The sequence below is a fragment of the Streptomyces sp. NPDC043861 genome (assembly GCF_056435905.1).
The window spans coordinates 79670-137340 of record NZ_JBWKDP010000006.1 but is presented as its reverse complement, the minus strand read 5'-3'; the positions used below and the strand labels follow the sequence as shown (position 1 = coordinate 137340).

General features: G+C 71.1%; 48 protein-coding genes and 1 riboswitch (2 of these 49 running past the window's edge). Of the genes, 34 read left to right on the top strand and 14 right to left on the bottom strand.

Translation table 11 applies throughout. The annotated features are described in order from the left end of the window. Both AC068D_RS16395 and AC068D_RS16390 read right to left on the bottom strand, forming a co-directional pair. Nucleotides 1-982: the 5' portion of an LPXTG cell wall anchor domain-containing protein gene (locus tag AC068D_RS16395; protein WP_478823710.1), read on the bottom strand. It extends 173 nt beyond the left edge of the window; 982 of the gene's 1155 nt are visible here — the first part of the coding sequence; its start codon is at nt 980-982; its stop codon lies beyond the left edge, outside the window. A gap of 674 nt (nt 983-1656) precedes the next feature. Next, on the bottom strand, nt 1657-1950 hold the full coding sequence (locus tag AC068D_RS16390; RefSeq protein WP_478823709.1) for a chorismate mutase: 294 nt from the start codon (nt 1948-1950) through the stop codon (nt 1657-1659). Nucleotides 1951-2272: 322 nt separating this feature from the next. Between AC068D_RS16390 and guaA the strand changes: the two genes are divergently transcribed. Then, complete coding sequence (gene guaA, locus AC068D_RS16385) at nt 2273-3889, top strand: glutamine-hydrolyzing GMP synthase (RefSeq protein ID WP_478823708.1); 1617 nt, start codon at nt 2273-2275, stop codon at nt 3887-3889. A 115-nt stretch (nt 3890-4004) separates the two neighbouring features. After that, on the top strand, nt 4005-4586 hold the full coding sequence (locus AC068D_RS16380; RefSeq protein WP_478823707.1) for a Uma2 family endonuclease: 582 nt from the start codon (nt 4005-4007) through the stop codon (nt 4584-4586). A 60-nt stretch (nt 4587-4646) separates the two neighbouring features. Here the strand turns inward: AC068D_RS16380 and AC068D_RS16375 are convergent, their stop codons facing one another. Then, nucleotides 4647-5087: a cupin domain-containing protein gene (locus AC068D_RS16375; RefSeq protein WP_478823706.1), complete on the bottom strand. Its 441-nt coding sequence runs from the start codon at nt 5085-5087 to the stop codon at nt 4647-4649. A gap of 79 nt (nt 5088-5166) precedes the next feature. Here AC068D_RS16375 and AC068D_RS16370 point away from each other — a divergent pair, with 79 nt between their 5' ends. The 3 genes from AC068D_RS16370 to AC068D_RS16360 all read left to right on the top strand — a co-directional run bounded on the left by AC068D_RS16370 (nt 5167) and on the right by AC068D_RS16360 (nt 7976). Then, nucleotides 5167-5961, top strand: a complete 795-nt coding sequence (locus AC068D_RS16370; protein WP_478823705.1) for a class II aldolase/adducin family protein — start codon at nt 5167-5169, stop codon at nt 5959-5961. Nucleotides 5962-6086: 125 nt separating this feature from the next. Further along, nucleotides 6087-7355, top strand: coding sequence for a hypothetical protein (locus AC068D_RS16365; RefSeq protein ID WP_478823704.1), 1269 nt, complete (start codon nt 6087-6089; stop codon nt 7353-7355). Between the two features lie 81 nt (nt 7356-7436). Next, entirely contained in the window at nt 7437-7976 is a 540-nt protein-coding gene (locus tag AC068D_RS16360; RefSeq protein WP_478823703.1) for a DoxX family protein, read from the top strand. Here AC068D_RS16360 and AC068D_RS16355 read toward each other — a convergent pair. Next, nucleotides 7883-8146 carry a hypothetical protein gene (locus AC068D_RS16355; RefSeq protein ID WP_478823702.1) on the bottom strand — a complete coding sequence of 88 codons (264 nt, stop codon included), beginning with the start codon at nt 8144-8146 and terminating at the stop codon, nt 7883-7885. The genes AC068D_RS16360 and AC068D_RS16355 overlap by 94 nt on opposite strands. Continuing rightward, a complete protein-coding gene (locus AC068D_RS16350; protein ID WP_478823701.1) occupies nt 8133-9458 on the bottom strand; it encodes a PspC domain-containing protein in 1326 nt (441 codons plus the stop codon). Before AC068D_RS16350 ends, AC068D_RS16355 begins: the two co-directional genes overlap by 14 nt. Nucleotides 9459-9918: 460 nt before the next feature. On the opposite strand from AC068D_RS16350, the gene AC068D_RS16345 reads away from it, so the two are divergent. From AC068D_RS16345 to AC068D_RS16335, 3 genes are all read left to right on the top strand, one after another. After that, nucleotides 9919-11193 (top strand): PspC domain-containing protein, encoded by a 1275-nt coding sequence (locus AC068D_RS16345; protein ID WP_478823700.1) that lies wholly within the window; start codon nt 9919-9921, stop codon nt 11191-11193. Beyond that, entirely contained in the window at nt 11190-11888 is a 699-nt protein-coding gene (locus AC068D_RS16340) for a LuxR C-terminal-related transcriptional regulator (protein ID WP_478823699.1), read from the top strand. Before AC068D_RS16345 ends, AC068D_RS16340 begins: the two co-directional genes overlap by 4 nt. A 112-nt stretch (nt 11889-12000) precedes the next feature. Continuing rightward, nucleotides 12001-13140, top strand: coding sequence for an alpha/beta hydrolase (locus AC068D_RS16335; protein WP_478823698.1), 1140 nt, complete (start codon nt 12001-12003; stop codon nt 13138-13140). Between the two features lie 201 nt (nt 13141-13341). On the opposite strand, the gene AC068D_RS16330 is transcribed toward AC068D_RS16335, so the two are convergent. Then, nucleotides 13342-14406 carry a C40 family peptidase gene (locus AC068D_RS16330; RefSeq protein WP_478823697.1) on the bottom strand — a complete coding sequence of 355 codons (1065 nt, stop codon included), beginning with the start codon at nt 14404-14406 and terminating at the stop codon, nt 13342-13344. 258 nt (nt 14407-14664) lie between these two features. Here AC068D_RS16330 and AC068D_RS16325 point away from each other — a divergent pair, with 258 nt between their 5' ends. After that, nucleotides 14665-15018 (top strand): hypothetical protein, encoded by a 354-nt coding sequence (locus tag AC068D_RS16325; RefSeq protein ID WP_478823696.1) that lies wholly within the window; start codon nt 14665-14667, stop codon nt 15016-15018. A gap of 222 nt (nt 15019-15240) precedes the next feature. Here AC068D_RS16325 and AC068D_RS16320 read toward each other — a convergent pair whose 3' ends face one another. Further along, on the bottom strand, nt 15241-16416 hold the full coding sequence (locus tag AC068D_RS16320; protein WP_478823695.1) for a C40 family peptidase: 1176 nt from the start codon (nt 16414-16416) through the stop codon (nt 15241-15243). Then, a riboswitch (cyclic di-AMP (ydaO/yuaA leader) is annotated at nt 16415-16579 on the bottom strand. It overlaps the preceding gene by 2 nt. 210 nt (nt 16580-16789) lie before the next feature. Here AC068D_RS16320 and pcrA point away from each other — a divergent pair. After that, the gene (gene pcrA / locus AC068D_RS16315) at nt 16790-19252 is read left to right on the top strand and encodes a DNA helicase PcrA (RefSeq protein ID WP_478823694.1); all 2463 of its coding nucleotides are present in this window, start codon (nt 16790-16792) and stop codon (nt 19250-19252) included. Nucleotides 19253-19327: 75 nt separating this feature from the next. Here pcrA and AC068D_RS16310 read toward each other — a convergent pair whose 3' ends face one another. Next, a complete protein-coding gene (locus AC068D_RS16310; RefSeq protein ID WP_478823693.1) occupies nt 19328-20893 on the bottom strand; it encodes a M23 family metallopeptidase in 1566 nt (521 codons plus the stop codon). A 227-nt stretch (nt 20894-21120) separates the two neighbouring features. Then, the gene (locus tag AC068D_RS16305; RefSeq protein ID WP_478823692.1) at nt 21121-21945 is read right to left on the bottom strand and encodes an esterase/lipase family protein; all 825 of its coding nucleotides are present in this window, start codon (nt 21943-21945) and stop codon (nt 21121-21123) included. Between the two features lie 354 nt (nt 21946-22299). Here AC068D_RS16305 and AC068D_RS16300 point away from each other — a divergent pair, with 354 nt between their 5' ends. Further along, on the top strand, nt 22300-22713 hold the full coding sequence (locus tag AC068D_RS16300; protein ID WP_478823691.1) for a cobalamin B12-binding domain-containing protein: 414 nt from the start codon (nt 22300-22302) through the stop codon (nt 22711-22713). A gap of 249 nt (nt 22714-22962) precedes the next feature. Here the strand turns inward: AC068D_RS16300 and AC068D_RS16295 are convergent, their stop codons facing one another. Next, nucleotides 22963-24606 (bottom strand): DUF5691 domain-containing protein, encoded by a 1644-nt coding sequence (locus tag AC068D_RS16295; protein ID WP_478823690.1) that lies wholly within the window; start codon nt 24604-24606, stop codon nt 22963-22965. Between the two features lie 26 nt (nt 24607-24632). Beyond that, the gene (locus tag AC068D_RS16290; protein WP_478823689.1) at nt 24633-25982 is read right to left on the bottom strand and encodes an SWIM zinc finger family protein; all 1350 of its coding nucleotides are present in this window, start codon (nt 25980-25982) and stop codon (nt 24633-24635) included. Between the two features lie 131 nt (nt 25983-26113). Here AC068D_RS16290 and AC068D_RS16285 point away from each other — a divergent pair, with 131 nt between their 5' ends. The 8 genes from AC068D_RS16285 to sucD all read left to right on the top strand — a co-directional run bounded on the left by AC068D_RS16285 (nt 26114) and on the right by sucD (nt 35916). Continuing rightward, a complete protein-coding gene (locus tag AC068D_RS16285) occupies nt 26114-26536 on the top strand; it encodes an MmpS family transport accessory protein (protein ID WP_478823688.1) in 423 nt (140 codons plus the stop codon). Between the two features lie 110 nt (nt 26537-26646). Then, entirely contained in the window at nt 26647-27759 is a 1113-nt protein-coding gene (locus tag AC068D_RS16280) for an ATP-binding protein (RefSeq protein ID WP_478823687.1), read from the top strand. Nucleotides 27760-27854: 95 nt separating this feature from the next. Next, complete coding sequence (locus AC068D_RS16275) at nt 27855-30125, top strand: DUF5682 family protein (RefSeq protein ID WP_478823921.1); 2271 nt, start codon at nt 27855-27857, stop codon at nt 30123-30125. After that, nucleotides 30122-31330, top strand: a complete 1209-nt coding sequence (locus tag AC068D_RS16270; protein ID WP_478823686.1) for a VWA domain-containing protein — start codon at nt 30122-30124, stop codon at nt 31328-31330. Before AC068D_RS16275 ends, AC068D_RS16270 begins: the two co-directional genes overlap by 4 nt. A 94-nt stretch (nt 31331-31424) precedes the next feature. Continuing rightward, on the top strand, nt 31425-32357 hold the full coding sequence (locus tag AC068D_RS16265) for a serine/threonine-protein kinase (protein ID WP_478823685.1): 933 nt from the start codon (nt 31425-31427) through the stop codon (nt 32355-32357). 88 nt (nt 32358-32445) lie between these two features. Continuing rightward, nucleotides 32446-33453, top strand: a complete 1008-nt coding sequence (locus AC068D_RS16260) for a hypothetical protein (protein WP_478823684.1) — start codon at nt 32446-32448, stop codon at nt 33451-33453. Between the two features lie 374 nt (nt 33454-33827). Further along, nucleotides 33828-35006 carry an ADP-forming succinate--CoA ligase subunit beta gene (gene sucC / locus AC068D_RS16255; RefSeq protein WP_478823683.1) on the top strand — a complete coding sequence of 393 codons (1179 nt, stop codon included), beginning with the start codon at nt 33828-33830 and terminating at the stop codon, nt 35004-35006. 25 nt (nt 35007-35031) lie between these two features. After that, a complete protein-coding gene (gene sucD, locus AC068D_RS16250) occupies nt 35032-35916 on the top strand; it encodes a succinate--CoA ligase subunit alpha (RefSeq protein ID WP_478823682.1) in 885 nt (294 codons plus the stop codon). Between the two features lie 260 nt (nt 35917-36176). Here the strand turns inward: sucD and AC068D_RS16245 are convergent, their stop codons facing one another. Further along, the gene (locus AC068D_RS16245; RefSeq protein WP_478823681.1) at nt 36177-37787 is read right to left on the bottom strand and encodes a helix-turn-helix domain-containing protein; all 1611 of its coding nucleotides are present in this window, start codon (nt 37785-37787) and stop codon (nt 36177-36179) included. A 122-nt stretch (nt 37788-37909) separates the two neighbouring features. Here AC068D_RS16245 and AC068D_RS16240 point away from each other — a divergent pair, with 122 nt between their 5' ends. Next, nucleotides 37910-39712, top strand: coding sequence for a cell division protein PerM (locus AC068D_RS16240; RefSeq protein ID WP_478823680.1), 1803 nt, complete (start codon nt 37910-37912; stop codon nt 39710-39712). A gap of 225 nt (nt 39713-39937) precedes the next feature. Here AC068D_RS16240 and AC068D_RS16235 read toward each other — a convergent pair whose 3' ends face one another. Further along, complete coding sequence (locus AC068D_RS16235; RefSeq protein ID WP_478823679.1) at nt 39938-40756, bottom strand: hypothetical protein; 819 nt, start codon at nt 40754-40756, stop codon at nt 39938-39940. 266 nt (nt 40757-41022) lie between these two features. On the opposite strand from AC068D_RS16235, the gene purN reads away from it, so the two are divergent. Together purN and purH are read left to right on the top strand one after the other, a co-directional pair. Next, nucleotides 41023-41637 (top strand): phosphoribosylglycinamide formyltransferase, encoded by a 615-nt coding sequence (gene purN, locus AC068D_RS16230; RefSeq protein WP_478823678.1) that lies wholly within the window; start codon nt 41023-41025, stop codon nt 41635-41637. Beyond that, entirely contained in the window at nt 41634-43199 is a 1566-nt protein-coding gene (purH, locus tag AC068D_RS16225; protein ID WP_478823677.1) for a bifunctional phosphoribosylaminoimidazolecarboxamide formyltransferase/IMP cyclohydrolase, read from the top strand. The genes purN and purH overlap by 4 nt, the downstream gene beginning before the upstream one ends. A gap of 483 nt (nt 43200-43682) precedes the next feature. Here the strand turns inward: purH and AC068D_RS16220 are convergent, their stop codons facing one another. After that, nucleotides 43683-44417, bottom strand: a complete 735-nt coding sequence (locus AC068D_RS16220; RefSeq protein WP_478823676.1) for an RDD family protein — start codon at nt 44415-44417, stop codon at nt 43683-43685. A 232-nt stretch (nt 44418-44649) separates the two neighbouring features. On the opposite strand from AC068D_RS16220, the gene AC068D_RS16215 reads away from it, so the two are divergent. The 12 genes from AC068D_RS16215 to AC068D_RS16160 all read left to right on the top strand — a co-directional run. After that, a complete protein-coding gene (locus AC068D_RS16215; RefSeq protein ID WP_478823675.1) occupies nt 44650-45516 on the top strand; it encodes a bifunctional methylenetetrahydrofolate dehydrogenase/methenyltetrahydrofolate cyclohydrolase in 867 nt (288 codons plus the stop codon). A 249-nt stretch (nt 45517-45765) separates the two neighbouring features. Continuing rightward, the gene (locus AC068D_RS16210; protein ID WP_478823674.1) at nt 45766-46308 is read left to right on the top strand and encodes a DUF3017 domain-containing protein; all 543 of its coding nucleotides are present in this window, start codon (nt 45766-45768) and stop codon (nt 46306-46308) included. Between the two features lie 723 nt (nt 46309-47031). Beyond that, the gene (locus AC068D_RS16205) at nt 47032-48033 is read left to right on the top strand and encodes an XRE family transcriptional regulator (RefSeq protein WP_478823673.1); all 1002 of its coding nucleotides are present in this window, start codon (nt 47032-47034) and stop codon (nt 48031-48033) included. A gap of 166 nt (nt 48034-48199) precedes the next feature. Next, nucleotides 48200-49189: a malate dehydrogenase gene (locus AC068D_RS16200; RefSeq protein WP_478823672.1), complete on the top strand. Its 990-nt coding sequence runs from the start codon at nt 48200-48202 to the stop codon at nt 49187-49189. Between the two features lie 324 nt (nt 49190-49513). After that, the gene (locus AC068D_RS16195; protein ID WP_478823671.1) at nt 49514-50047 is read left to right on the top strand and encodes a SixA phosphatase family protein; all 534 of its coding nucleotides are present in this window, start codon (nt 49514-49516) and stop codon (nt 50045-50047) included. A 528-nt stretch (nt 50048-50575) separates the two neighbouring features. Further along, nucleotides 50576-50821, top strand: a complete 246-nt coding sequence (locus tag AC068D_RS16190) for a helix-turn-helix transcriptional regulator (RefSeq protein ID WP_478823670.1) — start codon at nt 50576-50578, stop codon at nt 50819-50821. Next, nucleotides 50818-51384 (top strand): hypothetical protein, encoded by a 567-nt coding sequence (locus AC068D_RS16185; RefSeq protein ID WP_478823669.1) that lies wholly within the window; start codon nt 50818-50820, stop codon nt 51382-51384. The genes AC068D_RS16190 and AC068D_RS16185 overlap by 4 nt, the downstream gene beginning before the upstream one ends. Before the next feature lie 114 nt (nt 51385-51498). Next, nucleotides 51499-52980, top strand: a complete 1482-nt coding sequence (locus tag AC068D_RS16180; RefSeq protein ID WP_478823668.1) for an aldehyde dehydrogenase family protein — start codon at nt 51499-51501, stop codon at nt 52978-52980. 19 nt (nt 52981-52999) lie between these two features. Then, entirely contained in the window at nt 53000-54541 is a 1542-nt protein-coding gene (locus AC068D_RS16175; RefSeq protein WP_478823667.1) for a GMC family oxidoreductase, read from the top strand. Then, nucleotides 54538-55584, top strand: coding sequence for a quaternary amine ABC transporter ATP-binding protein (locus AC068D_RS16170; protein ID WP_478823666.1), 1047 nt, complete (start codon nt 54538-54540; stop codon nt 55582-55584). Before AC068D_RS16175 ends, AC068D_RS16170 begins: the two co-directional genes overlap by 4 nt. Before the next feature lie 46 nt (nt 55585-55630). After that, nucleotides 55631-57610 carry an ABC transporter permease gene (locus tag AC068D_RS16165; RefSeq protein WP_478823665.1) on the top strand — a complete coding sequence of 660 codons (1980 nt, stop codon included), beginning with the start codon at nt 55631-55633 and terminating at the stop codon, nt 57608-57610. A 30-nt stretch (nt 57611-57640) separates the two neighbouring features. Then, nucleotides 57641-57671: the 5' portion of an ABC transporter substrate-binding protein gene (locus AC068D_RS16160; protein ID WP_478823664.1), read on the top strand. It continues 932 nt past the right edge of the window; 31 of the gene's 963 nt are visible here — the first part of the coding sequence; its start codon is at nt 57641-57643; its stop codon lies off the right edge, out of view.

Genomic DNA, 57671 nt, shown 5'->3' with positions numbered 1-57671 from the left:
TCTTCGGCTTGTCACCGGTGGGCTTGGAGTCCTCGACATCACCGGGGTTGCCACCGGCGGCGATGACCTGGAACTCGTAGACCTCGCTGTCGAAGGCGCAGTCCGAGCTCTCCTCGCTGAAGTCGGCACCCATCACGAAGGCACCGGCGTCACCCGAGGGAGCACCCTTGTCGATCTTGAGACGCAGATCGAGGGAGACGGACTTCCCGGCATCGAGAGCGAAGTAGCCCTCGAAGTAGCCGTTGTTCAGACCCTTCTCCACAAAGTCGCTGGACCACTTGCCCGACTTCGGGTCGCGCATCTCGAAGTGCGCGTACTCCTCGACCAGCTTGTTGCGGCGGGCGTCCATCTCGTTCTCGTACGAGGCGAAGGCGAAGGTCTCCAGGCGCTCGATGTCCGTGTCGCCCGTGTTCTTGACCTTGAACGTGAACTGCTTCCAGCCGCTGCCGGCAACGATCTTGTTCGGGAAGCCGGAGAGGCTGACATCGACGGTGGAGTCCTCGCACCACTCCTCGTCGTCCTCGCCGGGCTCCTCGCCGCCGTCGCCCGGCTCTTCGCCGGTCTCGCCGGTGGTGCCCGGCTCCTCGGGCTCTTCGCCGGTCTCACCCGTGGTGCCGGGCTCCTCGCCGCCGTCGCCCGGCTCTTCGCCGGTCTCGCCGGTGGTGCCCGGCTCCTCGGGCTCTTCGCCGGTCTCACCCGTGGTGCCCGGCTCCTCGCCGCCCTCGCCCGGCTCCTCGCCGGTCTCGCCGGTGGTGCCCGGCTCGTCGGTGCCCGGCTCTTCGCCGGTCTCGCCGGTGGTACCGGGCTCGTCGGTGCCCGGCTCCTCGCCGGTCTCACCCGTGGTGCCGGGCTCGCCGGTGGTGCCGGCGGAGGTCGTGCTGGTGGTGCCGTCGGTCGCGTACGCGGCCGGAGCCGCCAGGAAGGCGGCGGGGGCTATGACAGCGGTCGCGGCGGCGACAGCCATAGCACGGCGAAGCTTCATGAAGACCTCAGCGAAGTCCGGCGTACCGCATCGTGCGGTACGGAGTCGTGGGCCATCCCGGGATATGGGGGTAACGGGTGTGGCTGTTGGTTCCGCATGCATGACCTGTGACCAGGGTGAATGGTTGTCCCGGAACTCACAGAAACTTTATGTGTCCCGCGTCACATGCCTGGGGCATACGCAAGAGCCCCCGGACGCGACACGTCCGGGGGCTCTTGGCTGTCAGCACCGACGTCAGGGCTGCGCCGGTGCCGAGGGGCGGCGCCGGGGGGAGTGCGCCGCTCGTTGTGATGGTCTGCTCACCGGCGGGGCACGCCAGTGAGCAGACCGATGACAGTTGGTGGTGCGCAGTGCGAGGACCTCGACCGACCGCACGTCGTGGTGCAGGCGCCGCGGCCCTGCGCGACAGCCGGACCGGATGCGGTCGGCCCCGGGCGTCCCTGGGGCCGACCGCCTGGGGTGACCGGGCTGCTGTCCCCTGCCGACCGGTCACGTGCGCCGGGGTGAGGTCCCACGACGTACCGGTTGGTACGCCACACGCCCCGGCGGAGCCACGCGTGGTTTCTTACCTTCGGGGCCCGCCTCTGGCTGGGACGGACAACGGGACCAACGAAGCTCCGTCGGGCGCGGTCACGCGCCGTACGGGTGAGAGCGTTCCCGCACACCCGTACGTCTCAGATGCGCCCCCGGCACAGCTCCAGCAGCGTCATCGCCAGCGACGTTCCCGGCTTGCCCAGTGCGTCCCTGTAGTGGGCGAGCACCTCCATCTCGCGCGAGAGGTTCACCCGGCGGCCGCCGGAGGTGATCCGGGCCTGCTGAATGACGGCCGAGACCGCCATTCGCTCCTGGATCAGGCCGATGATGCGGTCGTCGAGGGCGTCGATCCGCTCACGCGCATCCGAAATGAGCACCGCGGCCTCGTCGGTGCGGGCGCCGGTGTCGGTGATGCTGCTCGTGCTCGTGGTCATGGTGAGGGCTCCTGCCGTGGGGCTCGTGGGCGGGCCCCGGAGCGACAAGGTCCGGAGAATGCGACAGGCGCCCCGGGCCTTGTCGGCCCGGGGCGCCTGGGAAGTCGCTTGTCAGTGGCTCAAGCAACACGACCATGGCAGCCGGCGGGCCGGGTGCCATAGGTAAAGACGAAGGTCGAGTGCTTGTGCATGGGGATCAGTATGGCCCGGCCATCGGACCAGGGCCAACGCGGGCTCGGATGGTGAGACGAAGAGGCCCCCGGCGCGCCGGTAGAATCGACAAATAAGAGACCCCCTCCCACTCCGCCGGAAGGCCGCCGTAGTGTCCTCAGCGTCCCCTGCTGCCGCGCCCGACGTCACCAACCCGGACTCCACTCCAGACGTGGTCCTCGTTGTCGACTTCGGCGCGCAGTACGCCCAGCTCATCGCCCGCCGCGTCCGTGAGGCCCGGGTCTACAGCGAGATCGTGCCGTCCACCATGCCGGTGTCGGAGATGCTGGCCAAGAACCCGGCGGCGATCATCCTCTCCGGCGGTCCGTCGTCCGTGTACGAGGAGGGCGCCCCGCGGCTCGACCGGGCGATCTTCGAGGCCGGCGTCCCCGTCTTCGGCATGTGCTACGGCTTCCAGCTGATGGCGCAGACCCTCGGCGGCACCGTCGACAACTCCGGCGCGCGTGAGTACGGGCGCACGGGACTGCACGTCAGCAAGACCGGGTCGACCCTCTTCGAGGGCACCCCGGCCGAGCAGCCGGTGTGGATGTCCCACGGCGACGCCTGCTCCGCCGCGCCCGAGGGCTTCACCGTCACCGCGTCCACGGACGTCGTACCGGTCGCGGCCTTCGAGAACGACGAGAAGCAGCTGTACGGCGTGCAGTACCACCCCGAGGTCATGCACTCGACGCACGGCCAGCAGGTCCTGGAGCACTTCCTCTACCGGGGCGCCGGCATCGAGCCGACCTGGACGACGCACAACGTCGTCGAGGAGCAGGTCGCGCTGATCCGCGAGCAGGTCGGCGCCAAGCGTGCGATCTGCGGTCTGTCCGGCGGTGTGGACTCCGCGGTTGCGGCCGCCCTCGTCCAGAAGGCCATCGGCTCCCAGCTGACCTGCGTGTATGTCGACCACGGCCTGATGCGCAAGGGCGAGACCGAGCAGGTCGAGAAGGACTTCGTCGCAGCGACCGGGGTCTCGCTGAAGGTCGTCGACGCGCAGGAGCGCTTCCTGGACGCGCTCGCCGGGGTCTCCGACCCCGAGGAGAAGCGCAAGATCATCGGCCGGGAGTTCATCCGGGTCTTCGAGCAGGCGCAGGCCGAGATCATCGCCGAGGCGGGGGCGCACGGCGAGCAGCCGGTCCAGTTCCTGGTCCAGGGCACCCTCTACCCGGACGTGGTCGAGTCCGGCGGCGGCACCGGCACCGCCAACATCAAGTCGCACCACAACGTCGGCGGGCTCCCCGAGGACCTCGAGTTCGAGCTCATCGAGCCGCTGCGCAAGCTGTTCAAGGACGAGGTCCGGATGGTCGGCCAGGAGCTGGGCCTGCCGGAGGAGATCGTCCAGCGCCAGCCGTTCCCGGGCCCCGGTCTCGGCATCCGTATCGTCGGCGAGGTCACGCGCGAGCGCCTCGACCTGCTGCGCGAGGCCGACGCCATCGCCCGCGAGGAGCTGAGCGCCGCCGGTCTCGACCGTGAGATCTGGCAGTGCCCCGTGGTGCTGCTCGCCGACGTCCGCTCCGTGGGCGTCCAGGGCGACGGCCGCACCTACGGCCACCCGATCGTGCTGCGCCCCGTCTCGTCCGAGGACGCCATGACGGCGGACTGGACGCGCATGCCGTACGAGGTGCTGGCGAAGATCTCGACCCGCATCACCAACGAGGTCGCCGACGTCAACCGCGTCGTCCTCGATGTGACGTCGAAGCCGCCGGGCACCATCGAGTGGGAGTGAGCCTCCCCGCGAGTCAATGCCGGCGCCGTCGCTCATCCGTTTGAGCGGCGGCGTCGCCGTTCACGGTGGGTAGTCTGATCCCACGAAAACCAGACTCACGGCCATGGGAGCACTCATGAGCGCAGAGATCTCGCACCACTGGCCGGTGCCGCCGCGCGACGGCTACACCGTGGACGACCTTCTGACCCTGCCCGACCTCCCGCCGCACACCGAGCTGATCGACGGGAGCCTGGTCTTCGTGAGTCCGCAGCGGGATTTCCACAGCATTGCGATCGACCTGTTGGTGCACGGACTGCGGAGCACCGTCCCGCCCGAGCTGAAGGTCCGCCGCGAGATGACCGTGGTGCTCGACAGGCGCAACGGTCCGGAGCCGGATGTGTCGGTCGTGCGCGCCGCCGCGGCGCGAAGCCGCGAGCAGACCTACTTCCAGGTCAGGGACGTGATGCTGGCGGTCGAGGTGGTTTCCCCGGACTCCGTGTCCCGCGACACCGACACCAAGCCGCACAAGTACGCGGGCGCCGGTATCCCGTACTTCTGGCGCGTCGAGATGACCGCTGACGAGCGGCCGGTGGTCCATGTCTTCGAGCTCGACAAGGAGTCGCGCGTCTATGTGCCGGGCGGCACCTTCCGTGACCGGCTCAAGGTGTCCGTCCCGTTCGACATCGACATCGACCTCGCGGAGATCGACCGGCTCTGAGCCCGTCGAGTGCGCGGGCGCACGAGACGGGTGCTCGTCGCCCCGTGCGGGCCCTTCCCGTCAGGGCTCGTCGAGCGTGAAGTCCTCGAAGTGAAAGCCCGGCGAGACGATGCAGGTCACCAGGACCGGTTCGGCTCCCGCCGGCTCGGCGGACTGCCAGGTGCCCGCCGGAACGAGCAACTGAGGCTGCTCGCCGGACTCGATCGCCGGCCCCAGGGCCAGGGTCCGGGCCGCCTCCGGCGTCTCGCCGGTGCCGCCCAGATGCAGCCGGAGCGGGCCGCCGCGGTGCCAGAGCCACAGTTCGTCGGAGCGGACCCGGTGCCAGCACGATGATTCACCGGGGTGCAGCAGGAAGTAGATCCCGGTGGCATACGCACGGGGGCCCGAGTATCCGGGCGGGGTCGTGGAGCCCGCCGTCTTCCAGGTCTCGCGGTACCAGCCGCCTTCGATGTGCCGTTGCAGGCCGAGGAGGGCGACCAGTGGGGATGTCGGTGCGGTCATGTGCACATTGTCGTGGCGAGCGGATCAGGACGTGGCACGGATATGGCCAGTTGGCGTACCCGGGGATACCTTCCGGGCTATGACGGACACTCAGACTCCGGTGCCGGTCCCGCTGGAGCAGCTGCACTTCGCAATGCCGCCCGTGCACGAGTCCGCGGCCGAGGAGCGGGCGTACCGCAAGCAGCGGATCGCCGGCGCGCTGCGACTGTTCGGGCGCCTCGGCCACGAGGAAGGGGTCTCCGGCCACATCACGGCGCGGGACCCGGAGTTCGAGGACTGCTACTGGGTCAACCCGTTCGGGGAGCCCTTCGCGTCCATGACGGCGAGAGCGCTGATCCTGGTCAACGGTGAGGGCCGGGTCGTCGAGGGCACCCGGCACGTCAACCAGGCCGCCTTTGCCGTACATGCGGAGGTGCACCGGGCCAGGCCCGCAGTCGTCGCCGTCGCGCACACGCACTCCCTGCACGGGCGTGCGCTGTCCGCGCTCGGCGACCTGCTCGACCCGATCACTCAGGAAGCCTGCGCGTTCTACGAGGATCATGTGCTGTACGACGCCTACACGGGCGTGGCCGTGGACGCGGAAGAGGGCCGGCGCGTCGCCGCCGCGCTCGGCGGTCACAAGGGGATCGTCCTGCGCAACCACGGACTGCTGACCGTCGGCGACTCCGTCGACGCGGCGGCCTGGTGGTTCATCGCCATGGAGCGCTGTGCCCAGGTCCAGCTGACGGCGCGGGCGGCCGGCAAGCCCGTGCTCATCGAGCACGGGGAGGCCGTGGCCACCCGCGAGCGGCTCGGCAGCGATCTTGCCGCCTGGATCAACTACCAGCCGTTGTGGCGGCGGATCGCTGCCACCGAGCCCGAACTCATGTCGTAGTACGTCAATTTGATCATTCGTCAATCACCCGTGCGCCGCCTTGATGACGCGTGCGGGGGCCCGTTCGTGCGGCACAATTCCTTGGAATTGCAAGGTTGTTGGTCGAAGGAGAAGGGCTCGTCGCCGTGGCGCTGCAAGAAGCGGGACAGAGCGTGCACGGCGGCGGCTGCACCGGTGGCGACTGCCCGCACGGCGCACGGGAAGGGCATCGGCGGGCGGTCGCCGAGTTCGGTGCCCGGCGGGACGAGCTCGCCTCGGGACTCGGACTGCCCCTGCAAGTCGCCTATTCCGAAGGCGGGTCCCGCCAGTGGATCTCGGACGAGCTGACCGAGTCGGCCCGCGCCGTCGCCGAGCGCAGCCGTGCGGCGGGCGAGGCCTGGCTGATGCGTGTCTGGCGGCGCACCCTGCTCGTGCTGTGGGGCTCGGTCGCGGTGCTTCTCGTCGCCCAGGCCGTGACCGCCGTCGGATCGGGCTGGACCGCGTCCCGCACTGCGGGCCTGGCCGCCGCGGTATGTCTCGCCGCGCTGCTCACCGGCGCTGCCCGGGTGCATCGCGCACACGGCGGCCTGCTCGCCCCGCTCGTCGGTGAGGACAACCGGCTGTCGACCTCGCGGGCGGTCGCCTCCGCGTGGGTGCTCTTCGCGTCCTACACCGTGCTGTTCCTGGCGTTCCGCCTGGCCGCCCCGGAGCGGGGCGTCGTTCGCGGCGACGGCACCGGCCAGGGAATCGGGCTCGCCCGTGGGGCCTCCCTGGTGACCGTCATCGCCGTCACGTGTCTGATCGCCGTCGTCGTACGCCGCGTCGTCACCGTGCGCATCCTCACCCAGCGGCTCCAGAAGGTGCAGGCGGATCGTCCCCGGCCCGCCGATCTGCTGTGCGACGACGAGGGGCGGGGCAGCTTCACGGACACGCAGTACGTCCTCGTCGACTCCGCCGCCCTGACGTACCTGGCCGTCCTCCTCGTCCGCAGCCCCGGCGGACTGCCGCACCTCCCCTGGGGCCTGGCCGTTCTCGTCATCGTCTCCGCCGCCGTCTACCTGGCGGGGAAGTACGCGGAGGGCGGCCGGCCGGTCGTGTTCTCCGTCGTCCGTGTCCGTGAGCCCGGAGACCTGGACGGCCCGATCAGGACCGGCGACGACATCGAGATCCGCGGCGCAGGATTCGTTCCCCCGGGTGCCGGCTCGCCGGACCGGCTGGCCCGGATGTCCGTGCGTATCGGCCCGGTCCATGTCCATGTGCCGCTGGTCCCGGTACCCGGCGGATTCACCAATCCGACCGACACGAGGGTCACGGTCCCCGTCCCGGTCGAGGTCGAGCCGGGCCGGGTCGACGTCCAGGTGGTGACCGCGGCCGGTGCCGAGTCCAACCGGGTGACGATCGACGTCACGGACTGAGCCGGACGGCCGTCACTCCCGTAGTCATATTTGCGGGGCGCGGAGAGAATCGTTCCAGCCGGGGATGACACGGAGGCGACGATGGCGCATGTGGACCGGACGGCGGCGACAGTGACCTACGGAACGATCGACGAACGACGTTTGGGCGGCGTGGGCGGCTGGAGGGAGACCGCGCAGCGGTATGCGCTGCTGCCCTTGCGGATGTTTCTGGGCGTGACCTTCATCTATGCCGGGCTCGACAAGCTCACCGACGATGTGTTCATGTCGGCGAGCGGCGCCGGGTCCATCGGCGAGCTCATGAACGCGGTGCGGGGCACATCCGCCGTACCCGGGCTGGTGGATTTGGCACTGAAGAACCCCGAGGGCTTCGCCTATGCCATCGCCCTCGGTGAGCTGGCCGTCGGGATCGGCACGCTGATCGGGCTCCTCGCGCGGCTCGCGGCGCTCGGCGGGGCGCTGATCTCGTTGAGCCTGTGGCTCACGGTGAGCTGGGCCACCACCCCGTACTACTACGGCAATGACCTGATCTATCTGATGGCCTGGCTGCCGCTGGTGCTGGCCGGTGCTTCGGTGTTCTCGGTCGACGCGGCCATGGTGGCGCGGCGCCGGCGGATCCGGTAGTGGACGAAGGCGACGACGCCTGCCAGGAACAGTCCGCCGAAGACGACGGGGAAGGCCATGAACCACTCGGTCTCCCAGGCCCCCGACGCGTCCCCGAGGTAGGCCGCGGCGGCCGTCAGTGCGGCCGCACCGGCGATCAGCCGGGCAGGGCGGAACTCATGAAGCAGCACGGGTGACCTCCACCTGTCCGAGCGCGACCCGGAGGTCGAGGTTGAGCGTGCCCGCGGGCTTGCCGCCCTTGGGCGGGGCGAGCGTCCGTATGCGCTGCTGGGCCGGGCCCACGTCCACGTCATCGGGTGAATCGCCGGGCAGCCGGATGTCGCCGAGTCCCGCTTCGGCGGTGAGCCTCACCGTCGCGTCCCTCGGCACGATCACCTTCAGCCGGCCCGCACCGACCTCGGCCTCGGTACTGACGGCCGACTTCGCCGGAATCGAGACACGGCTCAGGTCGACGGTGGCGACGCCCGTGCCGAGCTGGTAGCGCGGCTCGACGCCCGCCGCCGTGGCCGGCCGCCACTCCGTACGCATCCACTCCGTGCTGATCTCCTTCGGCAGCACGGACGCGCCCACCAGCAGCACGGCAGCGAGCATGGTCATCAGGACGGTGCCCGCCCCCGTGCGACCCAGGAAGCTGCTGGTCACCAGGCCGAGGCCGAACACCGCCAGGGCACAGGCGAAACCGGTCTGCAGGCTGGTGCCGAGCGGTTGTCCGCCCCAGCTCAGCCCGGTGCCCAGGCTGCCCGCCACCAGGGCGAGCAGAAAGACGAGGCCCCCGATACCCCGCGGTCCACGCGGACGAGCAACGGGGAAGTCGTTCCGGTCCGTCCTGGCCCACGTCGCACCCGGGCCCGGCGGCAGACCGCCTTCCGGTACCACCGCGTCGGGAGGACCCCACAGATAACCGGTGGCCACCGGGCCCGTGGTGCCGTCCTTGATGATCGGGTCGCGCCACCAGGAGGGGCTGCCCGGCGTCGGCGGCGCCTTGGTCTCCGGCGGTGCCTCCGCCACGGCGTGCGCGGTCACCGGATCGAGCGGGCCGCCCTGGGGAGCGGCGAGGGCACGCCGCTGCGACCAGACGGCGGCACCCGTCACAGCCAGGGACAGCATCGCGGCGAAGGAGAGCATGCCGTCGTTGCCGAGCATGGACAGGAACAGTGCGCAGCCGAGCAGTGCGAACAGCACGGCCACCAGCGATGCCCCGTCGACCCGGCCCGACAGTGCCCGGCGTGCCTCGTTCTCGTCCTCCCCTTCGAGAGGGACGAGAAGCCAGGCGAAGCCGTAGAAGATCAGACCGATGCCGCCGGTCACCGCGAGCACACCGATGGCTATCCGGAAGATCACCGGGTCGATGTCGCAATACCGGCCGAGGCCTCCGCACACACCGGCCATGACCTTCTGCCGCGGGGTACGGCGCAGCTGGGCAGGCGCGGGCTGCTGCTCCGGCGGCGGGGGCGCGGGCGGCGGCGCGGTCGGCTGGCTCATGACTCCATGGTGACCGGCCCCGGACCCCGGCGGCAGCCACCCCGACCCTGGCCCTTCCCTGATATTCCTCCGGGAACCCTGAGGGGGCAGGGCGTGCCGGGGACTGCGGGCGCCGTCCCGCTTCTCCTCCGGCCTCCCTCCGGCACCGCCCCCATCCCTCCGGCCGATGGCGCGGCAGCGATCGCATCCAATCGGAGGGCTGACCGCACCGGCGCGGATCCACGGGGCGAACACCCTGCGCTGCACCGGCGCGCGGGCCCGCAACGCCGGGCGGACCACCGGGGAAGCGGGGTTGTGCTCCGCCGTCGGCGAGATGCCGAACAGCGGCGCGAGCTGCCGCAGGGTGACGTCGTGCCCCGACAGAGGGCCACCGTCGACAACGGATCGCACCCGCAGTTCAGGGTTGCTCTCAGGGGCGGCCCTGATGCCCTGGCCCGTACAGGCGTGTGACGATCGGGGCATGCCCGTCGCCGCCGCCCGTCTGCCGGAAACCGATGAGCCGCCCGTCCGCAAGCTGTACCGCAGTGCCGACGGCCGGTGGCTGGGCGGTGTCGCGCGCGGACTGGCCGGACACCTCGGGCTGCCCGTCATCTGGGTCCGGCTCGTCTTCCTCGGCCTCTTCATGGCGGACGGGCTCGGTGCGCTGCTCTACGCGGTGTTCTGGATCGTCGTCCCGCTCGGCGTCGGTGGCAGGTCCGCCGAGCCGAAGTCGCTCTTCGAGACCACGCGTGACGGCCGAAGACGGCTGCGCAAGCCCGACATGGGGCAGCTTTTCGCGCTCTTCGCCCTGTTGGTCGGTGCGGTCGTCTTCGTCGGCAACGTCGACATGGGTGGTCCGGCCAACCGCTACATCTGGCCGGTGCTGCTGATAGGCACCGGAGTCGTCCTGGTGTGGCGCCAGGCGGACAACGCCCGCCGGGCGCAGTGGACCGGCGACGGCCGGCGCCGCCGGCTGCTGCAGGTCGCCCGCGCACTCGCCGGCGTCGCTCTGGTCGGCATGGGACTGACCGTCTTCGTGGTCGTGCGCGGCTCGGCGGCCCAGCTCGGCAACGTCCTGACCGCCGCGATCGCCGTGATCGTCGGGGTCTGTCTGCTCGCGGGCCCCTGGCTGGTGCGGATGACCCAGGACCTCTCCGCGGAGCGACTGATGCGCATCCGCGCCCAGGAGCGGGCGGAGGTGGCCGCCCACGTCCATGACTCCGTGCTGCACACGCTCACCCTGATCCAGCGGAACGCGGACGACGCGGGCGAGGTCCGCAGGCTCGCCCGCGCCCAGGAGCGCGAGCTGCGGAACTGGCTCTACCGGCCGGAGGGCACCGGCAAGGAGGAGGACGAGGAGCCCACCACGCTCGCCGAGGCGGTGAAGAAGGCGGCCGCCGAGGTCGAGGACAAGCACGGAGTCCCGCTCGAGGTCGTGGTCGTCGGTGACTGCCCGCTCGACGAGAAACTGACCGCGCAGATGCAGGCTGCACGCGAGGCGATGGTCAACGCAGCGAAGTACGGTGGCGAGGGGGGTGCCGTCCAGGTCTACGCGGAGGTCGAGGGCCGTACGGTGTTCGTCTCCGTACGGGACCGGGGGCCCGGGTTCGATCCGGATGCGGTCCCGGAGGACCGCATGGGCGTACGAGAATCGATCATCGGGCGTATGCAGCGCAACGGCGGGACGGCGCGGCTGCGTTCCGTGCCCGGAGGGGGCACGGAAGTGGAGCTTGAGATGGAGAGGGCGGACGGATGAACGAGCAGACCGACGCAAACGAGAAGACCACGGAGCGTCGTGTACGGGTCGTGCTCGTCGACGACCACCGGATGTTCCGGGCCGGCGTGCAGGCCGAGATCGGCCGCACGGAGGTGACGGGCGTGGAGGTGGTCGGCGAGGCCGCCGACGTCGATCAGGCGGTCACGGTGATCACGGCCACCCGCCCCGAGGTCGTGCTCCTCGACGTCCATCTGCCGGGCGGCGGCGGAGTGGAGGTGCTGAGGCGCTGCGCGAGTCTGATGGCGTCCTCGGAGCACCCGGTGCGCTTCCTCGCGCTGTCGGTGTCGGACGCGGCGGAGGATGTGATCGGCGTGATCCGCGGCGGCGCCCGGGGCTACGTCACCAAGACGATCACCGGTACCGATCTGGTCGACTCGATCTTCCGGGTGCAGGACGGCGACGCGGTCTTCTCCCCGCGGCTCGCCGGGTTCGTGCTGGACGCGTTCGCGTCGACGGACGCGCCGCCCGTCGACGAGGACCTGGACCGGCTCACCCAGCGGGAGCGGGAGGTACTGCGGCTGATCGCCCGCGGATACGCCTACAAGGAGATCGCGAAGCAGCTCTACATCTCCGTGAAGACGGTCGAGTCGCACGTCTCGGCGGTGCTGAGGAAGCTTCAGCTGTCGAACCGGCACGAGCTCACCAGGTGGGCCACGGCGCGCAGGCTCGTCTGATGCGGGTGCCACCGGCCCGACGCCGTTCCGCAATGTTTGAGGCCCATTTGTGATGTAACAGCCGGGCAGCGGCGGCAACCGGAGCGGGTCCCGTTCCCTCTGACTGTCCGTGATGAGCTTGACCGGTACTCCCTTCTTCGTGGCCGCGATCGCGCTGGCCGTGGTCGCCGTGCTGCTTCCGCTGGCTCTGTGGAGCCGGGTGCGTGGACCATCTCTCGTACGTGGAGCCGCCCGACTTCTCATGGTCGGATTCGCACAGGCGACGGCGCTGCTCGTGGTCTTCGTCGCCGTGAACAACAGCAATGGCCTGTACGGCAGTTGGGATGACCTGCTCGGCACCGGGGACCATGTCACGGCTGCGGTTGACCTCGGCCACGACGGCATGGGCGGGGTGCGCTTCGCCGATCTGCCGTCCTCGAAGCAGACCTTCAAGCCCGCGGACGATCCGAACGTGGGGCCGGATGTGCGGGTCACGGAGTTCGACGGACAGCTCTCAGGTGTACGGGGCGAGGTGTACGTGTGGCTTCCGCCGCAGTACGACGACCCCGCCTACCGGGACACGAAGTTCCCGGTCGTCGAGTTGCTGCCCGGCTACCCCGGCTCGTCCCGGGCCTGGTTCACCTCGCTCAGGGTGCAGGAGCAGCTGAAGCCCCTCATGGAGCGGGGTGAGGTCGCACCGTTCATCCTGGTCTCCCCGCGGACCACGCTGCTGGGCGGGATGGATACGGGCTGCGCCAACGCACCGGGCCGGATCAACGCGGACACCTGGCTCAGCGTCGACGTGCGCAAGGCGGTCATGGACAGCTTCCGCGCCTCGCAGCGGCCCGGCGGCTGGGCGGTCGCGGGCTACTCGGCGGGCGGCCACTGCGCGGCCAAGCTCGCCGTCGCGCACCCGGACCGCTACCGCGCCGGCGTGAGCCTGTCCGGCTACAACGACCCCGCTGCCGAGAAGGCCTCCATCGCCGCCTACGATCCCGAGCTGCGCCGCGCCAACAACCCCCTGAGCCTCCTGGAGGCGGCTCCGGTCGCACCGCGCACCGCGCTCTACGTCTCCGGGGCGAAGGGCGACGGTTTCGAGTCGGGGCTCGCCCTGCGTGCCGCGGCCAAGCCGCCGACTAGCGTCGATGTCGTCGAGGTCGGCGGCGCCCATGACACCGACGGCTGGAAGCAGCAGGTCCCGGACGTCTTCCGCTGGCTGACCCGCCAGGTCGCTGCGGAGGGGGCACCGACCACATCGGCGGCCGGCCGCTGACCCGGGGCGGACGAGGGCGGCCGGTGCCGCGGAACTCCTTCTGGGGTCTTTCGGTTGGACGGGCTGGATCGGTGAGCGGGGTCCGGTGCGTGCGATCGCAAGGCGGAGGAGGGAGCCCACGCGGAGCGTGGGCGACCGACGACAACGCTGCGAGCGTGCGTGCCGGGGCACGCGAGCCCGGCAAGATCCGAACGAGAGGCCCTAGGCGACCCGGGTGGCGCCCGCGAACGGCATCTGGTCGATCGGCGCGATCCGGACGGGTGCACCCGGCCGTGGGGCGTGGATCATCTGTCCGCCGCCGATGTAGAGCCCCACGTGCGAGATGCCGGAGTAGAAGAAGACCAGGTCTCCGGGCGCCAGCTGGGAGCGGGGAACACTGCTGCCCGCGTTGATCTGGGTGTACGTCGTCCGCGGGAGGGACACTCCCGCGGAGCGCCAGGCGGCCTGGGTCAGCCCTGAGCAGTCGTACGAGGAGGGCCCGGTGGCGCCCCAGACGTAGGGCTTTCCCAGCGCACCGTAGGCGTACGCAACAGCCTGTGCGGCACGGGAGTTGGGCGCGGCGACCGGCCCGCCGCCCGGAACGGCGGTGCGGGCGGCGTCCCGGGCGGCCCGCGAGCCGGCGGCCGTTCCGTCCTGGCCCGCATAGGCGGCGCGCTGCTCGGCGGTCATCCGGGCCAGCACCGCCTCGGCGGACGCGAGCTTCTTGCGTACGGTCGTCCGGTGCAGCGCCAGCTCGGCCTGCCGTGCTGTCAGTTCGGTCAGCCGCTCGTCCGCCTCCGCGCGAAGCTGGGACATCTCCCGCGCCTGCTTGCGCAGCCCGGCGAGCGCCGCGGTCTGCCGGGACCCGGCTCGCTCGGCCAGCTCCGCCCCGGCGAGATAGCGGTCGGGGTCGGAGGAGAGCGCGAGCTGCACGGCCGGGTCGATGCCGCCGGCCCGGTACTGCGCCGTGGCGATCGAGCCGAGCGCATTGCGGGAGGTGTTGAGCCGCTCGGTACGCCGGGCGGCCTCGTCCCGCAGCCCGTCCAGCGAATCGCGGGCCTGCGCCGCCGCCTCCTTCGCGCCGTTGTACTTCTCGGTCGCCTCCTCCGCCTCCTGGTACAGCTTGTCGGCCTTCGCCTTCAGCTGCTCGGGGGTGAGGCCGGGTTCGGCATGCCCGGCGCCTTCGAAGACCGTGCCGGTCGCGGCACCGGCCAGGGCGAGGGTGAGCGCGGTACGGGCAGCAGGGCGGGAGAGCGTGCGCTGCTTGGGTTTGCGGTGCGCTGCCACGAGGGCCAGTCCTTCCGGAGTCCTGCGGTTCACGTCGAAGGAGTCCGGCGGCGGGCCGCACAGGGGAAACAGCCCGTCGCCGGATCCATCGGCGTGGCGGCCGACGGCGCCGCCCCGGACGTGTGGCGGCGGTGGGAGTCGGCCACCTGGGGGAGGACGCTAAGCCTCGGCGGCGCCCGGGAGAGGCGTCATGACCGGAATTGGCGTCAGTCGGACCGGCCGGGTCGTTTTCGGACCGTAAGGCTAGGCTCCGGTGCCATGGACGTACTCATCAATGTCTTCGTCGCCCTGCACATCATCGGTATTGCGGCGCTGCTCGGCGGCTTCCTGACCCAGATGAAGGCGATGGGGCAGGGGACGGCGCGCTTCACGCCCGCGATGCTGCACGGGGCGCTGACGATGCTGGTCACGGGTGTGGCGCTGGTAGGGCTCAACGAGGCGGACGGCCAGGCGGTGAACAACCTCAAGGTCGGTATCAAGCTCGCGGTGCTGGTGGTGATCCTCGCCCTGGTCTATGTCAAGCGGGACGACGAGCAGGTGGACAAGGCGCTGTTCGGCGCGATCGGTGCTCTGACGGTGGCCAACATCTTCATCGCGACGTTGTGGACCTGACGCCCGCCCGGGTCCGGGCCCGGACGGCGTGACGCGCATCCGGGCACGGTCCGGCTCCATGCCGGCAGCGGTGGGGCGAGCCGCCCGGCGCCGGCGACGTGGCGCGGGGTGATGCCGACGCGCCGCAACCCGCCCCGGTCGAAAGCGGTTTGCGGCACGGTCGGGTCTGTCCGGTCGGCAGTGCGGGCCCGGCACCGTCCGGACGGGGTGCCGGGACAGCCTTCAGACGGGGCGGACGCTCCCGTAGATCGGCATGTAGTAGATCGATTCCTCGCGGACGTTCGCACCCGGCTTCGGGGCGTGGATCATCCGGCCGTCGCCGATGTAGATGCCGACGTGGCTGATGTCGTCGTAGAAGAAGACCAGGTCGCCGGGGAGGAGATCCTTCGTCGCCACGCGACTGCCGACCTCGACCTGATCCCAGGTGGTGCGCGGCAGATCGACTCCGGCGGCCTTCCAGGCGGCCTGGGTGAGGCCGGAGCAGTCGTACGAGCTGGGACCGGTCGCGCCCCAGACATACGGCTTGCCGATCTGGGCACGTGCGAAGGAGAGGACCTTCTCGGCCTTCGCGGCGTACGTGCCGGAACTGGTCCCGGTACTGGTCCCGCTCCCGGTGCCTGAACCCTGGTCCGTGCCGGGCTGGTTCTGTTCCTGTTCCCTCGCCCGGCGTTCGGCCTCGGCCCTGGCCGCCGCTTCCGCCTCCGCGCGGGCCTTTGCCTCGGCCTTGCGGCGGGCCTCCTCCTCGCGCTTCTGCTCCAGTGCCTCGAGCCGCGCCTTCTCCTCGGCAGTCAGCTTCGACAGGAGCGTCCGGGCCTCGGCGAGCTTCTGCTGGACCTTCTCCTTGCTGGAGCGCAGCGACTCCTGGGAAGCCGTGAGGGTCTCCAGGCTCTTGGTCGCCTTCGCGCGCTGCTTCGCTGCAGCGGCACGCTGCTCCTCGAAATCGGCGACGGCGCCGCGCTGCTCGTCGGAGAGCCGGTCCATCAGATGGGTCTGGTCGAAGTACGCCTGCGGGCTGTCGGCGAAGAGCAGTGCGGCGGTCGGCGTGACGGCACCGGTCCGGTACTGGGCGGCCGCGTACGAACCGAGTTCGCGGCGTGCCTCGTTCAGGGATTCGGTGCGCTCGGCGGCATCGTCGAGGAGCCGGTCGACCTCGTGGCGCTTCTCGGTGGTGTCCTCTTTCGCCTGGTTGTACTGCTGGGTCGCAGTACCCGCCTGCCGGTAGAGGTCGTCGACCTTCTTCTGGACCTCTTCGATGCTGGGTCTCGGTTCGGCCTGGGCGCTCTGGGTGGAGAGCAGGGTGACACCCGCGAGGGCGGCCGTCGTGAAACCGACGGCGGAGTTTTTCGTACGTGGGCGCGTACGGGTCTGCGTCTTGCGATGCGACGCCAAGGCCGGCATCTCCTTCCGTCGACCGCCTACCGGGTTAGCTGTCGGGTTCGGACGGATCGGAAGGCTGTCCTACGGGCCGAGTTGAGCCAGGCCCGATTCACCCCAGTTGTGCATGGTGGGTCCCCGGTTCCGAACTTCCTTGCGGAAAGCCCGGATTCGGCGTGGCCGCCCGATTGGCGTCGGTCGCCGATGAGGGGAACGGGCCGCCTGGGCGAGCACGCTAGCCACATCGTGGTGCTTCTGTGAAGGTCGATGTGCGATATGCCCGATACATTTTCGTTACCTTTACGTATGGTGATTGATGCGCTACGTAGGGTGGTTGGCGGGTTGTCGTCGAAGGCGGGGACAGGCTGTCGGTGCGGCGGCCTAGACTCGTAGAGCGATGAGCAGCCTCTTTGACGACAGCTTCCTGGCGGACCTCCAGCGCACCTCGGCCTCGGAGGAGCCCCCGCCGCCCGAGCACGACGAGCACGGTGAGCACGGGCCCCACGAGGAGGTCCCGCACGACCTTTTCGAGGGCGCATTCGACGTGCCCCCCGCACGGGACGCGTACTACCGCGACGGTGCGCCGCGCCCCGCCGTGGACCCGGCCGTGCTTCTCGAGGGGCTGAACGAGCAGCAGCGCGCCGCCGTCGTGCACACCGGCGCCCCGCTGCTCATCGTGGCCGGTGCCGGCTCCGGCAAGACCCGGGTGCTGACCCACCGGATCGCCCATCTGCTGGCGACCCGCCATGTCCACCCCGGCCAGATACTGGCGATCACGTTCACGAACAAGGCCGCGGGCGAGATGAAGGAGCGCGTCGAGCACCTCGTCGGGCCGCGCGCGGGCGCCATGTGGGTCTCCACCTTCCACAGTGCCTGCGTCCGCATCCTGCGCCGGGAGAGCAAGAAGCTCGGTTTCACCTCGTCGTTCTCGATCTACGACGCCGCCGACTCCAAGCGGCTGATGGCACTCGTCTGCCGCGATCTTGACCTCGACCCCAAGAAGTTTCCGCCGAAGTCCTTCACCGCCAAGATCTCGAACCTGAAGAACGAGCTGATCGACGAGGAGACCTTCGCCGAGAGCGCGGCCGACGGCTTCGAGAAGACGCTCGCCGAGGCCTACCGGATGTACCAGGCGCGGCTGCGCGAGGCCAACGCGCTGGACTTCGACGACATCATCATGACCACCGTCCATCTGCTCCAGGCGTTCCCGGACGTCGCCGAGCACTACCGGCGCAGGTTCCGCCATGTCATGGTCGACGAGTACCAGGACACCAACCACGCCCAGTACACGCTGGTGCGCGAGTTGGTCGGCACGGGGTACGAGGACCTGGCCCCTGCCGAACTGTGCGTCGTGGGTGACGCCGACCAGTCGATCTACGCCTTCCGCGGCGCCACGATCCGCAACATCCTCCAGTTCGAGGAGGACTACCCGGACGCCACCACGATCCTGCTGGAGCAGAACTACCGCTCCACCCAGACGATCCTCTCCGCGGCCAACGCCGTCATCGAGCGCAACGAGAGCCGCCGCCCCAAGAACCTGTGGACGAACGCGGGCGCGGGCGCACAGATCACCGGCTACGTCGCGGACACGGAGCACGACGAGGCCCAGTTCGTCGCCGACGAGATCGACCGGCTCACCGACGCGGGCGACGCCAGGGCCGGGGACGTCGCGGTCTTCTACCGGACCAATGCGCAGTCCCGTGTCTTCGAGGAGATCTTCATCCGCGTCGGCCTGCCCTACAAGGTCGTCGGCGGGGTGCGCTTCTACGAGCGCAAGGAAGTCCGCGACGTGCTGGCCTATCTGCGCGTCCTGGCCAATTCCGAGGACAACGTCCCGCTGCGCCGGATCCTCAATGTCCCCAAGCGCGGCATCGGCGAGCGCGCCGAGGCGATGATCGACGCGCTGGCGCTGCGGGAGCGGATCACCTTCCCGCAGGCGCTGCGTCGGGTGGACGAGGCGTACGGCATGGCGGCCCGGTCGGCCAATGCCGTGAAGCGCTTCAACACGCTGATGGAGGAGCTCGGCACCATCGTGGAGTCCGGTGCGGGCCCGGCCACGATCCTGGAAGCCGTGCTCGAACGAACGGGATATCTCGCCGAGCTGCAGGCGTCGACCGACCCGCAGGACGAGACCCGCATCGAGAACCTGCAGGAACTTGCCGCCGTGGCCCTGGAGTTCGAGCAGGAGCGCGGGGAGGCCGGCGAGGCGGGGTCCGGCACCCTCGCCGAGTTCCTGGAGAAGGTCGCGCTGGTGGCCGACTCCGACCAGATCCCCGACGAGGACGAGGAAGGCACCGGCGTCATCACGCTCATGACGCTGCACACGGCCAAAGGTCTTGAGTTCCCTGTCGTGTTCCTCACCGGCATGGAGGACGGCGTCTTCCCGCACATGCGGGCGCTCGGCCAGACCAAGGAGCTGGAGGAGGAACGACGGCTGGCGTACGTCGGCATCACGCGCGCCCGCGAGCGGCTCTATCTGACGCGGTCGTCGATGCGCAGTGCCTGGGGTCAGCCCGCGTACAACCCGCCGTCGCGCTTCCTGGAGGAGATCCCGGACGCGCATCTGCAGTGGAAGCGCACTGGTCCCATGGCGGCTCCTGCCGGTCCGACGTCCGGGATCACGTCCTCGCTCTCGTCGGCCCGGTCGCGTTCCGGCCCTTCGGGCTTCGCGACGCGGCGTACGACCGACCGGCCGGTGATCGCACTGGCGGTCGGGGACCGCGTCACACATGACCAGTTCGGGCTCGGTACCGTGATGGCCGTGACCGGGGCGGGGTCGGATGCGCAGGCGACGATCGACTTCGGGGACGCGAAGCCGAAGCGACTTCTGCTCAGGTATGCGCCGGTGGAGAAGCTGTAGCGGGGGCACCACAGCCGGGCGGCCGTGGCTCCGACCGGGGCCGGAGCTGCCCGGCGGGCCCGGCCGACGGGCGGGCTACGTCGGGTTGAGGCCGTGGCTGCGCAGCCATGACAGCGGGTCGATCGCGGACCCGCCGCCCGGGCGCACCTCGAAGTGCAGGTGCGGGCCGGTGGAGTTGCCCGAGTTCCCGGAGTACGCGATGACCTCGCCGGCCTTGACCGAGCCGGAGCGGATCTTGGTGCTGCTGAGGTGGCAGTACCAGGTCTCCGTGCCGTCGGCGGCGGTGACGATCGCCATGTTGCCGTAGGCGCTGTTCCACTGGGTGCGCACGGTGCCGTCCGTGGCGGCCTTCACGGCGGTCCCGTACGAGACGGGGAAGTCGATACCGGTGTGCATGGACATCCAGTTGACGCCGGCCTGGCCGTAATAGGCGCTGAGTCCTTGCTGGCTCACCGGCAGGGCGAACTTGGGCCGAAGCGCCTCGCGGCGGGCGGCCTCCTCCTCGCGCTTCTTGCGGTCCGCCTCCTGGCGCGCCTTGAGGTCGATGCGCTCCTGGGTGCGGCTGGCGCGGTCGCCGAAGTCGCGGGCGTCGGCGCTCAGTGCGGCGAGCTGGGTGTCGAGCTTGTTGTTCGCGGCGACGGGCTTGACCGATGCCGGATCGGCGGCCGTGACCGCGGTCTTGCTGCTCTTCTCCTCGCCCCCGGTGAGTCCGCCGACCGAGGCCGCCGCGACACCGGCGACTCCCATGACACAGACGGAAGGTACGGCCACGGTGAGCATGGCCGAGCGCTTGGCGGGGGTGCGGCGACGGCCGCGGCTTCCGCCGGAGCGGCGCACAGGGCGGACAGCAGGGGCGGTGACGGTGGCCGCGGCGGCGATGAGTTCGGTCTCGTCGTAGCCCTCGTGCCCCTCGTAGGAGTCGTGGCCGACGGGGTCGTGCTCGTTCGCGTGCTCGGCCTCGAGCCCGGGCTGCGGATCGTGCTCGTGCGGGAACTCCGGGCCGGACTCGGGCTCGATGACGGGGACGTTCTCGGCATGAGCCGTGAACTCGCCCTCGGGGGAGAACTGTTCCGGGATGGGGACGTGCTCGGTGTAGTAGCCGCTGTATTCCGAGTGCTCCGTGTGCTCCGTGTATGCGGAGTGCTCCGCATACACCACGGCATGTTCCCCGTGTTCCGTGTGCTCGGAATGTTCCGCATGTGCGGGGTGTTCCGGGTGCACGGGATGTTGCGCGTACTGCGCCTGGTAGGCGTCGGACACCGGCTCGGGGGCCGTTTCGGCGCCGGAGTTCCAGGCAGTTGCGTCGTATGTACCGGTTTCGTACGTGGTGCCGTACCCTCCGGCCGCAGGCCACTGGCCCGTCGCGTCGTACGCGAAGCCGGCTGCGGTGGTCTCGAACTGCCCCGTCTGATTCCAGGCGTTGGCGTCCCACTGGCCGGTGGAGTCGTACTGCTGCTGGTGTCCTTGAGTGCCGTAGGCGTCGTACCCCGCTGTCGCCGACTGCCACTGCGTCGCGTCGTACTGCCCGCTGTAACCGGTCTCGTAGCCGTGGCTTCCCGGAAGGGCGCCGAAGAGCGGGTCGGTGTCGAAGCTGCCGGAGGCGTAGGGCGCGTACCCGGCGTCGGGGTGCTGGTCGTTCACCAACTTCTCTCTCGCCTCGGCAGCAGGACCAGGATTCGGGGCCACCGGCGACGGGGGCTCCCGAGGAAGCAGTGGGCGCGACTGTACCCGGCGGTATGCGACGCCGACAATCTTCCGCTGGTTTTGGGTGAGCGGGAAACGGGCATTCGGCCGTCTTTCGGCGGACTGCAGGCGGAGCTTTGGCCTTACGTTCGAAGAGTGTTCGATGTCTGTCCCTGTGCCTGGCCTCAGGCGACCGACACGACTCCGGACGTTCCGGCCTCCGATTCCGAGACTTCGAGCGCCTCGCGGACGCTCGCTGCCACGGCGGGGTGCACGGGTAGTGCGAGGTGCCCGATGCCGCTGACGCGGATGTTCTGGACCAGAAGGTCCGGGTGGTCGAGGCGAGCCGTCTCGAGCGGGACCATGATCTGGTCCAGGTCGCTCCAGAAACTGACGAACCGCGTCCGGCACCCCGGCGCGGGCAGCCGCAGCTCCTCCAGTACGGCGGAGCCGGGGCGCATCTGTCGCACGAGGGGGTGGGCGCTCGCGAAGGGGGCGACGGCCGTGCCCGAGTGGGGAGTGCCGAGGGTGACGAGGACCCGGACGCGCCGGTCGCCGCCGAGCCGCTGCACGTAATAGCGGGCGATCAGGCCGCCGAGGCTGTGCCCGACGATGTCGACCTCCGGACGGCCGGTGCGTGCGCAGATCTCCTCGATGTGCCGGCCGAGCAGTTCGGCTGCCGTCCGTACGTCACAGGTCAGCGGTGAGTAGTTGAGCGACTCGATGTGACGCCACCCGTTGCGTGCGAGGGAACGGCGGAGCAGGACGAAGACGGACCGGTTGTCGATGAAGCCGTGGAGGAGGACGGCGGGGGGATACGGCCGCGCCTGAGTGGGCAGTGTGGTGGCCGCAGGGTTCGCGGGGGCTCCGGGCTCCGGCCGCCCGGGGCGTTCCTGGCTCATGCCCGATGGATACAGAACGAGATGTCCGGCGAGGATCGCCAGCTCCAGTGCGGTGGCGCGCAGCAGCGCCAGCGACAGTCGAATCCGCAAGAGCGGAAGGAACCCCATGGCCGACCTCCCGAATGGCGCACGGGTCGACGGCTCCGTCCCCCGTATGCCCTCATGGGGATGCTGACGGGCCGCACCGCCGCGCCGCGCGGCTGGCGGCACGGTGGTGCGGCGACCGTGTAGCGGCTCCCCTGGCGCTCGTCCCGTGCCGGCGGCGGCCCTGTCGGATATGACTGTGTGCCGCCCGATGCGGGTACGACGCGTAGCGAACATGTCCCACGTGTGATTTCCCCCTCGCTATACACCGTGAAACGGACGGTTGCGGGATGCTGTAGATAACGTTCGTTCACCTCCCCGGCCCTTCCGGTGCGGGGTCCGTGCCAATGACGGCGCAGTCGGTATCTGGAGGCAGTGATGGGTGTGACCGGTCCGATCCGCGTGGTGGTGGCCAAGCCGGGTCTCGACGGCCACGATCGCGGCGCGAAGGTCATCGCGCGGGCGCTGCGCGACGCCGGTATGGAGGTCATCTACACCGGGCTGCACCAAACCCCGGAACAGATTGTGGACACCGCGATCCAGGAGGACGCCGACGCGATCGGACTGTCCATCCTCTCCGGCGCCCACAACACCCTCTTCGCCAAGGTCATCGAGCTCCTGAAGGAGAGGGACGCGGAGGACATCAAGGTCTTCGGCGGCGGGATCATTCCGGAGGAGGACATCCCCCCGCTCAAGCAGAAGGGTGTCGCCGAGATCTTCACCCCCGGTGCCACGACGACCTCCATCGTCGACTGGGTCAACGCGAACGTCCGTCACCCGGCCGACGCCTGACCTGAGCACCAGGGCGCGCCGCCCGGCGGTTGCCCTCCCCGGTGCCCCGGTGTGCCGCGGCCCGGCGATCGTCGCCGTCCCGGCGTCCGTACGAGGGCATCGCAGTCGCCGACGGACGGTCGTCCCTGCCGTGATACTGCCGGCCGGAACGGTCACCGCACGGGCCGTCGCCACGGCCGCCGCCCGGCGCACGGCCGTGGCACCCTTCGCTCAGCCACCCTTTGCTCAGCCACCCGGCGCCCGGAGGCCCTACGGGCCGGACGGTGACAGCTCCTCGTGCATCGCCGCGCGCAGGCGAAGGGTGGAGACGAGCCGCTGGAACGCCTCGGACCAGTAGCCCCCCGCACCCGGCGACGCCCCCTCCGCCTCGTCCGGCGTCGCCGTCAGCAGCTCCAGCCGGGATGCCTCCGCAGGATCGAGGCAGCGCTCCGCGAGACCCATCACACCGCTGAAGCTCCAGGGATAGCTGCCGCCGTCCCGTGCGATGTCGAGCGCGTCCACCACGGCCCTGCCCAGGGGTTCCGCCCAGGGGAGGGCACAGACCCCGAGCAGCTGGAACGCCTCGGACAGGCCGTGTGCGGATATGAAAGCCGCGACCCAGCGGGCCCGTTCCTCCTCGGGCAGGGTCTCCAGCAGCTTGGCCCGCTCCGCCAGTGACGATGTCCCGGGCCCGGTCGAGGGTGGCGAGGCGGGTGCGCCGAGCAGGGCGCGGGACCACTCGGGGTCCCGCTGCCGCACAGCCGCCCGGCACCACGCGGCATGCAGCTCATCGCCCCAGCCGTCGCCGACCGGCAGCGCGACGATCTCCGCAGCCGTGCGGCCCCCGAGCCGGCCCGGCCAGGTGGACAGCGGTGCGGCCTCGACCAGCTGGCCCAGCCACCAGGACCGTTCACCCCGTCCGGAGGGCGGATTCGGCACCACGCCGTCCCGTTGCATCTCCGCGTCGCATTCATGCGGAGCCTCCACGGCGATCGCGGCCACGCCGTCGGTCCGGTCCTGGCCGATGCAGGTGGCCGCTCGCGCCGCCATCCTGGCGGCGAGCGCGGAGTGCGGGAGAGCGGACAGCAGCTCGGCCGCGGTGGCGCGCACATTGCGGCTGCGGTCGGACAGCGCCTGCTCCAGGAACGGCTCGTCCGTGTCGGACAGTCCCGTCCGCAGCGAGTCCAGGAACATGAGCCGGTCCTCGGCCCGCTCGGTCTGCCATGTCGCGGACAGCAGGGCCAGTGCCGCGGCCGGGTCGTGCGCCCGTACGGAGCCGAGGAGGGCGACCCGCTCCGCGAAGAGCCCCTCCTCCCACAGCTGCCGTACGGCGTCCATGTCCTCGGGGTCCGGAAGCACCGCCCCTGCCGCGGCACCTCCGGCCCGGAGGGACCCCCAGGTGCCGCGCAGCGCGAACTTCCAGTCCGTATTGAGACGGGCGAGCCACAGTCCCCGCGGTCCGGCGAAGCGCAGGGCCAGGGGCCGCAGATCGGTGCGGGCACGGGCCGCGTCGAGCAGTGCGGGCAGTGCGGAGGCCGGGGCGCGGTAGCCGTGCTCGTTTGCGGCGGCCAGCCACTGCGGCAGCAGTTCCGTCAGGTCCGGCGCAGTACCTCGGCGGCCTCCCGACCCCGCGGGCGCGGCACGGTCGGCCAGCAACTGGGCGAGCCGCCGCCGGGCGGGCTCCGGCAGCGTACGCCGGGAGTCGTGCGGTGCGGGCTCGGGAAGCGGTCGCGCCGATGCGGGCCGCAGTCCTGCCCGTCTCCGCACCGTGGCCACCGCAGCCGCGTCGAGCAGTGCGACCGGCGCATCCTTGCCGGATGCCGGCACACCGGCGGGCGGAGTCCTTCGCTCGGTGCCGAGCAGAGCGGAAGTGACGAGCTCTTCCCAGTCGGCTGTGCGGTTGGTGCTGGTCATCTGGTCCTCCGTCGTACGTTCGGACTTCAGGTGAGGGCGACCGTCTCGGGAGTCGCGACGGACCAGGCAGCCAGCGGGACGAACCCCCGGTGGCCGGACTCGCCGAACACGGTGACGGGTCCGCCCCCGGACAGCGCGGCGAGCTTCCAGAGCCCCGGCCCGGACAGTGCGGCGGGCGTGACCGGCAGCGCGGTCTTCCCGTCGCTGTCCGCGAGTTGCCAGCCGTCGTCGGCCGGGACCGGTATGACATCGGCGAGCGTGACCGGCCAGGAATCCAGCCACGGGTCCTCACGCAGGGCCGACCCGTACGCGGCGAGGGCATCGGTCACCGAACCGCCCGGCGGTGGCGCCTCGATCGGGGCCGGGACGCCGAACCGCTCACCCAGTTCGGCCCGCAGCTGCCCCGCACCCGTGTGGGGCACCAGTTCGGCCTCGATCATCAGCCCGGTGGGCAGGGCCAGTTGCGGGGCCCGCCCCGCGGCGCCGAAGGAGAGGAGCAGCGCCGCCCGCCCGGTCCCCCGTCCATGGAGCCAGATCCGGCGCGTGGTGATCCTGCCGTCCGTCGTGTCGTACTGGGCGAGCACCAGCCAGTGGTCCCGCACAGGGGACTCCTCGGCGGGCGGGGTCAGCCCCACCCTCGTGCGGACGGTGGCGGCGAGCGGTTCCGGAAGCCGCTCCCGGTCCAGCCACGCACGGTCGAGGAGGTGCACGAGCGCGCACTCCTCCAGGAGCCGCACCGGCCAGCCCGGCCCGGAACCGGGAATGGCCCCCAACTCGCGCACCCGGGCCGCGAGTCCCGGTGCCTGCGCGTCGACCATGCGTGCGGCCGTCTCCTCCCACAGCCCGTACCCGGATTGTTCCGCCGAGGCAAGGCCGCCGCGCAGCACGTCCGCCAGCCGCTGCTCCAGCTCCGTCGCCCCGGCGGTGATCCGGGCGGCTCTGCGCTCGGCCCTGCGCCGGGCGGCCTCGGGATCGGCCGCCTTCGCGGGCCGGCCCTCGCCCGCGCTCCGTTCCTTCTGCCCCGTCGTGCGCCCGCGGCGTCCCGACAGCCATTCGCCGGCCCAGTCGGGCTCCTCGGCGTCCCGGACCGCCTGCTCGTCGCCCGCCCAGAGCAGCAGCAGTCCCAGCGCGTGCTTGCACGGGAACTTCCGGCTCGGACAACTGCACTTGTACGCCGGACCCGTCGTGTCCACGACCGTCCGGTACGGCTTGCTGCCGCTGCCCTTGCACAGGCCCCAGACGGCCCCCGCGCCGCTGCTGCCCGCGCCCGACCACGGTCCTGCCGTGCCGAGTCTGCTTCCCGCCTTGCGCGACGAAGCGTCAGGAGCCAGAGCCAGCACCTGTTCCGCCGTCCAGCGCACCCCCTGGTGAGTCATGGGGGAAACGCTAGGCGGCGGCACTGACAATGGCCCTGACCTGGGTATTCACCTCGTGTGCAACAAGTTGACTTTACCTTCGCTTTACGGTTCGCTGCCGGTGACAATCAGACGATCCAGGGGGGATCCCCATGCGCCGAACCATCCGTACCGCTGTCTGCTCGCTGGCCGTGGCCGGCCTCGCCCTCGGCCTCACCGCCTGTTCCGAGGCGGCGGACAAGGCCGTCGACCAGGTCGACAAGGCGGTGACCGACACCTACGAGGTGACCTACGAGGTCACCGGCAGGAACGTCGACTCGATCGACTTCCACGCCGGAGGCGGCACGGCGATGGAGCCGAAGGTCGAGACCGTGCAGAAGCCCACGCTTCCGTGGAAGAAGACCGTGACGCTGAAGGGCATCATGCCGCCCGCCGTCATGCCGGTCGCGGTGGACGCCGCCGGCGCCGAGGTCGGCTGCCGGATCCTGCACAAGGGCAAGGTCATCAAGGAGTCGAACGGCGCGGGAATCGCGGCCGCCGGCGGTTGCATCGCGGTGTCGCCGATCGCGCAGTAACTCCTGCCGACAGCCGGCGATTTCGGCCCCCGCCTGCGGAAACGGGCCGTTGTCAGTGGCGTGGTGCACGGTGGAACCCACATCCGGTCGAACGATCTGGAGGGGGATCCATGACTGTGCCCGAAACCACTGCGGACACCGGCAGCGAGGCCCTGCGGCCGCACGCCGAGGACACCTTCGCCGATGAACTCGTGGCGCTCGCCGCGGCCGACGACCGGCCGCGGCCCGCCCGTTGGCGGCTGTCCCCGTGGGCCGTGGCCACCTATCTCCTCGGCGGCACCCTGTCCGACGGGACCGTGATCACGCCCAAGTACGTGGGCCCGCGCAGGATCGTCGAGGTCGCCGTCACCACGCTCGCCACCGACCGCGCACTGCTCCTCCTCGGCGTACCGGGCACTGCCAAGACCTGGGTGTCCGAGCATCTCGCCGCTGCCGTCAGCGGAAACTCCACCCTGCTCGTGCAGGGCACGGCAGGCACACCCGAGGAAGCCATCCGGTACGGATGGAACTACGCACAGCTGCTCGCCCACGGCCCGAGCCGTGACGCGCTCGTGCCCAGCCCCGTGATGCGCGCGATGTCGGAGGGCATGACCGCGCGTGTCGAAGAGCTGACCCGCATCCCGGCGGACGTCCAGGACACGCTCATCACGATCCTGTCGGAGAAGACCCTGCCGATCCCCGAGCTGGGGGAGGAGGTCCAAGCGGTCCGCGGCTTCAATCTCATCGCCACCGCCAACGACCGGGACCGCGGGGTCAACGATCTGTCGAGCGCGCTGCGACGCCGCTTCAACACGGTGGTGCTGCCGCTGCCCGCGACTGCGGACGCGGAGGTGGACATCGTGTCCCGGCGCGTCGACCAGATGGGGCGCTCGCTCGACCTGCCCGTCATGCCCGAGGGCATCGACGAGATCCGACGTGTCGTCACGGTCTTCCGGGAGCTGCGTGACGGGGTCACGACCGACGGGCGGACCAGGCTCAAGTCGCCTTCGGGCACGCTCTCCACGGCGGAAGCGATCTCCGTCGTCACCAATGGCCTCGCTCTCGCGGCCCACTTCGGCGACGGAGTGCTGAGATCCGGCGACGTTGCGGCGGGCATCCTCGGCGCGGTCGTGCGCGATCCGGCAGCGGACCGCGTCATCTGGCAGGAGTACCTGGAGACGGTGGTGCGCGAGAGGGACGGCTGGAAGGACTTCTACCGTGCCTGCCGCGAGGTGAGCGCATGACGGCGACTGTCGTGGCCGACGGCCGGAGGGACCCCTGCGCCCCGGCGCCGGCCACCGCTTCCGGAGGGGGGAAGCGGTGGCCGGTGGACGGACCGATGGTGCTCGGGGTCCGGCACCACGGGCCCGGGTCGGCGCGGGCGGTGCGGGCGGCACTCGACGCCGCAGGGCCCAGGGCCGTGCTGATCGAGGGCCCGCCCGAAGGGGACGCCCTGCTGCCGCTCGCCGCCGACGAGGCGATGGTTCCGCCGGTGGCCCTGCTCGCCCACGCCGTGGACGACCCCGGGCGGGCGGCCTTCTGGCCGATGGCCGAGTTCTCGCCGGAGTGGGTCGCGATCCGCTGGGCGCTGGCGCACGACGTGCCGGTGCGGTTCATCGACCTGCCCGCCGCCAACTCCCTGGCCGCAGCAGCCGACCCCACGTGGGGTGACGGCGAGGAGGAGGAAGCGCACCCGGGCGAAGAGACGGCCCTGCGGATCGATCCGATCGCGGTGCTTGCCGAGACCGCCGGATACGACGACCCGGAGCGCTGGTGGGAGGACGTGATCGAGCACCGTGGTGCGACGGTCGGCGCAGACCCGCTCGCCCCGTTCGTCGCCCTCGGCGAGGCCATGGCAGCGCTGCGCGAGAAGTACGGACACGGGGGGCGCGACCAGGACCTCGTCCGCGAGGCCCATATGCGCATCCGGTTGAGGGCGGCCCGCAAGGAGTTCGGGGACGAGATCGCCGTCGTCTGCGGGGCCTGGCACGTGCCCGCCCTGACCGGCAGGTCGGCGGTCACCGCGGACCGTGCCCTGCTCAAGGGCCTGCCCAAGGTGAAGGCCGAGATGACCTGGGTGCCCTGGACACACCGCAGACTTGCCCGGCGCAGCGGTTACGGCGCGGGAATCGACGCGCCGGGCTGGTACGCGCATCTGTTCAGCTCCCCGGACCGTCCCGTCGAGCGCTGGATGACCAGGGTTGCGGGACTGCTCAGGGAAGAGGACAGGATCGTCTCGTCGGCCCATGTCATCGAGGCCGTCAGACTCGCCGGCACGCTGGCCGCGATGCGTGGCCGCCCGCTCGCCGGGCTGAGCGAGACCATCGACGCGACAAGAGCCGTGATGTGCGACGGCTCCGAAGTGCCACTCGGGCTGATCCGGGACAAGCTGATCACCGGCGATGCCCTGGGCGAGGTCCCCGGGACCGCACCGGCCGTCCCGTTGCAGCGCGATCTGACCCGCCTCCAGCGCACGCTCCGGCTGAAACCGGAGCTCCTGGAGCGTGAGCTGGAGCTCGATCTGCGCAAGGAGACCGATTCGGCGCGCAGCCGACTGCTGCACCGTCTCCGGCTTCTGGGCATCGGCTGGGGAACCCCGTCGCCCGGCCGCGGTTCGACCGGCACGTTCCGGGAGACCTGGCGGCTGCGCTGGGAGCCCGAGCTGTACGTCAAGGTTGCGGAGGCGGGCATCTGGGGCACCACGGTGATCTCTGCCGCGACCTCCAGGGCCGAGTCCGATGCCGTATCGGCCACCGCTCTCGCAGAGGTGACGGCGCTGGCGGAGCGCTGTCTCCTGGCCGAACTGCCCGATGCGCTCCCGGTCGTGATGCGGGCGCTTGCCGACCGCGCGGCTCTGGACGCGGACGTCGGCCACCTCGCCCAGGCCCTGCCCGCTCTCGTCCGCTCGCTGCGGTACGGGGATGTGCGGGCCACGGACACGGCGGCGCTCGGCGAGGTCGCGGCCGGGCTTGCCGAGCGGATCTGCGTGGGGTTGCCTCCCGCCTGTACCGGGCTCGACGCCGACGGTGCCGCCGAGATGCGGGGACATCTCGACGGTGTCCACACGGCGATGGCCCTGCTGCCCGAGACCCAGGAGCTGATCCGGCGCTGGACGGATGTCCTGCGCAAGCTCGCCGTGCGGGACACCGTGCCGGGGGTGATACGCGGGCGTGCGGCACGGCTGCTCCTGGATGACGGACGGCTTGCCGAGGGCGAGGCCGCACGCCTCATGAGCCTGGCGCTTTCCCCGGGCACCGCGCCGGCCGACGCGGCCGCCTGGGTCGAAGGATTCGTCGGTGGTGCATCGGGCGGGGGCATGCTCCTGGTCCACGACGAGCGTCTGCTCGGGCTCGTGGATGCCTGGCTCACCTCCGTTCCCGCCGAAGCGTTCACGGACGTACTGCCGCTGCTGCGCCGCACGTTCTCGGCGTACGAGCCGGGCGTCCGCCGCACCCTGGGCGAGCTGGTGCGGCGCGGCCCGGCCACCGTGGGCGGGCCGCCGGTGCAGGGCGAGGCCGGTGTGGCCGGATTCGGGGCCGGCCTCGACGAGGAGCGGGCCGACGCGGTGCTGCCGGTGCTGCGGCTGATCCTGGAGGGGGACCACGTATGACAACGTCCGGCACGACGGCGGACGCCGTCGGGGACATCGCGTCGGCCACCACGGCCGACGAGCGACTGAGGCGCTGGCGCCTGGTGCTCGGGGGCGGCGCGGCCGACGGCACCGGCTGCACGCTGACCGGCACGGACACGGCAATGGACGGGGCCCTCGGCGCGCTCTACGGACGGGGGAGCCGCCAGGAGTCCGGGAACGGGAAGCGTTCGGCCGGTCTCGAGGGCTCGGCCCCGAACGTGGCGCGCTGGCTCGGCGACATCCGGACGTACTTCCCGAGTTCCGTCGTCCAGGTCATGCAGCGCGACGCGATCGACCGGCTCGGCCTCAGCACACTCCTGCTGGAGCCGGAGATGCTGGAGGCCGTCGAGGCGGACGTCCATCTCGTCGGAACCCTGCTCTCGCTCAGCAAGGCGATGCCGGAGACGACGAAGGAGACCGCACGGGCCGTTGTGCGCAAGGTCGTCGACGACCTGGAGAAGCGGCTGGCCACGCGCACCCGCGCGACCCTCACCGGAGCGCTCGACCGCAGCGCACGCGTCAACCGCCCGCGCCACCGGGACATCGACTGGGACCGCACGATCCGGGCGAACCTGAAGAACTACCTCCCCGAGCACCACACCGTCGTGCCCGATCGCCTCATCGGATACGGCCGTGCCTCGCAGGCCGTGAAGAAGGAGGTCGTCCTCTGCATCGACCAGTCCGGCTCCATGGCGGCATCGGTGGTGTACGCCTCGGTGTTCGGGGCGGTGCTCGCATCGATGCGCTCGATAGCGACCCGGCTCGTCGTCTTCGACACCGCCGTCGTGGATCTGACGGACCAGCTGGACGACCCGGTGGACGTGCTGTTCGGAACGCAGCTCGGTGGCGGAACGGACATCAACCGCGCCCTCGCCCACTGCCAGTCGCAGATCACCCGGCCCGCCGACACGGTCGTCGTGCTGATCAGCGACCTCTACGAAGGCGGCATACGGGACGAGATGCTCAAGCGGGTCGCCGCCATGAAGGCGTCCGGTGTGCAGTTCGTCGCACTGCTCGCACTTTCCGACGAGGGTGCCCCCGCCTACGACCGCGAGCACGCGGCCGCGCTGGCGGCGCTGGGCGCACCGGCGTTCGCATGCACACCTGATCTGTTCCCCGAGGTCATGGCCGCGGCGATAGAGAAAAGGCCACTGCCCATACCGGACATGGCGACTCATCAGTAACAAGGGGCTTGCGTGACCCCGGGAGTCTCGTGCAAGCATCGTCCCCGTTGCCCACGATCGCCGTGATCCACTACCTGTGAAGGCCCGTCCCGCTTTGACTGCCACCGCTGCACAGCCCGCAGCCGCCGTGCGCTTCGTGCGCGGGGCGGCACAGCGGCATGCGGTGCGGGCGCTGCAGGTACTGCTGTTCGCCGGCGGGCTGTTGGTGCTGGGGCTCGTCCTCGGCGGTCAGGCGCAGGCTGCGGAGCGGCCGGCAGTGGGCGCGGCTGCGGACACCTCGCTCGAGAGGATCGCCCGCGGCGAGCCGACCGGGCAGCTCCGCGACGCGGTGGAGCCGGTGGCCGAGCGCATGACGGAGCCGGTCACGAAGCCGCTGGGCGCACGCGGCTCCGAAGGGACGCCGGTCGAACCGGTCTCCTCGATCGGTGCCACGGCGGTGGAACGGGTCGTCAAGCCCGTTGCCGAGCCCGTCGAGCAGGTCGTGGACGGTGTCGTTCAGGGTGTTGCGGACGGTGCCCTGCAGGGCGTGGCGCATGCCGTGTCCGAGCAGCCGCTGCCCGCACCGCCCGCGGAATGGCCCGGTGAAGGTCCGCTCGTGCCCGTCGAGGACGGCCCGCAGGACATCGTTCCCGCCACCGGCGGCCACGACGAGCCCCGTGCCGGCAGGCCCGCGCCCGCGTCGGAGCCCGCCCACGACCGTGGTCGTGACCGCGCGCTCCCGTACCGGCACCACGCTCCCGAGGGGTACCGCACCGACGTCGTCTCCGCAGCGGCGCCGGTGACTCCTGCGCTCGGCGGCCCGATGGACGTGCCGCTGCCGCTCGTTCCCGGGCGCGCTCCTGCCGGACCTGGGGGCAGTGCCGTTCTCCAGACCGTGGGCGACGGACACACACAGCGGACCGGAGACCCGCAGGGTGCCTGGTTCTCGCACGCCGCGGTGTTCGGGCTGGTGCGCGGTTCCCTGCAGTCCGCCGACGGTGCCAGGACACTCGAGCGGCACCGCGACATCCTCGAATTCCCCGGATAGGGCAGGCCGTTCCCCCCGTCTGAGACCTGCCGCGCGGGGGCGGAGCAGGTCTGCCCGAACCCCCGGAATCCGAAGGAATCTCCCGAACATGAACAAGAACATTCGCCGTTCCATAGCCGTCGCAGCCGGCGCCGCCGGTATGTGGGCCGTCGGCACGGCCGCCGCCAGCGCGGACGAACTGCCGTCCCTCTCCCTGTCCGCCCCCGACCGGGCCGTCGACACGGCTGCGGACACCGTCGAGGACGCGGCCCCCGTTGCCGTCGAGAACACGGTCACTGCCACCGCCCAGGACGCGGCCCGTGGCGCCGTCGCCGTCCAGGACACGGCCCGCGACGCCGTGCAGGGCAGGGACGCCGGGCCCGCCGCGGACCAGGTCCGCCAGTACGTCGAGGGGCAGTCGGCCTCGCGCGGCCTCCAGGCGCAGGGCGCCTTCGACCAGGTGCGCGGCGATGCCAACGGTATCGCCGGAGGCGTGGCCGCCACTGCCGAGGCCACGGCCACCGGTGCCGAGGGTGAGATCGACTACCTCTTCGGTCCTCTCTCCGCGTTCGCTCCCGAGCTCGTGGACCAGGCACCGGACCGGATCGCCCCGATCGTCGCCGAGACGTCGCAGGACGTCCTGCCGCCCATCGCCGACCGGGCGGTGGACGGTGCGGTCCCGGTCGCCGGTCAGGCGGTCGGTGACGTCGGTGGCCTCGCCACGGGCGTCGTCGGCGATGTGCCCCCCTTCGCAGGCGGTGTCGTGAGCGAGGTGCAGCCCTTCGCTGGCGGCGTCGTCGGTGAGGTCCAGCCGTTCGCGGGTGGGGTCGTCGGCGCGGTCCAGCCGCTCGTCGAGACCGTCGTCGACCACGTCGAGCCGGTGGCCCACGGAGTCGGCGGCAGCGCCGGCACCCTCGCGGGCGGTGTCGTCGGCGACGTCGAGCCGTTCGCGGGCGGGGTCGTCTCCGAGGTGCGGCCGTTCGCACAGGACGTGGCCGGCACGGTCACCGCGACCCCCCTCGCGGGGAACGCCGTCTCCGGTGTCCAGGGCGTGGCCACGGCCGTCACTCCGAGCTACGCCGACGCCCTGGCGCAGAACGCGGTCGCCGCTATCTGACACGCACCGTGCGACCGGCGGGTCGACGGTCTGCGCAATGTACGGACTGTGCGGAACGTACGGGTCCGGGCGGAGCCGCGCGGGCGGTCCCCATTGGGGTGGGGGCCGCCCGATCCGTACCCGGTCCGCCGCCGGGACCGTGTCCGTCCCGTAACCGCAGCGTCCCGCCGTGCGCGCGATCTGTGACCGGTATCACCGCTGCTGTGTGATCTGCGATTTAGGGGTCCACGGCCCACGGGGATAACCTGCGAGACGGACATGCCGCGTACCCGGCCACCGTGTACGCCTCCCTAGTGACAGCGCAGTCACGTTGCCCTTCGCGGCACGCCCACGCAGACAACGAACCGCGAATCACTGAAAAGGGACGGACGCGCGTGGACCTGTTCGAGTACCAGGCGAGGGACCTCTTCGCCAAGCACGGTGTACCGGTGCTGGCCGGTGAAGTCATCGACACGCCTGAGGCGGCGCGCGAGGCCACCGAGCGACTGGGCGGCCGTTCGGTCGTCAAGGCGCAGGTGAAGGTCGGCGGCCGTGGCAAGGCCGGTGGCGTCAAGCTGGCCGCCACGCCGGACGAGGCCGTCGCCCGCGCCACGGACATCCTCGGTATGGACATCAAGGGCCACACGGTCCACAAGGTGATGATCGCCGAGACGGCTCCCGAGATCGCCGAGGAGTACTACGTCTCGTACCTCCTCGACCGCACCAACCGCACCTTCCTGGCCATGGCGTCCGTCGCGGGTGGCATGGACATCGAGGAAGTCGCGGCGACGACGCCCGAGAAGCTCGCCAAGATTGCGGTCGACGCCAACGACGGCGTGGACCTGGCGAAGGCCCGGGAGATCGTCGAGGCCGGACAGTTCCCGGCCGAGGTGGCCGAGCAGGTCGCCGAGATCCTGGTGACCCTGTGGAAGACCTTCGTCGCCGAGGACGCTCTCCTCGTCGAGGTCAACCCGCTGGCCAAGGTCGCCGACGGCCGCGTCATCGCGCTCGACGGCAAGGTGTCGCTGGACGCCAACGCCGAGTTCCGTCAGCCGGGACACGAGGCGCTCGAGGACAAGGACTCGGCCAACCCGCTCGAGGCCGCGGCCAAGGCCAAGGGCCTCAACTACGTCAAGCTCGACGGCGAGGTCGGCATCATCGGCAACGGCGCGGGTCTGGTCATGTCGACCCTCGACGTCGTGGCCTACGCCGGTGAGAAGCACGCCGGCGTCAAGCCCGCCAACTTCCTCGACATCGGTGGCGGTGCCTCCGCCGAGGTCATGGCGAACGGCCTGGAGATCATCCTCGGCGACCCGGACGTCCGGTCCGTGTTCGTCAACGTCTTCGGCGGCATCACCGCGTGCGACGCGGTCGCCAACGGCATCGTGCAGGCCCTGGAGCTCCTCGAGTCCAAGGGCGAGGCCGTGACGAAGCCGCTGGTCGTGCGCCTCGACGGCAACAACGCGGAGCTGGGTCGTCAGATCCTCGACGACCGCAACCACCCGCTCGTGCAGCGTGTGGACACCATGGACGGCGCGGCCGACAAGGCCGCCGAGCTGGCTGCTGCCAAGTAACAAGGGACGAGGTCACAGACTCACCATGGCTATCTTCCTCACCAAGGAATCCAAGGTCATCGTCCAGGGCATGACCGGCTCCGAGGGCCAGAAGCACACCAAGCGCATGCTCGCTTCCGGCACCAACATCGTCGGTGGCGTGAACCCGCGCAAGGCGGGCACGACGGTCGACTTCGACGGCACCGAGATCCCGGTCTTCGGCTCCGTCGCCGAAGCCATCGAGAAGACCGGCGCCGACGTCACGGTCATCTTCGTTCCGGAGAAGTTCACCAAGGACGCGGTGATCGAGGCGATCGACGCCGAGATCGGCCTCGCGGTCGTCATCACCGAGGGCGTCGCGGTCCACGACACCGCGCAGTTCTGGGCGTACGCGGGCGCCAAGGGCAACAAGACCCGGATCATCGGCCCGAACTGCCCGGGTCTGATCACTCCCGGCGAGTCGAACGCGGGCATCATCCCGTCCGACATCACCAAGCCCGGCCGCATCGGTCTCGTGTCCAAGTCCGGCACGCTGACCTACCAGATGATGTACGAGCTGCGTGACATCGGCTTCAGCTCCTGCGTCGGCATCGGTGGTGACCCGATCATCGGCACCACCCACATCGACGCCCTGGCCGCCTTCGAGGCCGACCCCGAGACCGACCTGATCGTGATGATCGGCGAGATCGGCGGCGACGCCGAGGAGCGTGCCGCCGACTTCATCAAGGCGAACGTCACCAAGCCGGTCGTCGGCTACGTCGCGGGCTTCACCGCCCCGGAGGGCAAGACCATGGGCCACGCCGGCGCCATCGTCTCCGGCTCCTCCGGCACCGCGCAGGCCAAGAAGGAGGCCCTCGAGGCCGCCGGTGTGAAGGTCGGCAAGACGCCGACCGAGACCGCGAAGCTGGCGCGCGCGATCCTCGCGGGCTGAATTCTGCGAAGGCGCTTCTGAAGCGCGCATGCGAAGCCCGTATGCGAAGCGCGCTTCCGACGTGCCGCGCAACGAGCGCACGGAAGGGCCCGCACCCCGGGAGAACGGGGTGCGGGCCCTTCCGCGTTGCCTTTGGCTGCCGCGTGCACGGCCCGGTTCCGGCGTCCTTGTGGTCCTTGGCGTCATGGAGGTCCGGCATCGCGCATGGTCCCTCCCGCCGTCGCCCCTGGGGCGTGTGCACATGGATCCGCGCCACGGTCTCAGCGGGCGACGGGTGCGAGGCGTTCCGGACCGTTCAGCGGGTGGTTCCGAAGCATCGTGCGGAGTGTGATGTCGGCCGGTGCCAGGGCCGGAGGGCCGGGGTTGACGGGTACACCGCGGACCGTCTGGCCCGGTGTCTGCGGCGCCCGGGGCTGTGCGGTGGCCATGCTGAGCACCGAGGCACCGATGATCACAGCGGTGAGGCCGATCGAAGCGCGCGTCCAGAACTGGGTGCGGCGTTCACTGCCGGCCCTGACATCGCTGGCGGAGACGACCTCCGGCGTCGGCAGGGCGATCACCAGATCGGCGAGCCGGGCGTGCAGCAGTTCCGGATCGGCCAGCTCGGGCAGGCGCTCGGCGACCGCGGCGCGTGCATGCAGCAGGCGGTTCGCGGCTGCCGGGGTGCTCGCCTCGGTCTCGGCGGCGGTGTCCGGGAGATCGAGGCCCAGGCCGTCGTAGAGGAGCAGGGTGCGACGGTACGGCGGCGGCAGTTCCAGCAGCGTCTCGCGCAGCGTGTGCCAGCGGGGATCGGAGACCGAGCCCGGCACCGAGACATCCGGGCGCCGGTGGCCCCGGCGAAGCCGGTGCCAGGGCGACATCGCGTACTCGTACGCCACCGAGCGCACCCATCCCGCGGGGTCGCGGTCGACGGCGACCTCCGGCCAGCGCTGCCAGGCGACGTGAAAGGCGTGCTCGACCGCCTCGAGGGAGAGCTCGCGTCGGCCGGTGAGCAGATAGGTCTGGCGCGCGAGGCTGGCGGCGATGCGGACGTACAGGGCGTCGAAGGCCTGCTCGGCGGTGAGGGAGGGGGCCTCGGCGCGGGAGTGCGCCGGACCGGGACGAGGACCGTCCGACGGGAGTCTCCCGCGGTCTTCGCCCATGGGCGGGGCTCCGGGCCGACCGGCCGGGGCCCCGGGGCCCTTCCGTGCCGACGGATGCTCGGGGTCGGCCAACGGCAGCCCGGTCCTGGGCAGCACCTCCGTGTCGTCGTCGGCCCCGGGCACCGCCCCGGACTCATGCGCCCGGTGGAGCGGACGGACGTCCTGGGCGTCAGGGCCTGCCGTCCTCCCCGGCCGGTTCGTCCTGCCGGCATCCCGCGACCGTTCCGGCCGGACAGCCACCTCCGGCCGGCTCATCTCCCCGGGCCGGTGCTCGCGCCGTGTGCCGGTCCCGTTTTGAACGCGGTGCCGTTCCTGGACCCGGGGTGTCTGCGTGGTCCGGGATGCGCCGTCCACCTTCCCGGCGGCCTTGTCCGTCCTCCCCGGCCGGACGGGACTGCCGGGCCGCTCGGGACTGCTGGACCCGGCGGCGTACCGGGTCCTGCCGGCAGGCGCAGGGCTGTCCGTGTGCTCGGCCGCTCCGGAGCTCCTGGCCGCGATCTCCGCCTCGTAGGTGGCGAGGAGCTTGGCGTACGCCTCCCGCTTGCGTCCGCGCGGATTGGTGCGGCCGGTTTCCCAGGACCTGATCGTCGCCCGCGTGACCCCGACCGCTTCGGCGAGTTGCTCCTCGCTCAGTGACTTGGCCTCACGCAGCCGGCGCCGCTCCTTGGGGGAGGGCAGTCCGTCGGCGCCGTCGGCCTCCTCGGCGTTGTCCTTGGTGTTTCGCCTCATGGAGGACTCCCCGCGGTCGGGAGGCAGCATTGGGACGAAAAATACATATGTGTATTTTGTGCGACACCACGGCCGTGCGCTTGTTGCGCGGATCAAGCGGGTGGCGTTGGCAGCATGGCCGCGTGACCCAGATCACTGATCGCAGTCCGGCCTTCGTGGCCGTGCAGGGCGCCCGGCCGCCCGCTCTCGTCCTGACGGCGTCCCTCCTGCGTGGGGCGATCGCGGCGGGGCTCGGGCTGGGCGTTCTCACCGTCCTGGTGATGGTGCTGTGGATCAGTTCGCCCTACCCGGACAGCGGTCCGGACGGAGTCCTGCACATGGCTGCCGGGCTCTGGCTGCTTGCCCACGGCACGGAGCTGGTCAGGGCGGACACCCTTTCGGGTGCACCGGCGCCCGTCGGACTCGTACCGCTGTCACTGATGGTGCTGCCCGTCTGGTCGGCACACCGGGCCGCGCGCGACACGGTGGAGTCAGGCGCCGGGGCCCGCGGTGCGGTGGGCATCGTCGTGTCCGGGGTGACCTGCGGCTATCTGCTGGTGGCGGTGGCGGTGGCGGTGTACTCCGCCGGTGGGGCGCTGGTGCCCGAGCCCATCAGTGCGGTGCTGCATCTGCCCGTGGTGGCCGGTCTGTCCGCGGCGGCGGGGGCGTGGACGGCGCACGGGTGGCCGCTCGGGCCGCTGCCGGGATGGGTGCCGGAGGGCGTCAGGGCCGCGCTCGCGCGCTCCTGGGCCCCGGTCGCACTCCGGTCTGCCGGGGCGGCGGGAGCGGTGCTGATCGGCGGCGGGGCGCTGCTGTTCTCGGTGTCCCTGGCCTTGCACGCGGGTGCGGCGCAGGATGCGCTGATGCGGCTGGCGTGGGACTGGCCGGGGCGCTTCGCGGTGCTGCTGCTGGCGCTGGCGCTGGTGCCGAACGCGGCGGTGTGGGCGGCGTCCTATGGACTCGGCCCCGGATTCGCGATCGGTGCGGGTGCGACTGCAATGCCTCTGGCGTCCACGGGAAGTCCCGCACTGCCCCGGTTCCCCCTGCTCGCTGCGGTTCCGATGGAAGGCCCCGGTACTCCGCTGACCTGGGTGTCCGCGGTGGTGCCGGTGGTGGCGGGCGGCGTGGTCGCCTGGTACGCGGCCCGGGCGGCGTCCGCCTCGCGGGCGGTGTGGGCGCGGCGCGAGACGGCTCTGGCCGCGCTGGCCGCCGCGGTGCTGTGCGGGGTTCTGATGGGCGTGCTCGCGGCGCTGTCCGGCGGCCCGCTGGGCACCGGCTCGCTGGTCTCCTTCGGCCCGGTGTGGTGGCTCACCGGCGCGGCGGCACTCCTCTGGACGGCGGCCATCGGCGTCCCGGTGTCGGTCGCCGTCCACACCTGGCGTCTTCACCGCGAGGCCCGGCACGGCCGGCCAGCCCTGCGCAGTGTCTGCTGGGCAGGTCTGAAGCGGGCGGCGGGCGCCGCGACGGCGACGCTCCGTGCGGTCCGGGGCGCACCGGCCCCGTCGTCCTCGTCCCTCGGCGCACGGCTGCCGGTGCCGATGGCGGGTGACGTCTCCGCAGCTCAGGACCCCGTGGTCCCGGGACTCCGGGGGAGCGGCGACGACCACGACCCTGCCGCCCCCGAGGCGCCGGGAGCCGTTGCGATCGACCGGACGGCGGGCTCGGGCACCGTTGAACACGTGGAGCCCACGTCGACCGCACTGCCCGGTCCCCCCGTGGAGGCCCGGACCGGCACGTCCGGCCCGGTCGGCCAGGGCCTGCCGTCCGTGTCCGCCGAGCAGGCCGGACCGCCGGTGCCGCCCGTGCCTGTCCTCGGCGACCGGACCGCCGAAACGCCGCGCACCTCGGAGACCCTGCATGGCTGGACCGACGCCGTGCAGCCCCTGCCCTACGGCGACGAGGCCACTCAGCCGGGGGCGAGCCGTCCGGGTCCGGCGGGGGACTGAGGCGCCGCTTCGGCAGCGCCCTGGCGCCCTCGTGGCCGCCCGGCGGCCAGGACGCGGCACCGGTCCGGGCGCTGAGCGGCCCGCGGCACCGAAACGCCCCACTGGGGCCAGGTATCAGCCGGTGAGGCGCTCGCTGCCGGGAGGCCCGGGAGGCCCGGGAGGCCCGGAAGGCCCGGAAGGCCCTGAACACCCGGGAGGCCCCGAAGCCCCGAAGACCCGGAAGGGCTACTCCTGAACGCCGATCAGGTTCTGCAGGGGGCCGGGCAGGAGATCGTTGCAGGCGAGCTGGCCCGTCTTGGTGAGGGCGTCGTCGCGGCAGGTGTAGAAGTCCTGGTAGACGAACTGCATCGTGAAGGTCATCACCACGATCGCCAGCGCGATGGCAGCCATCACCATGCCGCTGACCGCCGCTGTGATCTGGGGCCGGCCACCGTTCGTCGGTGCCGGGGAAGCGGCCGGGGCCGCCGGGGCACCCCCGTCGGCCCGACGGGACCTGGCGCGCAGTGAGCTGCCGCCCCAGTACAGGGCGAGCGCACCCAGCAGCAGTGCGACCTCGGGGAGGTCGAAGAGGGAGAAGAAGAACGCCCACATCCCGGCGAGCAGGGCATAGCGGGCCCGGCGCTGGGCCGGGTCCGTCGGATCCCAGCGGAGACCCGCGCCGGGACCGCCGCCCTCCGGGCCGCCCTGGCCGTTGTTCTGTCCTCCGGGCCGGCCTCCGAAGCCGCCGCCCGAGGACCGCCCCGGCTGGCGGCTGCTCCACTGGCCGCCCCAGCCCGTGGACGGGCGCTCGCCGTCCGGGCGCTCGCCCTCCGGGCGGTCGTCCTGCCGGTCGTCGTCGCCCGAGCCGTGCCGCGGCTGCCAGGGACGGTCCGGGGCGCCCTCCGGCGGCGGTGCGAACGGGTTGTTCTCGTCCGCGGGCCGGGTGGGCGCCGCGGGCCGCGCCGGATCGGCGGGGTCCGTGGACTGGCGTTCCCGCAGCAGAACGAAGCCCCGCTCGCGGGCCGGCGGGAGGCGGAGAGCCGTGCGGCGGCGTCGGTCCGGCATGTGGTGAACGTCTTCCCCTCTGTACCCGGGTACTCCGTCTGGGGACGGGCCCTGCCCCCAGACGCTACCTCCCGGCCCCGCCCCCGTCCCGTGGGGGCCGCTCGGTGTGCCGGTATCGTTGCTGACGGTCGACGGCTTCGTAGAGTTCCCCTATCGCCGGACTCGTTTCGTTCGTACGACCGCACAAAGATCTCATGCGGGAGTCCCGAGCGGCTCCCCGCAGAGGTCGACACACTGCCGTACCGCAACGCGAAAAGAGTCCTCCAGTGGCTGCCGCCCGCCTCGTCGTCCTGGTCTCAGGATCCGGCACCAATCTCCAGGCGCTCCTCGACGCCATCCACGAGGATCCCGACGGGTTCGGCGCGGAGATCGTCGCCGTCGGCGCCGACCGCGAAGGAATCGCCGGTCTGGACCGCGCCGCCCGTGCCGGACTTCCCACCTTCGTCCGCAGGGTCGGCGACTATGCGACCCGGGAGGAATGGGACCGGGCGCTGACCGAGGCCACCGCCGGGTACGAACCGGATCTCGTGGTGTCCGCCGGTTTCATGAAAATCGTCGGCAAGGACTTCCTCGCCCGCTTCGGCGGCCGGTTCGTGAACACCCACCCAGCCCTGCTGCCCAGCTTTCCCGGTGCCCACGGAGTGCGCGACGCGCTCGCGTACGGCGTGAGGGTCACCGGATGCACCGTCCACTTCGTCGACGACGGCGTCGACACCGGCCCGATCATCGCGCAGGGCGTGGTGCAGGTACGGGACGAGGACGATGAAGCCGCTCTGCACGAGCGCATCAAGGAAGTCGAGCGCGCGCTGCTCGTCGAGGTCGTGGGGCGTCTGGCCCGCAACGGCTACCGCATTGAGGGACGAAAGGTAATTATCCCGTGACTGTTGAGGCTGAGAAGCGGGCCATCCGGCGGGCGCTGGTCAGTGTGTATGACAAGACGGGCCTCGAGGAGCTCGCCCGAGGGCTGCACGAGGCCGGCGTGGAGCTCGTCTCCACCGGCTCGACCGCCGGACGCATCGCCGGTGCCGGCGTCCCGGTCACCAAGGTCGAGGAGCTCACGGGCTTCCCCGAGTGCCTGGACGGCCGGGTCAAGACCCTGCACCCGCGCGTGCACGCCGGGATCCTTGCCGATCTGCGGCTCGAGGCGCACCGGGAGCAGCTTGCGGAGCTCGGCGTCGAGCCGTTCGACCTCGTGGTCGTGAACCTCTACCCCTTCCGTGAGACCGTCGCCTCCGGAGCGACGCCCGACGAGTGCGTCGAGCAGATCGACATCGGCGGCCCCTCGATGGTCCGTGCCGCGGCCAAGAACCACCCGTCCGTGGCAGTCGTGACGAGCCCCGGGCGTTACGCCGACGTCCTGAGCGCCGTCGCGTCGGGCGGCTTCGACCTCGCGGCCCGCAAGCGTCTCGCGGCCGAGGCGTTCCAGCACACCGCCGCGTACGACGTCGCAGTGGCGTCCTGGTTCGCGTCCTCGTACGCCCCCGCGGACGAGAGCCGGTTCCCCGACTTCCTCGGCGCCACCTTCGAGCGCTCGAACGTCCTGCGCTACGGCGAGAACCCGCACCAGGACGCCGCGCTGTACGTCACCGAGGCGGGCGGCGGCCTCGCACAGGCCGAGCAGCTGCACGGCAAGGAGATGTCGTACAACAACTACACGGACACGGATGCCGCGCGTCGTGCCGCGTACGACCACGCCGAGCCGTGCGTCGCGATCATCAAGCATGCGAACCCCTGCGGTATCGCCATCGGCGCCGATGTCGCCGAAGCTCACCGCAAGGCGCACGCCTGCGACCCGCTGTCGGCCTTCGGCGGGGTCATCGCGGTCAACCGCCCGGTGTCCGTGGCGATGGCCGAGCAGGTCGCCGAGATCTTCACCGAGGTCATCGTCGCCCCCGGGTTCGAGGACGGCGCGGTCGAGGTCCTCGCCCGCAAGAAGAACATCCGCGTACTGCGCTGCCCCGACGCCCCGGCGGCCCCCGTCGAGCTCAAGCCGATCGACGGCGGCGCACTTCTCCAGGTCAGCGACCGACTCCAGGCCGACGGCGACGACCCGGCGAACTGGACCCTCGTCACCGGCGAGGCGCTGAACGCGGCCGAGCTGGCCGAGCTCGCCTTCGCCTGGAGGGCCTGCCGCGCGGTGAAGTCCAACGCGATCCTGCTCGCGAAGGACGGCGCCTCGGTCGGTGTCGGCATGGGCCAGGTCAACCGTGTCGACTCGGCGAAACTGGCCGTGGAGCGGGCGGGCGAGGAGCGTGCGGCGGGCGCCTACGGTGCATCCGACGCGTTCTTCCCGTTCCCCGACGGTCTGGAGATCCTGACGGCCGCGGGCGTCAAGGCGGTGGTCCAGCCGGGCGGTTCGGTCCGCGACGAGCAGGTCGTCGAGGCCGCGAAGAAGGCGGGCGTGACGATGTACTTCACCGGGACGAGGCACTTCTTCCACTGACACCCGACCGCCCTGGTCTCTGCACCCCGGGCGTGTGCGTGCGGCCCCGCCGGTTCCCGGCGGGGCCGCACGCGCTGGGCGCCCGGTGAGCCCCGCGGCCGTGCGCGTGGCCGCGGCCGTGCCCGTGCCCGTGGGGCTGTGTCACCGACGTCGAACCCTGACCCCCGCCGGCGAGCCAGGGCCTCTCGTTTGGATCTTGCCGGGCTCGCGTGCCCAGGCACGCATGCTCGCACGCACCGGACCCCGCTCACCGATCCAGCCCGATCCAGACGAAAGACCCTGGACCGGCTCGTCCGCGGCTTCGTGGCCTGGCCGGGACAGCCGTGGTGATGGTGCGTCAGGTGCCGTCCCGGACCGGGTGGTCGCCGCGACATGAGCGGTGTCTCTCCCCGGACGGCGGCCCGGACACCCTGAAGGCCGTAACACCCCATGTGTCATGGGGTGTTACGGCCTCCTGCAGCGCGTCGGACTACGCCGGGCGCGTTACTTCTTGATGACCAGGGTGCCGGCCGCACGGTCGTGCCAGCCCTGCAGCTTCCCGGAGTTGTCGAAGAACGGCGACAGGAAGACGAGGATCGTGCCGATGTAGCACAGGAGCGCACCGGCGATCGGGATGATCCAGCGGATGAAGCCGCCGCCCAGCCCCGGGTTCTGGCCGGTGCTCTCCTTGACGACCCTGAGGCCCAGCGCCATCTTGCCGAGGGTCGCGCCCACGAACGAGATCATCAGCCACTCGTACAGCATGGTGGCGATACCGACCAGGGCGAGCATGCCGAACAGCGCGGCAATCATGCCGCCGGCGGCCTCGGCCTGGTCGTTGATGCAGGTCTGGTACGCCGGCGACAGCGGGTCGAGACCGGTGCAGTCGTTCTGGGCCTCCTTGGCGACGCCGAGGATGCCGGCGACACCGATGGCCATCAGGATCCACACGATGATGGAGATGGCCACACCGTCGATGAGGCGGGCGCCGAGGCGACGGCCCATCGAGGCGACCTGGACGGTGCCCAGGGCAGGGATGTTGATGTAGCCGTTGTTGGCCTGGAGCGTGCCGGGGGCCTGCGGGGCCTGCGGGTACTGCCCGGGCTGCTGCGGGTAGCCGTAACCCTGCTGGGGTACGCCCTGCGGCGCCTGCTGCGGGTAGCCGTAGCCGGGCTGACCTCCCTGCGGCGGCTGCTGGGGCTGCTGCCCGTAAGGGTTGTTCGGATCGCCGAAGCTCATGGCGGGTTTCCTCCGTCGGTTTGCGGGGACGACGCGGTCCTGACCGGAGGAACTTCACAAAAACAAGCGGTTTGCCCCCCGACACTGTCCGCGGCACTGCGCGGATCATCGTGGTAGTAACGTCGGTTTTTTGTCCAGTCGGTATCCGTAGGCGTTGTGCAAGTGCAACCTCGTGTGCCTGTCGGGGTCCCCGAATTGGAACAGGGGCGGGGTCATCCGCGAGGATGGAGCCATGACCGCCCAGATTCTCGATGGCAAGGCCACCGCAGCCGCGATCAAGTCCGACCTGACCGCCCGCGTGGCGGCCCTCAAGGCTGCGGGGGTGACTCCCGGCCTTGGAACGCTGCTGGTCGGAGACGATGTCGGCAGCCAGAAGTACGTGGCAGGCAAGCACCGTGACTGTGCGCAGGTGGGCATCGCGTCCATCCAGCGCGAACTGCCCGCCACCGCCTCGCAGGAGGAGATCGAGGCGGTCGTCCGGGAGCTCAACGACAACCCGGAGTGCACGGGCTACATCGTCCAGTTGCCGCTCCCCAGGGGCATCGACACCAACCGGGTGCTGGAGCTGATGGACCCGGCCAAGGACGCGGACGGCCTGCACCCGATGAACCTCGGGCGGCTGGTGCTGAACGAGAAGGCCCCGTTGCCCTGCACCCCGGCCGGCATCATCACGCTGCTGCGCCGCCACGGCGTGGAGATCAACGGCGCTCATGTCGTGGTCGTGGGACGCGGTGTCACGATCGGGCGGCCGATGCCGCTGATGCTGACCCGCAAGTCCGAGAACGCGACGGTGACGCAGTGCCACACCGGCACCCGCGACCTGTCCGACCAACTGCGGCAGGCCGACATCGTGGTCGCGGCCGCGGGCGTGCCGCATCTGGTCAAGCCCGAGGACATCAAGCCGGGTGCCGCGATCCTCGACGTCGGTGTCAGCCGTGACGAGAACGGCAAGATCGTCGGCGATGTGCACCCCGGTGTCGCGGAGGTGGCCGGCTGGGTCGCCCCGAACCCGGGTGGCGTCGGCCCGATGACCCGGGCACAACTGCTGGTCAATGTCGTCGAAGCGGCGGAGCGCGCCGTGTCCGGCGCTGCGGGCTGACCGGAGATGGGTAAGCCCACACCGGGGCCGGAAACCCCGGACCGCGACTCCGACAACGGCGACGCCGGCCGAGCGGCGGACGCACCGGCCACGTCCGGTCCGGCCACGTCGGCGAACGGTTCTGCGGCATCCGACGGTCCGGTGAGGGGCGCTGCAGGGTCTGCGGCGTCGGCGAACGGCTCCGCGGGCACGGGTCCGGTGAACGGCTCCGCAGAGTCCGCCGGGGCGTCGTCCGGTGCGCAGCCGTCCATGAACGGCCACTCGGCGCGCTCCGGGGCCGGGGCGGCCGCCGACGGGCACACGGGGGAGCCCGGTGACGGGGAGCCCGCCGCCGGTGAGCCCGGCGACGCGGGAGACACCGGTGCCGACGGGCACGCGGCATCCCGTGCCGCGGGCAGGTCCCGGCGCCCGCCCACCGTCACCCGCGACACGGCCCGTCCCGAGGGCGGCGGCCGTGCCGCACCCGGGGACGCCCCCGCCCCCGCCCGTCAGTGGCCGCTGCTGACCGTGATCGGGCTCGCGGCGCTCGGGCTGCTGATCGTCGGAACGGATCCCTTCCCCCAGGCCTTCCGCATCGGCACGATCCTCGTCGGGGCCGCCCTGCTCGCGGGCGCGGTGCTGCGTCGTGTCCTGCCCTCGGTCGGCATGCTGGCGGTGCGCTCGCGGTTCACCGACATGGTCACGTACGGCCTGCTCGGTACGGTGATCGTGCTGCTCGCGCTGATGACCCAGCCCAGGCCCTGGCTGGAGATCCCGTTCCTGGAGGAAGCCGTGCGTTTCACGGTGCGGTAGCCGACGGCCCGCGGCGCCCATGAGGCGCTGTACACCGTCCTCGCGGTGGCGCTCCTGCCCCGAGCCGTCGTCACGGACAACATGCCGCGCCTGCTGCCTGGTTGGACCGCGCGGGCCGGCGTCGGACTCACACCTTCGGCGGGTCCGGACCGCAGCGGCAGCCGGGTCGAACCGCAGGTACCCGAATCCGCAGGTACCCGAATCCTCGTGCGCCGAAGTGGCGTTGTCCGATGTCCGTGTGCGTTCCTGACGGACGGCCCGAAGGCCCGGAGTACGAGCCTCCGTGGCTTCTCGCGGGGGCGTGCTCCCGCCGTCGCGGTACTTGCCCGGCCCCATGTGCGCAGTGACGGCGGCCGCCCTCTCCCCCGTGGGAGGACGGCCGCCGTCCTGGGCAACAGCGTCATGCACGCGCCAAGCGGCTTCAAGCCGCGCCGGGTGCCTGTGGCACGGAAGTGACGGTTCCGCCATGGTGTGATCGGCGGGCAACGGATGCGAAACTGGTCCGGGCTCCGGGACGCGGGCGCACGCGGGGGTACGCAAATGTCCCGGATGCCCCCGTGCGCCCCGGGCCCAGGAACTGTCATCCTGGCTCTGCGCATCCCTCAGGGTGGTCCACACCCGGAGAGTCCACATCGCGGACGAACCGGTCAGGCCCCCGAGGTGTGGCAGGGGGCACCACAGCGCGGGGCACATCAGGCACGTTCGGGGGACAAGGGGGAGGCAATGCCTCGTTGGAAGGCGCTACCGGAAGAGCTCGACCCACAGGTCAAGGAGTTCACGAGCCAGCTGCGCCGGCTCGTCGACCGCAGCGGGCTGAGCATCGCGGCGGTCTCGGACCGCACCGGCTACAGCAAGACGTCGTGGGAGCGCTATCTGCACGGGCGGCTGCTCGCCCCCAAAGGCGCGATCGTCGCACTCGCCGAGGTGACGGGGACGAACCCGCTCCATCTCACCACCATGTGGGAGCTCGCGGAGCGCGCCTGGAGCCGTTCCGAGATGCGTCACGACATGACGATGGAGGCCATACGGATATCGCAGGCGCGGGCCGCGCTCGGCGAGTTCGGGCCGACCGCCCAGGCCGGGGCGTCGCGGACCGCTGCGCCGCCTGCCGGTCCCGGCGGCCGCGGCGACGAGCCGTACGTTCCCGTGCAGGGCGGTGGCCGCTCCGGTCCGCCGCACGCCGGGGGGCGCGCGCCCCAGGCTTCCGCCGGCAAGGGGAGCGGCCGCAAGGTGGCGATGTTCCTCGCGGGAGTCGTCGGCGCCGTGCTGGTGATCGCGGCTGCCGTGCTGCTGACCGACCTCGGGGGCGGCGGCGATGACGAGGGCGGCGCCAAGAACGTGGCCACGTCGCCGAGCGCGGCCCCCACGACCAGTGAGCCGGAGCTGCCCGCCGGAGTGAAGTGCACCGGCGACGACTGCACCGGTCAGGACCCGGAGAACATGGGGTGCGGCGGCCAGTTCGCCACGACCGCCTCACGGGTGACCGTCGGCACAGCCGTCGTGGAGGTCCGGTACAGCAAGACGTGCTCCGCGGCCTGGGCCCGGATCACCAAGGCGACACCGGGCGACAAGGTCTCGATAGCGGCGGGCGAAGCGGCCGAGAACGGCTTGGTGAACGCCGACAAGGACGCGTACACCCCGATGGTCGCGGTGACTTCCGAATCGGATGCCAAGGCGTGCGCCACGCTCACGACCGGCACGAAGGGCTGCACGGCCGAGCAGTAGGCGGCTCCAGTGAGCCGCACCACAAGGGTCCGGCGGTGCGCGGGTGCCCGGGTCGGATAGCCTGACCGCTGGATATCTCTTCACGTCGAGAGATCGATCAGTACGGTGGAGATATCCAGCCTCAGGGGCAGGGACCCCCACCGCCAGCTGTCTTACGGAGATCGCCATGACCCGCACTCCCGTGAATGTCACCGTCACCGGCGCGGCCGGCCAGATCGGCTACGCGCTGCTCTTCCGCATCGCCTCCGGCCACCTGCTCGGCGCGGACGTGCCGGTCAAGCTCCGCCTCCTGGAGATCCCGCAGGGCCTGAAGGCGGCCGAGGGCACCGCCATGGAGCTCGACGACTGCGCCTTCCCGCTGCTCGAGGGCATCGACATCACCGACGACCCGAACACCGCCTTCGACGGCGCCAACGTGGCCCTGCTGGTCGGTGCCCGTCCGCGTACGAAGGGCATGGAGCGCGGCGACCTGCTGTCCGCCAACGGCGGCATCTTCAAGCCGCAGGGCAAGGCCATCAACGACCACGCCGCGGACGACATCAAGGTCCTCGTCGTCGGCAACCCGGCCAACACCAACGCGCTCATCGCACAGGCCGCCGCCCCGGACGTACCGGCGGAGCGCTTCACCGCGATGACCCGCCTCGACCACAACCGCGCGATCTCGCAGCTGGCCGCCAAGACCGGTGCCGCCGTCTCCGACATCAAGCGGCTCACGATCTGGGGCAACCACTCCGCGACCCAGTACCCGGACATCTTCCACGCGGAGATCGCCGGCAAGAACGCCGCCGAGGTCGTGGCCGACCAGGACTGGCTCGCCGACACGTTCATCCCGACCGTCGCCAAGCGCGGTGCGGCGATCATCGAGGCCCGCGGCGCCTCCTCCGCGGCCTCCGCCGCGAACGCCGCCATCGACCACGTCCACACCTGGGTCAACGGCACCGCCGAGGGTGACTGGACCTCCATGGGCATCCCGTCGGACGGCTCCTACGGCGTTCCGGAGGGCCTGATCTCCTCCTTCCCCGTCACCTGCAAGGACGGCAAGTACGAGATCGTCCAGGGCCTGGACATCAACGAGTTCTCCCGTACCCGCATCGACGCCTCGGTCGCGGAGCTGGCGGAGGAGCGCGAGGCGGTTCGCGGACTCGGCCTCATCTAGTGCTGTGACCCGATAGGTTCACCGGCTCGCGACGCCCTGCACGGCACCTCGCTGCGTTGTCGAATCACCCGAGTACATCCAGTACGAGGGCGATACTCCGCCTTAGATGCACCGCACCGGACGCCGCGAGCTTCCCGGCAAACGTACCCGGTCACAGCACTAGTACCCGGGACCGGGCCGGTACGTACGTCCAGTACGCCGGTACGTACGTTCTGTCCGTATTCATTCGCATGAGTCGCCACAGTGGGGTGCTGCGCAGCCGCGCAGCACCCCACGGTGCGCATACGGGCGGCCCGTGACCGACGGCTGTGCGAACCTGGGCGCATGGAACCAGGTCCCGGGGACGAGCGAGGCGCTGTCCGGCTGGTGCTGCTGCGGCACGCCAAGTCCGCCTGGCCGGACGTCGAGGACCATGAGCGTCCGCTCGCGCCGCGCGGCCGCCGGGACGCCCCGGTCGCCGGAAGGCTGCTGCGGGAGACGGGATGCGTACCCGACCTGGTGATCTGCTCCACGGCCAGGAGGGCCCGCGAGACCTGGGAACTCGCTGCCGGACAACTGGGCGGGGACGTGCCGGTCCGGTACGACGAGGACGCCTACGGGGCGGATCCGGCCGGTCTGACCGGCATTCTGCGGCAGGTGCCCGCCGACGTACGGACCGTTCTGCTGGTCGGCCACAACCCTGGTGTGGAGACTCTGGCGGCCGGACTCGCCGGTGAGGCCGAGGGCGATGCCCTTGCCCGGATGACCGAGAAATTCCCCACGGCCGCCTATGCGGTGCTCCGCCTCGACGGTGGCTGGGCGACGCTACGGCCCGGTGCCGCCAGGCTGACCGCCTTTGTCGTCGCCAGGGGAGCGTGACCCGGAACCCACGGACGTGGTTCCGGGCGGACACAAAACAGTCCCCGGTAGGCCGCGTCGGTCACCTGTGCCTCAGTCGTCGCTGACGGCGCGGTTCTCGCGCGGTGCTGCCGGGGGCCTAGCCAGAGCCGAGGGACGGGTCACGCTGGTCGGTGGACGTCTCCGCCGACGGGTGCGGCTCTCTCCGGTTGTCCGGTGTAAGGAACAGTCTCCTCCCGATATGGCCTAAGTCAAGACATATGCCGATGTAAAGGCGCGGAGGGTGGATGCCGGACCGATCGCCCTCGGCTCTCCGTCCGTCGGGTGTCGAGGGCCCGGCATCGCCCGTCCCGCCGGCCCCGGCCCCAAGGGGAGCCCCTGACGGGTCCCGGCGGCGCCGTCGCGTCGACCGCCGGGCTGCGGTGTCCCGGTGTCCCGGTGTCCCGGTGCCGTTCTCGCTCCGCGCGCTCCCTGCTGATGTGGTCCGGTGATCGCCTCGATCAGTCCCCCACGTTGCAGAGATCCACTCGAATGTAGTACTTCTTATACATGAGCGAGCAGGTGCACAACAGGCTGGCCGTCGTCAGGGCTGAGCGGAAAGTCTCCCGTCAGCAGCTGGCCGAGGCGGTGGGCGTCCACTACCAGACCATCGGCTACATCGAGCGCGGGCAGTACAACCCGAGCCTCGACCTGGCGTTGAAGGTCGCCCGGTTCTTCGGGCTGCCGGTGGAGGCGCTGTTCTCCCTGGAGCCCTTCCAGCCGCTCACCGACGAGGTCTACGGGAGGAAGTCATGACAGGCATGGGGACGAGGGCGGATGCGGAAGCCGTGACGCGGTTCGACCGGCGGATGTACACGCTCATGAACAGGCGGGAGGCGGCGGCGCTGCACGCCACGGCCGGGCGACGGCGGGCGCTCGTGGCCGCGCACATAGTCCTGACGGCCGGCGGAGTGGCGGCCTGGCTCGCGGGCGTGGTCGGTGATCAGTACTGGGCCCTTCTGGTGATGATCGGGCTGCTCGTGCCGTGGGCCGTCAGCACCGGTGGCCTCAACGCCGCCACCCGCGGACTGCTGGAACTGCGGGCCCGGATCCTGGACGAGCGGCAGCTGGCGGAGCGCGACCGGGTCCGTGCGCGGGCGCACAAGCTGACCACGTGGCTGCTGGCCGGCGGTGCCGCCGGCAGCGGGCTGGCCACGTGGTTCGGTGATCTGAAGGCCGAGACGCTGATCTTCACCGTGCTGTTCGTCGTTCTCGTCGTGCACTGGCTGATGCCGCTGTGGGTGGCGGGGCTGTCGGTCCAGGACGAACCCGCCGACGAGGCGATGGACAACCCCGTCGCCTACCCCGGCGGGGAGTGAGCCCGGCCACTTCCGGCCACCCGTCGCGCATGCTTTCCACCGCCTTGGGCAGGCGACCCGCTCACCGGTCTTCGCTGGTGAGAGACATAACGGGAATGGAAGGCCAAACGCGACGTGTCGGCACAACTGACCATCCACGTGGGCGGAGAGTGGCGCAAAGCCGCCTCCGGCGCCACGCGCGAGATCCTCGACCCCGTCGACGCCACCACCTTCGCGGTCGTGGCGGAAGGCGGGGCCGAGGACACCGACGCCGCGATCGCCGCCGCGCGCCGTGCGTTCGACCAGGGGGAGTGGCCGGGTACACCGGTGGCCGAGCGTGCAGCGCTGCTGCGGCGGGTCGCGGAGCTGCTACGGCGGGACCGGGAGGAGCTCGGCCTGCTGGAGAGCAGGGACGCCGGCAAGACGCTCGAGGAAGGGCGCATCGACGTCGACTGCGTCGCCGATGCCTTCGCGTACTTCGCCGACCTCGTCATGAACGAGAACGGGCGGGTCGTGGACGCCGGGTCGCCCGACATCCACAGCGTCGTCGTGCATGAGCCCGTCGGCGTCTGCGGGCTCATCACGCCGTGGAACTACCCCCTCCTGCAAGCCAGCTGGAAGGTCGCCCCGGCGCTCGCCGCGGGCAACACCTTCGTGATCAAGCCGAGCGAACTGACCCCGCTCAGCACCGTCGCGCTCATCCGCCTGCTCGCCGAGGCCGGACTCCCCGACGGCGTCGCCAACATCGTCACCGGTGCCGGCCACACCGTCGGCGCGCGTCTCGCCGAGCACCCGGACGTCGACCTCGTCTCCTTCACCGGCGGACTCGTCAGCGGCACCAAGGTCATGCGCGCCGCCGCCGACAGCGTCAAGAAGGTCGCACTGGAGCTCGGCGGCAAGAACCCGAACGTCGTCTTCGCCGACGCGTGCACGACCGACGACGCTTTCGACACCGCCGTCGACCAGGCACTCAACGCCGCCTTCATCCACAGCGGCCAGGTCTGCTCCGCCGGATCCCGGCTCATCGTCGAGGAATCCCTGCGTGAGCGCTTCGTCGCCGAACTCGCCCGCCGGGCCGAGAAGATCCGCCTCGGCCGCGGCACCGACAAGGACGCCGAGTGCGGACCCCTCGTGTCCGCGCAACAGCTGGCGAAGACCGAGGACTACGTCGCCTCGGCGCTGGCGGAAGGCGCCGTACTGCGGGCGGGCGGAACACGGCCCGACGGTCCCGGGTACTTCTACCGCCCGACCGTCCTCGACCGGTGCCACCGCGAGATGCGTGTCGTGCGTGAGGAGGTCTTCGGGCCCGTCCTGACCGTGGAGACGTTCCGCACGGAGGACGAGGCCGTCGCCCTCGCCAACGACACCGAGTACGGACTCGCGGGCGCCGTCTGGAGCGGCGACCCGGGGCGGGCCAGGAGGGTTGCGGGGCGGCTGCGCCACGGGACCGTCTGGATCAACGACTACCACCCGTACCTTCCCCAGGCGGAGTGGGGCGGTTTCGGCAAGTCGGGCACCGGGCGCGAGCTCGGGCCCGCGGGACTCGCCGAGTACCGCGAGACCAAGCACATCTATCAGAACCTCGCTCCGCGCCCCGTGCGCTGGTTCGCGGGCTGAGCACGGGGAACGGAGAAGCATGACCAAGCATGAACACGAGTACGACTATGTCGTGGTCGGGGGCGGCACCGCCGGTTCGGTGATCGCCTCCCGTCTCACCGAGAACCCGGATGTCACCGTCGCCGTCATCGAGGGCGGCCCGAGCGACGTGGACCGGGACGACGTCCTGACGCTGCGCCGCTGGATGGGACTCCTCGGCGGTGAACTCGACTACGACTACCCGACCACCGAACAGCCCCGCGGCAACTCCCACATCCGCCACAGCCGCGCCCGCGTCCTCGGCGGCTGCTCGTCGCACAACACGCTGATCGCCTTCAAGCCGCTGCCGTCCGACTGGGACGAGTGGGCCGAGGCCGGGGCCGACGGCTGGGACGCGGCCGCCATGGACCCGTACTTCGACCGGCTGCTCAACAACATCGTGCCGGTGGACGAGCGGGACCGTAACGCCATCGCCCGTGACTTCGTCGACGCCGCCCAGACCGCGCTCGGCGTCCCCCGAGTCGAGGGCTTCAACAGGAAGCCCTTCGACGAGGGAGTCGGCTTCTTCGACCTCGCCTATCACCCGGAGAACAACAAGCGGTCCTCGGCGTCGGTCGCCTACCTCCATCCGGTGATGGAGACGCGGCCCCATCTCACGCTGCTGCTCGAGACGTGGGCGTACCGGCTGGAGCTGGACGGGACACGGGCGACCGGCGTCCATGTGCGGAGCAAGGACGGCACGGAGCGGCTCATCAAGGCTCGGCGCGAAGTCGTCGTCTGCGCGGGCGCCGTCGACACTCCGAGGCTTCTCCTGCACTCCGGCATCGGCCCGAAGGCCGACCTGGCCGCCCTCGGCATACCCGTCGTCCACGATCTGCCGGGTGTGGGCGAGAACCTCCTCGACCATCCCGAGTCGGTGATCGTCTGGGAGACGCACGGGCCGATTCCCGAGAACTCGGCCATGGACTCCGACGCCGGGCTGTTCGTCCGCCGGGACCCCGAACACCAGGGCCCCGACCTGATGTTCCACTTCTACCAAATCCCGTTCACCGACAATCCGGAGCGACTCGGCTACGAACGCCCGCCGTACGGCGTGTCGATGACGCCGAACATCCCCAAGCCGCGCAGCCGCGGGCGCCTCTACCTGACCAGCGCCGACCCGGAGACCAAGCCCGCCCTCGACTTCCGCTACTTCACGGACGAGGACGACTACGACGGCCGCACGCTCGTCGACGGCATCCGTCTCGCGCGTGAGATCGCGAAGGCCGCGCCACTCGCGGACTGGTTGAAGCGTGAGGTGTGTCCCGGGCCCGAGGTGACCGGTGACGAGGAGCTGAGCGAGTACGCACGCAAGGTGGCGCATACCGTCTACCATCCGGCCGGAACCTGCCGAATGGGTGCTTCAACTGATGAACTTGCCGTGGTGTCGCCGGACTTGAAGGTACGCGGACTCGACGGAATACGTATTGCGGATGCTTCGGTCTTCCCGACGATGCCCGCTGTGAACCCGATGATCGGGGTCCTGATGGTCGGCGAGAAATGCGCCGAACTGCTGACGGGAACAGGGAGTGAGGGCCGATGACCAAGCCGCCGGTTTTTTCCGTACGTGAACTGTGGAAGGTCTTCGGACCGAAGCCCGAGCGTGTGCCCGGGGCGCCGGATCTCGCCGCCCTCGACCCCGCCGAGCTGCGTGAACGCACCGGCTGCACCGCCGCCGTGCGAGATGTGAGCTTCGATGTCCGCCATGGCGAGGTCTTCGTCGTGATGGGTCTGTCCGGCTCCGGCAAGTCGACGCTGGTGCGCTGTCTGACGCGGCTCATCGAGCCGACGTCCGGCTCGATCGCGATCGACGGCGAGGACGTGCTGTCGATGGACAAGGCACGGCTGCGCGAGCTGCGCAGGCACCGCGCATCCATGGTCTTCCAGCACTTCGGACTGCTGCCGCACCGGTCCGTGCTCGACAACGTCGCGTACGGGCTGGAGATCCAGGGCATGGGACGGGCGCAGCGGCGCACCAAGGCGGCGGAGGTGATCGCCAAGGTGGGTCTGGAGGGCTTCGAACACCGTCGTCCCGGCCAGCTCTCCGGCGGTCAGCAGCAGCGCGTCGGTCTGGCGCGGGCGCTCGCCGTCGACCCGGAAGTACTGCTCTTCGACGAGCCGTTCAGCGCCCTCGACCCGCTGATCCGCCGCGACATGCAGGACGAGGTCGTGCGGCTGCACCGCGAGGAGAGCCGCACGATGGTCTTCATCACCCACGACCTGAGCGAGGCGCTGCGCCTCGGCGACCGGATCGCGCTGATGCGGGACGGACGGATCGTGCAGCTCGGCACGCCCGAGGAGATAGTCGGCGCGCCCGCCGACGACTATGTGCGGGACTTCGTCCGTGATGTGCCGCGCGAACAGGTAATGACGGTCCGTACGGCCATGCGCCCGGCGTCCGAGGGTGAGGCCGACTCCGGCCCCGCGGTCGCACCCGACGCCACGGTCTCCGAGGCGATCGAGGCGGTCGCCCGGTCCGGGAGCGTGGCACGCGTCGTGGAGGACGGCCGCTGCATCGGTGTCGTCGACCACGCTGCACTGCTCGCGGTGGTCGCGGGACTGCAGAGCGAGGGGGTGGCGGCATGACCCCCGTCATGACGGACCCGCTGGCCGCCGCGGGGCGGTGGTGCGGATGAGTGTCACCGTGGACGCAGTGTCCAAGACCGCCGAGACCGTGGGCGGAGCGCCGACGTCCGGGCAGCCGGGCGGGGTGCGCGCGTTCGTGCGCCGCCGTCGGGGCCTGGTGGCGGGCGGCGGACTGCTCGCCCTGCTCGTCGTGCTCGGTGCCGTTCTGCTCGGCGGCGGAAGCTGGCCCGGCGGGCTGACCGCCGACATCTCGCAGCCGCTCGACGACGCCAACGCCTGGGTCGTCGAGAACCGCGACACCCACCCTCTCTTCCTCTACTTCCTGCTGCACCTGTCCAATACGGCGACCGACGCGGTCAACGGCGTGTACCAGTTGCTGGACGCGCTGGGCTGGCTCGGCGTCGTCGCGGCGGGCGTGCTGATCGCCTGGCGGGCCGCCGGGCTGGGGATGCGCGGCGCGCGTGTCGCGCTCACCGCGCTCGGGGCGTTCGCCGTGTGCGGACTGCTGGGCATGTGGGACGCCACGCTGCTCACCATCGCGCTGATGGTGGTGTCCGTGGCGGTGGCGGCTGTGCTCGGCGCGCTGATCGGGCTCCTGGCCGGAATCTCCGAACGTGTGGACCGGGCCCTGCGGCCGGTGCTGGACACCATGCAGGTGCTTCCGGCGTTCGCGTATCTCCTGCCGTTCGTGCTGGTCTTTGGCACGGGTACGCCGGCTGCCCTCTTCTGCACCGTCATCTACGCGGCCCCGCCGATGGCCCGGCTCACCGCGCTCGGCCTGCGCAGCGCCGACCCGGCCGCCCTGGAGGCGTCCCAGTCGCTCGGCGCGAGCGGCTGGCAGCGGCTGTGGACGGCCCGGCTGCCGCTGGCACGCAAGCAGATGCTGCTCGGACTCAACCAGACGATCATGATGGCTCTCTCGATGGTCGTCATCGCCGCGCTCGTCGGTGCGGGCGGCCTCGGTGAAGAGGTGTACTCGGCGCTGTCGACGACGGACGTCGGCAAGGCGTTCGCCGCGGGCATCCCCATCGTGCTGATCGCGATCTGGCTGGACCGTACGACTGCCGCCGCGGGCGACCGTCTGGGCGAGAGCGCACCGGGCGGCGGATGGCTGCACGGCGGCCGTGCCTGGGCGCTGGCCGGCGCCGGCGTCGCCGTCGCGGCGGCGGTACGCACCACCACCTGGCCCGAGGCGTGGACGTACGAGATCTCCACGCCGGTCAACCGTGCCCAGGAGTGGATCACCGAGAACCTGAGCTTCATGGAGGTGTGGGCGCGGGAGTTCACGCTCTGGATCCTCAATCCGCTGCGGGACACGCTGTTCTGGCTGCCCTGGTGGTCCGTGCTGCTGCTCGTCGCCGCCGTGGCCTGGCTCGTGGGCAACTGGACCGCGGCGCTCACCGCCACCGGTGCGATGGCCGCCGTCGGTGTGCTGGGTGTCTGGACGAAGTCCCTGGACACGCTCTCCCAGGTGCTCGCCGCACTGGTGATCACGCTGGTGCTGGGCTTCCTCGTGGGTGTGCTGTGCGCCCGTGCGGGGCGGCTGGAGCGGTGGGTCCGGCCTCTGCTGGATGCGATGCAGACGATGCCGCAGTTCGTGTATCTCATCCCGGTCGTCGCCCTCTTCGGCGCCACCCGTACATCGGCGATCGTCGCGGCGGTGGTGTACGCGCTGCCCGCCGTCGTACGCATCACCACGCAGGGACTGCGCGATGTCGACCCGGCCGCGCTGGAGGCATCGCACTCGCTCGGCGCCTCGACCCGCCAGCAGCTCCTCGGCGTGCAGCTGCCGCTCGCCCGCCCGGCGCTGCAGCTCGCCGTCAACCAGGGCGTGGTGCTGGTGCTCGCCGTGGTCGTCGTCGGCGGCCTCGTCGGCGGTGGCGCGCTCGGCTACGACGTCGTGAAGGGCCTTTCCCGGGGCGAGATGGGTCTCGGTATGACGGCCGGCCTCGCGATCGTCTGCCTCGGGCTCGTCCTGGACCGGATCACCCAGCCCGCGACCGCGGGCTCCCGCAAATCCCGCTGACCCCCCTCGTTTTCTCTCGACAGGAGCACCATGCGTACCGTCCGTACACTCCGCACCGTCA

Bases quoted from the DNA above. Each gene is read 5' to 3' on its own strand.
- AC068D_RS16390 (WP_478823709.1), bottom strand. From the start codon at position 1,950: ATGACCACGAGCACGAGCAGCATCACCGACACCGGCGCCCGCACCGAC.
- AC068D_RS16380 (WP_478823707.1), top strand. From the start codon at position 4,005: ATGAGCGCAGAGATCTCGCACCACTGGCCGGTGCCGCCGCGCGACGGC.
- AC068D_RS16375 (WP_478823706.1), bottom strand. From the start codon at position 5,087: ATGACCGCACCGACATCCCCACTGGTCGCCCTCCTCGGCCTGCAACGG.
- AC068D_RS16370 (WP_478823705.1), top strand. From the start codon at position 5,167: ATGACGGACACTCAGACTCCGGTGCCGGTCCCGCTGGAGCAGCTGCAC.
- AC068D_RS16360 (WP_478823703.1), top strand. From the start codon at position 7,437: ATGGCGCATGTGGACCGGACGGCGGCGACAGTGACCTACGGAACGATC.
- AC068D_RS16350 (WP_478823701.1), bottom strand. From the start codon at position 9,458: ATGAGCCAGCCGACCGCGCCGCCGCCCGCGCCCCCGCCGCCGGAGCAG.
- AC068D_RS16345 (WP_478823700.1), top strand. From the start codon at position 9,919: ATGCCCGTCGCCGCCGCCCGTCTGCCGGAAACCGATGAGCCGCCCGTC.
- AC068D_RS16340 (WP_478823699.1), top strand. From the start codon at position 11,190: ATGAACGAGCAGACCGACGCAAACGAGAAGACCACGGAGCGTCGTGTA.
- AC068D_RS16335 (WP_478823698.1), top strand. From the start codon at position 12,001: ATGAGCTTGACCGGTACTCCCTTCTTCGTGGCCGCGATCGCGCTGGCC.
- AC068D_RS16325 (WP_478823696.1), top strand. From the start codon at position 14,665: ATGGACGTACTCATCAATGTCTTCGTCGCCCTGCACATCATCGGTATT.
- AC068D_RS16320 (WP_478823695.1), bottom strand. From the start codon at position 16,416: ATGCCGGCCTTGGCGTCGCATCGCAAGACGCAGACCCGTACGCGCCCA.
- pcrA (WP_478823694.1), top strand. From the start codon at position 16,790: ATGAGCAGCCTCTTTGACGACAGCTTCCTGGCGGACCTCCAGCGCACC.
- AC068D_RS16305 (WP_478823692.1), bottom strand. From the start codon at position 21,945: ATGGGGTTCCTTCCGCTCTTGCGGATTCGACTGTCGCTGGCGCTGCTG.
- AC068D_RS16300 (WP_478823691.1), top strand. From the start codon at position 22,300: ATGGGTGTGACCGGTCCGATCCGCGTGGTGGTGGCCAAGCCGGGTCTC.
- AC068D_RS16295 (WP_478823690.1), bottom strand. From the start codon at position 24,606: ATGACCAGCACCAACCGCACAGCCGACTGGGAAGAGCTCGTCACTTCC.
- AC068D_RS16290 (WP_478823689.1), bottom strand. From the start codon at position 25,982: ATGACTCACCAGGGGGTGCGCTGGACGGCGGAACAGGTGCTGGCTCTG.
- AC068D_RS16285 (WP_478823688.1), top strand. From the start codon at position 26,114: ATGCGCCGAACCATCCGTACCGCTGTCTGCTCGCTGGCCGTGGCCGGC.
- AC068D_RS16280 (WP_478823687.1), top strand. From the start codon at position 26,647: ATGACTGTGCCCGAAACCACTGCGGACACCGGCAGCGAGGCCCTGCGG.
- AC068D_RS16275 (WP_478823921.1), top strand. From the start codon at position 27,855: ATGGTGCTCGGGGTCCGGCACCACGGGCCCGGGTCGGCGCGGGCGGTG.
- AC068D_RS16270 (WP_478823686.1), top strand. From the start codon at position 30,122: ATGACAACGTCCGGCACGACGGCGGACGCCGTCGGGGACATCGCGTCG.
- AC068D_RS16260 (WP_478823684.1), top strand. From the start codon at position 32,446: ATGAACAAGAACATTCGCCGTTCCATAGCCGTCGCAGCCGGCGCCGCC.
- sucD (WP_478823682.1), top strand. From the start codon at position 35,032: ATGGCTATCTTCCTCACCAAGGAATCCAAGGTCATCGTCCAGGGCATG.
- AC068D_RS16245 (WP_478823681.1), bottom strand. From the start codon at position 37,787: ATGAGGCGAAACACCAAGGACAACGCCGAGGAGGCCGACGGCGCCGAC.
- AC068D_RS16235 (WP_478823679.1), bottom strand. From the start codon at position 40,756: ATGCCGGACCGACGCCGCCGCACGGCTCTCCGCCTCCCGCCGGCCCGC.
- AC068D_RS16220 (WP_478823676.1), bottom strand. From the start codon at position 44,417: ATGAGCTTCGGCGATCCGAACAACCCTTACGGGCAGCAGCCCCAGCAG.
- AC068D_RS16215 (WP_478823675.1), top strand. From the start codon at position 44,650: ATGACCGCCCAGATTCTCGATGGCAAGGCCACCGCAGCCGCGATCAAG.
- AC068D_RS16210 (WP_478823674.1), top strand. From the start codon at position 45,766: ATGAACGGCCACTCGGCGCGCTCCGGGGCCGGGGCGGCCGCCGACGGG.
- AC068D_RS16205 (WP_478823673.1), top strand. From the start codon at position 47,032: ATGCCTCGTTGGAAGGCGCTACCGGAAGAGCTCGACCCACAGGTCAAG.
- AC068D_RS16200 (WP_478823672.1), top strand. From the start codon at position 48,200: ATGACCCGCACTCCCGTGAATGTCACCGTCACCGGCGCGGCCGGCCAG.
- AC068D_RS16195 (WP_478823671.1), top strand. From the start codon at position 49,514: ATGGAACCAGGTCCCGGGGACGAGCGAGGCGCTGTCCGGCTGGTGCTG.
- AC068D_RS16190 (WP_478823670.1), top strand. From the start codon at position 50,576: ATGAGCGAGCAGGTGCACAACAGGCTGGCCGTCGTCAGGGCTGAGCGG.
- AC068D_RS16185 (WP_478823669.1), top strand. From the start codon at position 50,818: ATGACAGGCATGGGGACGAGGGCGGATGCGGAAGCCGTGACGCGGTTC.
- AC068D_RS16175 (WP_478823667.1), top strand. From the start codon at position 53,000: ATGACCAAGCATGAACACGAGTACGACTATGTCGTGGTCGGGGGCGGC.
- AC068D_RS16170 (WP_478823666.1), top strand. From the start codon at position 54,538: ATGACCAAGCCGCCGGTTTTTTCCGTACGTGAACTGTGGAAGGTCTTC.
- AC068D_RS16165 (WP_478823665.1), top strand. From the start codon at position 55,631: ATGAGTGTCACCGTGGACGCAGTGTCCAAGACCGCCGAGACCGTGGGC.